Genomic DNA, 57,671 nt, shown 5'->3' on the forward strand with positions numbered 1-57,671 from the left:
CGGTGTGGAAGCGCGGTAACGCGTGGAGCTGACGAATACTAATCGGTCGAGGACTTATCCACACACTTAGCAACTGATCATGCAGATCCAGTTTTCAGGGAATAAAAAAAACCTTCTTGCTGATGATGGCAGGAAGGTTTTTTCGTGTAGATAAAGCGGTGGCAGGAAAACTAATACAGATCTGAGGGCAAAGAGGGAAGGGGCATCCAGTGGTTTCGGTGAAAATGCCTTCGAATAACCGAGGGAAAGGTATCCATGTGGTTATCCAAAAAATGTTCAACCAAATATCGCTCAACAAGTCCGTGAGACATCGTTAGCTCTCCCCACCATTCCGTTTCATAGCGGCAAAGCATGCTGAGTACATAAAGCAGCAAGTAATGACTGGCCCATTCGGGAAGAGGTAGAGAAGAAGCAGACCCATTCCAAAAGAAGAGGACGTTCTGATGCAAACGAAATAACGGGTGTTGATCCAGTTCAGACAGGGCACACTGAGGAAGGGTCAGTTCCTTTATGTTTTTACTATTTACCGAGGCGAGTTTTTCCAAGTTACAAACAGATGGAGCCAGCCTGCGAATGTACTGGATGAAGGTCTCAGTTGAATAGGACAGTGGCCCCTCCGTTTTTTCAGGAAAGGTAATGCGAACCAAATCATCCTGACTTATATGCTCAATCTTTAGCGTTAACCAGTTACGCGGTTTATCCGTAGCAATTCCGTAACTATCGCTGACGCTGGGGATGGATGAAAATAAGTCATGGACTGAATAGCGGTCTTGTAACGGCGCAAGCTGGAACGCGTGAGCTAATTGCGCAAAAAACCCTTCCTTTTGTGGACGAACTTCGTCTTCCATGAGCATATAGGCGTTTCGTTTAAGCTTTCGTGTCGTGACACCATGTTGAAGAACACGACTGTTTTGGGGATAATACGGATCACGAGTCAATAACATCGCCTTCAACAAGTGAGAGCAGCCATAAAACAGCAGCAATGGCTGGATGGACAAGTCGGCAACAGCGGAAGTGGAATAAAAATGTCTGGCTTGTCTCCATAGAAACAGGAAACGCGAGCTTTGTTGAAAAGCTAGTCGCTCCGCATGCTCAACACCCATGTCGTGATAGCAGGCAGCCAAATATTTACGTGCAGTTGGTTCTGTCTCAAAATAGCGTAATGTTTTCCAAGCGTTATCCATGTTACCCACCTTTACCAATTTTCGTAATATGGTTAAGTTTCCCTAATTTTTTTTTGATTTATCTGTCTAATTGAATCTATAACCGAACGATATACTCATTTCTTGACAGTAAATTAAGCCGTTTGTTAAACTGTCTTAAACCATTCGCCGAGAGGAGCTTTCAACTGTGCGGGAAGACAAATTTGTTAAAGAGGGCTTAACGTTTGACGATGTATTGCTCATTCCAGCAAAATCTGAAGTTTTGCCAAGGGATGTTGATCTACGAGTACAATTGAGTGAGAATGTGAAGCTGAATATTCCTCTGATCAGTGCAGGTATGGACACCGTAACGGAGTCTGGACTTGCAATCGCCATGGCTCGCCAAGGTGGTATCGGGATTGTCCATAAAAACATGTCCATCGAGCAACAAGCAAGCGAAGTAGATCGTGTAAAACGCTCTGAAAGTGGCGTTATTACTAATCCATTCTCTTTGTCCCAAGAGCATACCGTCGAAGAAGCGAATGCTCTCATGGGTAAATATCGTATCTCCGGTGTTCCGATTGTCGATGACAATCAAAAGCTGATCGGAATTCTCACCAACCGCGATCTGCGCTTTGTACATGACTTCTCCATCAAGATCAAAGAGGTTATGACCAAGGAAAACCTGGTGACGGCTCCTGTCGGTACCACATTGCAACAGGCAGAATTGATTTTGCAACAACATAAGATCGAAAAGCTCCCGTTGGTGGATGAGAACAACACTCTGCGTGGACTCATTACGATTAAAGATATTGAAAAGGCCATCCAATACCCGCATGCAGCAAAAGATAAACAAGGCCGCTTGCTGTGTGGTGCTGCTGTTGGGGTATCTGCTGACACGTTTGAGCGCACAGCTGCACTGGTACAAGCTGGCGTGGACGTATTGGTGATCGATACCGCTCATGGGCATTCCAAAGGCGTACTTGAAACGGTAAAAGCAGTTCGCAAAGAATACCCAACGCTCACAATCGTCGCAGGAAACGTTGCAACTGGACAAGCTACACGCGATCTGATCGAAGCTGGGGCATCTGTGGTGAAGGTTGGTATCGGTCCTGGTTCCATTTGTACAACGCGTGTCGTAGCAGGTATCGGTGTTCCTCAAATTACAGCGATCCACGATTGTGCACAAGTAGCGCGAGAGTACAATATTCCAATTATTGCCGACGGCGGCATTAAATACTCCGGTGATTTGCCAAAAGCAATTGGTGCAGGTGCTTCTGTGATCATGATCGGCAGTCTGTTCGCCGGTACAGAAGAAAGCCCGGGCGAATTCGAGATTTTCCAAGGTCGTCGTTTCAAGGTATATCGCGGAATGGGATCGATTGGCGCGATGAAAGCCGGCAGTAAGGACCGTTACTTCCAAGAGAACGCACAAAAGCTCGTTCCGGAAGGGATCGAAGGCCGTGTTCCTTACAAAGGCCCATTGGCGGATGTCACGTATCAGTTGATTGGTGGACTGCGTGCAGGTATGGGATACTGCGGAGCGAAGACCATCGAAGATTTGATTCAAAACTCCCAGTTCGTCCGCATTACCGGTGCTGGCTTGCGTGAGAGCCACCCACACGATGTACAAATTACAAAAGAATCACCTAACTACTCGATTTCCTAAGCGAAAAATAGTACGGAAGACCCAGGTCCCCTTTCTTTTAATAAGAGAGGGGATTTTTACTAGCTACTAACTTGTGGAAATAGGAGGAATCTCGCTTCAAGCCACCCTGCAACCTATGGTACACTTACAATTGTGTGCTTGTTTCATGAAAAAATAAAATCGACAGAAATAGGAGAGTGAGAGATTACATGAAGCGAAAGACATGGACAAAGCGATTGACAGGTCTGTTCCTTTCGGTCGCTGTTTTTGCTACAGCAATGGGAGGAATGGTTTCAAAGGTGGAAGCTGCCCCTGTAGCATCTCAAGCGAATTTACAACTGGAAGCGAAGTCTGCCATTCTTGTTGAGGCATCGACGGGAAGGGTTCTCTATAGTAAAGATCCTGACGTAGCACTTCCGGTAGCTAGCATGAGTAAAATCATGTCTGAATACCTGGTTCAGGAAGCCGTTAAACAAAAGAAAATTAACTGGGATGATGTTGTCCCGGTAAGTGAGTATGCTTTTTATATCGCGAAAATTTCAGATTCGTCTGGTGTGTACCTGAATTTAGGTGAATCATTTACAGTTAAACAATTGTCGGAAGCGATGACAGTCGTTTCTGCTAACGACGCAACCGTACTTTTGGCTGAGAAGGTCGCAGGCAGTGAAGCTGCCTTTGTTGAAATGATGAACAAAAAAGCAGTAGAGCTTGGTATGAAAAATACGATGTTTGTTACTTCTACAGGTTTGCCAGCTAATGAGTTGGGCCCGTATTCAGTGAAAACCGATCAACCAGAAAATCTGATGTCGGCACGCGATTCGGCTATCCTCGCACGTGCTCTGATCCGTGATTTCCCTGAGGCATTGGAAGTTTCCAAAAAAACAAACTTCACATTCCGAACAGGTACCCCACAAGAGTGGAGCAAGAAAAGCTTCAACTGGATGCTGCCTGGTCTGATTAGCTACTATCCGGGCGTAGATGGATTGAAAACAGGGCATACACTTGCAGCGGGCTATTGCTTTACAGGGACGGCTGTTCGTGACAACATGCGTTTGATTAGTGTAGTAATGAATACAGATAGCAATACAAAGCGTTTCGCGGAGACCAGAAAACTGTTTGACTACGGTTTTAACAATTACAAACTGACGAAACAAATGGACAAGAATGTACCAGTTAAAGGGTTTGAAATAGCCCCTGTGAAAAACGGTGTAGAGGTAACAGTTCCAGCCGTTACAGGTAGCGAAGTAAATATGATTACAAAGATCGGTACAGAAGCAAAATTCACACCAACTGTTACCTTCCAGGAGCTGACCGCGCCAATTACGCAAGGACAGGTTGTCGGTAAGATCGTATTGAAAGAAGAAGGCATGAAGGATACGGATTATTTGCAGCCTGAAGACGCGACAAAAGCAGGTGTTGATGTAGTAGCAGGACAGGCAGTAGAGGAAGCCAGCTGGATTCGTCTGTTCTTCCGCAGCATCATAGAGTTTTTCAGCAATTTGTTTAGCAGTGGGACAGGAAATTAAATAACTGTTGTTTTCCCCTACATCTATCGTTTACAATGACGGTAACAAGAACCATAACACCACATAACAGTTTCGGTTCTGACTCATGATGTAGGGGGTAATGACATGGTACAAGTAGGAACATCCCGCGTAAAAAGAGGTATGGCTGAAATGCAAAAAGGCGGCGTTATTATGGACGTCGTAAATGCTGAACAAGCGAAAATTGCAGAAGCAGCGGGTGCTGTTGCTGTAATGGCTTTGGAGCGTGTACCGTCTGACATTCGTGCAGCTGGTGGAGTTGCGCGTATGGCGGACCTTAGCATTGTAGAGGAAGTACTGAATGCTGTTTCGATCCCTGTTATGGCGAAGGCTCGTATCGGTCATTTTGTTGAAGCGCGTGTTCTCGAGTCTCTGGGTGTAGATTATCTCGATGAGAGTGAAGTACTCACTCCAGCAGATGACTTGTACCATATCAATAAAAAAGAGTTCACTGTACCGTTTGTATGTGGCGCCCGTGATCTGGGTGAAGCTCTCCGCCGTATCGGAGAAGGTGCATCCATGATCCGCACAAAAGGTGAGCCAGGAACCGGAAACATTGTAGAGGCTGTTCGTCATATGCGCACGATGATGTCCCAAATCCGCAAAGTGCAAGCCATGTCCTACGATGAACTGATGGCGGAAGCCAAAAACCTGGGTGCCCCATACGAACTGCTTGAAGAGGTACACAAAACAGGTAAGCTGCCAGTCGTAAACTTCGCAGCAGGTGGAGTAGCAACTCCAGCAGATGCTGCCCTGATGATGCAATTGGGCTCCGATGGCGTGTTTGTAGGCTCTGGTATCTTTAAATCAGAGAATCCAGAGAAGTTTGCTCGCGCGATTGTGGAAGCGACCACCCACTACACGGATTACGAACTGATTGCTCGCGTATCCAAAGGCTTGGGGACGGCAATGCCAGGAATCGAAATCTCCAAGATTCGTGAAGCTGATCGCATGCAAGAGCGCGGCTGGTAAGGTGAGTAGCATGAAAATCGGCGTACTCGCTCTACAAGGAGCTGTAGCAGAACATGTGAGAATGCTAGAAGAGGTTGGTGCCACAGCTGTCCCGGTCAAAAAAGTAGCAGAACTGGATGAGCTCGACGGGCTGGTCATTCCCGGCGGAGAAAGCACCACGATTAGCAAGCTGATGCACAAGTACGGATTCATGGAGGCGGTTCAAGAGTTTGGTAAGGCGAACAAGCCGATCTTCGGAACTTGCGCAGGAGCGATTCTACTGGCAAAACAGATTCAAGGACAAGACGATTGCCATTTAGGGTTGATGGAGATCAAAGTCGAGCGGAATGCTTTTGGTCGCCAAAAGGAGAGCTTTGAAGCCTTGATGCCTGTTGCGGGTGTGGCGGCAGATTACCCGGCAGTGTTCATCAGAGCACCGTATATCATGGAAGTGGGAGAGAACGGTCAAGTCTTGGCCAAGCACGAAGACAAGATTGTTGTCGCCCGAAACGGTCACTATTTGGCAGCAGCCTTTCACCCAGAATTGACCGAAGATACAAGACTGCATAAATATTTCCTCGACATGGTCAAGGAATACAGAAGCTAACTAGCTGTCATACCGGAAGATCGGCCGTAAAAAGGCGCCGATCTTCTTTTTTTCTGAAGAGATCGAGGCGGGCTACTCTTTACATACGTATAGATCCTGTAGTACAGTTAACAATAATAGTATTCATGAATGAGAATGCGATGATGAGAACAAGTACTTCACAAGAGCCAGGCCTAGAGAGTCGGTGGTAGGTGCGAACCGATCCGGTTATGTGAAGGAATCCATCTCGGAGTGGCAAAGGAACAACAACTTTGCCCGGAACCGTCCCGTTATGACGGAAGAGTGGGCATATGCATGAGGATTGCTGCATATGTCAACGAGGGTGGCAACGCGGGTATACAACACTCGTCCCTTAACAGGGGACGGGTGTTTTTTGTTTTTTTTTAATACGATTCGGAGGGATTCACACATGTTGGACGTAAAAGTATTACGCCAGGATTTGGAAGAAGTAAAACGCCGTTTGGCTCACCGCAATGAAGATATTTCTGCGTTGGATCAATTCGTGGAAGTAGATGAAAAACGTCGCCAAATCATCCAAGAAGCAGAAGCGCTGAAAAATAAGCGTAACACGGTATCCGAGCAAGTAGCGGTGATGAAACGCAATAAGGAAAATGCAGACCATCTGATCGCTGAAATGAAAGAAGTAAATGAGCGCATCAAGGCTTTGGATGAAGAGCTGCGCCAACTGGATGAGCAGCTGGAGTTCATTTTGCTGAGCCTCCCGAACCTGCCGCACGAAAGCACGCCGATCGGTACGACAGAAGACGATAACGTGATTGCCTGGACATGGGGTGAGCCACGTGCATTTGACTTCGAGATTAAGCCACACTGGGAGCTGGCTAGCCAAGCAGGCATTCTCGATTTTGAAACGGCGGGAAAAGTAACAGGAAGCCGTTTTGTTTTCTATAAAGGCTTGGGCGCACGTCTGGAGCGCGCACTGATGAACTTCATGATGGATCTGCACTCGAATGAACATGGCTATGAAGAAGTGATCCCGCCATATATCGTCAACCGTACGAGTATGACGGGAACAGGTCAATTGCCTAAGTTCGAAGAGGATGCATTCAAAATCGAGGGACCAGATTACTTCCTGATTCCAACTGCAGAGGTGCCAGTCACCAATATGCATCGTGATGAAATCATGGATGGAGCGGATCTCCCTCGCTACTACACTGCTTTCAGCGCATGCTTCCGTTCGGAAGCGGGTTCTGCTGGCCGTGATACGCGTGGGTTGATTCGTCAGCATCAATTCAACAAAGTTGAGCTGGTGAAATTCGTGAAACCAGAAGAGTCTTATGACGAACTCGATAAACTGGTGAAAAACGCTGAGAAGGTGCTTCAACTGCTTGGACTGCCATACCGTGTCCTGAGCATGTGCACCGGCGATCTAGGATTTACGGCTGCGAAGAAATTCGACCTGGAAGTTTGGATTCCAAGCGGCGGCACATACCGTGAAATCTCGTCTTGCTCGAACTTTGAAGATTTCCAGGCGCGCCGTGCCAATATCCGTTTCCGTCGTGATACGAAATCGAAGCCAGAATTTGTGCATACATTGAATGGTTCTGGTTTGGCGATTGGACGTACAGTAGCAGCTATCTTGGAAAACTACCAAGATGCAGACGGAGCAATCGTGATTCCAGAAGTTCTTCGTCCGTACATGGGCGGAGTAGAAAAGATTGCACAGAAGTAATAAGCGAGAGATTTAGAAAGCAGCTCTTGATCCATAGCGGGTCAAGGGCTGTTTTATATTGTGTACTAATACAGATGGATTTTTTCAAAAAATGTGTTGCACTGTACTATTCTCTGTTATATAATAAAAACAAATTTTAAGAATATTGTTTTAATACAGAAACGGAGGAATGGAGAATGGACTGCTATCGGTGTGAAGGAAACGGAGAACAAAATTGCCCAAGATGTGGAGGCGTTGGTCATGATGCCAACGGAGCGGCTTGCCACAATTGCTTGGGGGATGGTCATGTATGCTGCAGCCATTGCAGTGGCAGTGGGTATCAGGAGTAAGGACATTTTTTTTGCTCCTGCTGTTATATAATAAAAAACATTTTGTCGATCTGTATCATAATAACTTCGAAGTGAGGGAGGAGGAGCTGTTTTGACTACCGTACCAACGAATCCATATCCGCTGGAGGTGCAGATTTCAGGTGAGATGCACCCCGGTTATCAAGATATCCTGACACCAGAAGCGATTCAATTCGTGATGAAGCTGGAGCAAAGGTTCGGCGACAGACGACAACAATTGTTGGCTAAACGCGTGGATCGTCAATTGCAGATCGATGCAGGTCAACTGCCCGATTTTCTACAGGAAACAGCGGACATTCGTAAAGGAGATTGGACTGTTGCTTCATTGCCCAAAGATTTACAGGACAGACGGGTGGAGATTACGGGACCTTCGGGTGATCGGAAAATGGTCATCAATGCACTGAACTCGGGTGCTCGGCTTTTCATGGCTGATTTTGAGGACGCGAACTCACCGACCTGGGAGAACACCATCCAAGGCCAAATCAACATGAAGGATGCGGTACGCCGCAATATCTCTTACATCAGTCCGGAAGGCAAATCATACGCCCTCAAAGAAAAGACGGCGGTTTTGATCGTGCGTCCTCGTGGCTGGCATCTTGAAGAAAAACACATCCTCCTCGATCAAAAACCGATCTCCGGCAGTCTGCTTGACTTCGGACTTTACTTTTACCACAACGTAGATGCTCTTATCGCGAATCAGACAGCACCGTATTTCTACTTACCGAAACTGGAGAGCCATTTGGAGGCCCGCCTTTGGAACGACGTCTTCCTTTTCGCGCAGGATGAATTAAATATTCCACGCGGCACAATTCGCGCGACAGTATTGATCGAAACGATCCTCGCAGCTTTTGAGATGGATGAGATTCTGTACGAGCTGCGTGAGCATAGTGCAGGGCTGAATTGCGGACGTTGGGATTACATTTTCAGCTATATCAAAAAGCTGCGGAATCAGCCTGATGTCATTACACCGGATCGTGCGCAAGTAACCATGACAGTTCCGTTCATGAAAGCATACACCACGCTGGCCGTGAAGACTTGCCATAAACGGATGGCGCCTTGCATTGGGGGAATGGCTGCACAAATTCCGGTGAAAAATGACCCGGTACAAAATGCAGAAGCCATCGCCAAAGTACGCGCTGACAAAGAGCGGGAAGCGTACGATGGACATGATGGGACTTGGGTTGCTCACCCTGGGCTAGTGCCAGTAGCCATGGAAGTGTTCGATCGCTTGATGAGAGAGCCGAACCAAATTTGGTACAAACGTGAAGACGTAGACGTATCTGCTAAGCATCTTCTGGCAGTCCCAGAGGGCACGATTACAGAAGCGGGTGTCCGTACGAATATTAGCGTAGGCTTGCAGTACATCGAGGCATGGTTGCGAGGCTCTGGGGCCGTGCCGATCAACAATCTGATGGAGGATGCAGCTACAGCAGAAATTTCGCGGGCACAAGTCTGGCAATGGATGCGTCACCGTCACGGAGTCTTGCAGGATGGTAAAAAGGTGACGGAAGGCTTGGTAAAGCAGTGGCTGAGTGAGGAGCTGCAAGCGATAAAGCAAGCAATTGGCCAAGAGAGGTATGACAACAGCAAGTATCCGATTGCTGGTGATCTATTCTTGCAATTGGTAACGACAGAAGATTTTGAAGACTTCCTAACAGTACCGGGTTATCGCTATTTGTAAAAATATAAAGAGTGGGGGAAATGAAAATGACGAAAGTAAACAAGCAAGAAGCGATTCAACAGGTGGAGCAAAGCTGGCAAGGCGAGCGTTTTCAAGGAATTACACGCCCGTATACGGCAGAAGATGTCGTTCGTCTGCGCGGTTCCGTACAAATCGAGCATACGCTGGCTCATCTCGGAGCAGAGCGTCTGTGGAACCTCTTGCATACCGAGCACCATATTAAAGCGTTGGGGGCTTTGACCGGGAATCAAGCGATTCAGCAGGTAAAGGCAGGATTAAAAGCGATTTATTTGAGTGGCTGGCAGGTAGCGGCCGATGCCAATCTGTCTGGTCAGATGTATCCTGATCAAAGCCTCTACCCGGCAAACAGTGTTCCCCAAGTCGTAAGAAGAATTAATCAGGCACTGCAACGGGCTGATCAGATCGATCAATCAGAGGGCGGTACAGAGACGAATTGGTTTGCTCCGATCGTAGCGGACGCAGAAGCGGGCTTTGGTGGGCCACTGAACGTCTTCGAATTGATGAAGGGTATGATTGAAGCGGGTGCAGCAGGCGTGCATTTTGAAGACCAGCTGGCTTCCGAGAAAAAATGCGGCCATATGGGCGGAAAGGTACTCATTCCGACGCAGGCGGCTGTACGTAATCTGATTTCCGCCCGATTTGCGGCAGATGTGATGGGAGTCCCGACAATTATCGTGGCACGTACCGATGCCAATGGCGCTTTCCTGATCACCAGCGACATCGACGAGCAGGATAAACCATTCCTATCGGGTGAACGAACAGCAGAAGGGTTCTTCCGTCTACGCGGCGGATTGGATGCAGCGATTGCCCGCGGACTGGCGTATGCTCCCTATGCAGATTTGATCTGGTGCGAGACTTCAGAGCCGAATTTGGAGGAAGCACGCCGTTTTGCAGAAGCGATTCATGCCAAATACCCGGGCAAGCTGCTAGCCTACAATTGCTCTCCTTCTTTCAACTGGAAAAAGAAGCTGGATGAACAGACCATCGCTCGCTTCCAGGAAGAGATCGGCGAGATGGGCTACAAGTTCCAATTTGTCACACTCGCTGGCTTCCACTCCCTGAATTACAGCATGTTTGAACTGGCACGCGGCTATCGTGACCGCGGAATGGCTGCCTACTCTGAATTGCAGCAGGATGAGTTTGCCAGCGAAGTACATGGCTATACGGCCACTCGTCATCAACGCGAAGTCGGTACCGGGTATTTCGATGAGATTGCGCAAGTTATCTCTGGCGGCAATTCCTCTACGACTGCACTCAGCGGGTCGACGGAAGAGGAGCAATTTGCACACAATTAAAGAGGAAAAACGAAGGACTAGGTGGTTCTCTGGTATTCAGAGGGCCACTTTTTGCGTTCACTTCTATTTTTCATAGAGTCTTAATAGCTTTTTAACAACGCATTTATATCAGTTTCATGTTGGTTGTTTACGATTAGCTTAGGAAAAACAAAGGAATCAAACACAAATAAAAACGAAAAGGGGCCTTAAAGATGAAAGGGAACCAGTTAAGCTGGAAACGAACCGTTGTTGTCATGACATCCGTTTTTCTGCTTGCGGGATGTGCCACCGAAACGAAATCAGGCACTTCTCTGGATACGTCGCAATTGACCCTGGATCAAATCGTGGAAAAAGCAAAGCAGGAGGGCGAAGTCAACTCCGTGGGTATGCCGGACACGTGGGCAAACTGGGGAGAGACTTGGGGCAATCTCGCAAAGGAATACGGCTTGAAGCATACGGACACAGACATGTCGAGCGCAGAAGAATTGGCTAAGTTTGAAGCAGAAAAAGAAGACGCCACAGCAGACATCGGCGACGTAGGTATCGCTTTTGGACCGTTAGCCAAGCAAAAAGGGCTGACGCTGCCTTACAAAACCTCTTACTGGAACGACATTCCCGACTGGGCAAAAGATGATGAAGGACATTGGTTGCTGGGCTATACTGGAACACTGGCCTTTATTACTGACAAGACAAAGGTGCAGAATCCTCCCAAGACCTGGGCAGATTTGAAAAACGGAAGCTACAAGATCGCGATCGGCGATGTTATGAAAGCGAATCAGGCGCAGTTTGCCGTACTGGCCGCGGCCTATGCTAATGGGGGAGATGAGAAAAATATTCAGCCCGGCATAGACTTTTTCGCTGAGTTGGCAAAAAACAAGCGACTCAGTACGAGCGATCCGAGCCTTGCCAATCTAGAAAAGGGTGAGGTCGAAGTCGCAATCTTGTGGGACTTCAACGCGCTCGGGTATCGGGACAAAATCGATAAAAACCGCTTTGATGTCCTCATCCCGGAGGAAGCATCAGTCAGCAGCGGGTATGCTACGGTTATCAACAAGTACGCCAAGCACCCACACGCTGCCATGCTGGCTCGTGAATACATTCTCTCCGACGCTGGACAGTCCAATTTGGCTCGCGGCTATGCACGACCAATTCGTGCTAACGCCAAGCTGGATGAATCCGCTAAAGCTATGCTGCTCCCCGATGATATGTATAAAAACGCACGTCCGGTGGGCGATTTGACTGCTTGGGAAGAGACAACCAAAAAATTGCCGCAGCTATGGCAAGAGCAGGTGTTAATCCATGTGCGCTAGCAAGCTCGCCATGATTGTGCTCGACGGATTGAGATTTGACACAGCCATCTCGCACATGGGGTACCTGCATCACCTGGTCGAGTACGGCATTGCGGCCCGCTTTCAGGTACGATCGGAATTGCCCAGTCTGTCGCGCCCTTTGTACGAGGTTCTTTTAACGGGAACCCCTGTGTGGAAGAACGGCATTTCCAGCAATCAGACGGTTCGGCTTTCGCATCAGGAGAGTCTCTTTCACCTGACGCAAAAAAACGGGATGTCCAACGCTGCTGCGGCTTATGGTTGGGTAAGCGAGCTTTATAACAAGGCCCCATTCAATCCGTTTCACGACCGAATCCAATTGAACTCCGACAAGCCGATACAAAACGGGATGTTCTACTGGGAAGATCACTATCCGGATACACACTTATTTGCTGACGCCAACTTTTTATTGAATGGATACAATCCAGATTTTCTTTACGTCCACTCCATGAATATCGATGATGACGGACATAAATATACGGCTGATTCCGCGCAATATCGAAATCGCGTTCTGGCGGCAGATTCGATACTGGCAAATGTGCTTCCTGCGTGGATCGACGCGGGTTATCAAATCATCGTGACAGCGGATCACGGGATGACAGCCGATGGAAATCATGGCGGCACTTCTAGCGCTGACCGGGACGTCCCCCTGTTTGTCATCAGTAATCTGATATCTCCGGGTATTCGAGAGGAGGCAATTCCGCAATTGCAGGTGGCTCCGCTTGCCTGCCATTTGCTTGGCATCTCCCCCTCGAAAGAGATGCAGCCATTGAACGTATGAGGGCTGAGTAAGACGTCTCCCTAAGGGGGCGTCTTTTCCTCTAAGAAAGGAGCTTTTGCGATGAAACGATTTGTCAGTATGTTTTGGGTCACGACGATTCCGTTCTTTGCAATGATCGCTCTGTTTCTTCTCGTCCCGTTGCTTTCCATGATTGGAGGGAGCTTTCAGGCCGAGGGGGGCGGCGGTTTTACCATGAGTCACTATCGTGAAATTTTTTCAAATCCGTATTACTTGCAGGCTTTTGAGAACAGCGTGCTCATCTCGTTCCTGTCTGCTCTCATTGGAATCGTCGTTGCTGTTTTCGCCGCCTATGCGATTACCCGTTTTCCACAGGCTCTGCAACAGCGAGTGCTTGTCATTACCAATCTAACCTCCAATTTTGCGGGGATTCCGCTCGCTTTTGCTTTTATTGTCCTGTTGGGAAACAGTGGATTGTTTGTTTTGCTCGCGAAGCAACTGGGGATTGATTTTGGACAGTCCTTTACTCTGTATTCGTGGAGCGGCTTGACGCTTGTTTATATTTATTTTCAACTGCCCCTGGCGGTAATGCTTTTGTATCCCCTGTACAACGCCATTCAAAACCAATGGATGGAAGCGGCCGAGCTGCTTGGGGCAAGTCCATGGAAGTTTTGGCTGAGAATCGGGTTTCCAGTACTGCTTCCAGGCATCGTTGGCACATTCAGCATTCTGTTTGCCAATGCAATGGGTGCCTATGCTTCAGCCTACGCGCTAACCGGGAGTAACTACAATCTGGTGCCCATTCGGATTGGCGCGCTAGTATCTGGCGACATTTTTGCCAGACCCGAGCTGGGTAGCGCTCTCGCAGTACTGCTCGGCCTGACGCTTGCCGGAGCCTTACTCGTGAACGAGTGGCTGACGCGGAAGATTCGGAGGGATTTGTCTTGAAGCGGATCAGTTTGCCATCCTTGTCGTTTGCGTTGGTCATGCTGTATTTGTTTTTGCCAGTAGCTGCTACCATCCTTTACTCACTGGCAACAGAGTGGAACAGCACAGTTTTGCCAGAAGGACTCACAGGAAAATGGTTTGCGGAGCTGTATGCCGATCCCCGATTCTTGCAGGCGTTCGGGCGTTCTTTTCTGCTCAGCTTTCTGACGACTGTCGTTGCCGTCGTCATTATTGTTCCTGCTGTATTCTCCATTATCGTCTACGCTCCCCGGATGGAGAGGCTGGTTCAGATTTTGGTGATGCTGACCTATGCCGTTCCGGGTGTCATTATGGCGGTCGGATTGATCCGTACTTATTCAGGAAACGGAATTCCAATGGTCATCATCACAGCCGGGGCGTATTTGGTCGGTTTGCTTCCGTATCTTTATCAGGGAACGCGCAACAGCCTGCTTGCCATGCAGGCACGTTCGTTGATGGAGGCAGCTGAGCTATTGGGTGCGAGCCACTGGCAGGCATTCGTACGGATTATCGTTCCGAATATCATGTCTGGAATTTTCGTGTCCTCACTCTTGTCGTTCTCCATTTTGTTTGGTGAATTCGTTTTGATTAACATCCTGGTGGGTGGAAGATACGAAACCCTGCAGATGTATCTATACGCCAAGCTATCGTCAAGTGGACACGTCGCCAGCGCGATTACGGTCACTTATTTTGTCCTGATGGCTATTATCACTGGCCTGGTTGTAAAATTCACGCGCCGAAGCTTCGCACGCAAGGAGGTCCCCTGATGAGTTACGTCCAAATCGAACACTTGTCCAAAACCTTTCACGGTCAACATGTGTTGCAGCAACTCGATCTTGCGATTGAAAAAGGCGAGCTGGTTACCTTGCTTGGCCCTAGCGGGTGTGGCAAAAGTACGCTGCTACGCATCCTCAGTGGTTTGACGGCTCCTGATACGGGCATGATCTACATTGACGGCAAAGATGTAACGGACGTGTCGCCAAAAAACAGACAGATCGGCATGGTGTTTCAATCGTATGCGCTTTTTCCCAATCTTACGGTCAGTCAAAACATTGCCTTTGGCCTGGAAATGAACAAAATCTCGAAAACGGAGATTCGGCTACGTGTCCAGGAAATGATTGAGCTGGTGGGATTGGTGGGAAAGGAGCAGGCTTACCCACGTGAATTGTCTGGCGGCCAGCAGCAGCGTGTGGCACTCGCCCGTTCTCTGGTCACCCGGCCAAAAGTGCTTCTGCTGGATGAGCCGCTTAGTGCGCTTGATGCCCAGATTCGTAAAAATTTGCAAAAGCAGCTACGCACAATTCAACGTGAGTTAAACATGACGACTGTGCTGGTTACTCACGATCAGGAAGAAGCCATGGCTGTCAGTGACCGCATCTACATCATGAATGGTGGACGAATCGTTCAGCACGGCAGTCCTCAAGAGATTTACACGCAACCTCGTTCTGAATTTGTTGCTCGCTTCATTGGCAATTACAACGTGTTGACTGCCGAACAGCTTAGCCAAATCGCGCCTCATTTGTCTCATCCGGCAGTTGAGCGTTTCGCAATCCGTCCCGAGACGTTTCGCGAACAGCCTTTGACTGGAGAGGACATCTGCTTGACCGGGAATATCGCTCAAGTAACCATGCTCGGCAACATTTCCCGTTACGAACTGAACATTGGTGATGTTCCTGTACTGGTGGACACTCTTCACCTGTCTTTCGAGCAGGAGCAGATAGGTGCAACAAAAACATTGTATGTAAGTCCCAAGGATGTGATTCCGCTTTATGACACTATTGCCTGAAGAACGACAGCAAGTGATTCTCGACGAATTGAACCGCCACGGTAAAATTCAGGTGATGAGTCTGGCAAAAAACCTGTCAGTAACACCGGAGACAATACGACGTGATCTGGACCATTTGGAACAGCAACGTTTGTTAAAGCGAGTGTACGGAGGAGCAATCCCTTATCATTTGGCGAAGCGTGAGCCGCACTTTGAAAAGAAACAGGCGATCCAACAGACGGCAAAAACGAAAATTGGGCAAATAGCGGCTGAACTTTTGTCTGATGGGGATACCATCGCGCTCGATGTCGGGACGACAACACTGGAATTGGCACGTGCTATAAAGGGTCTCAACCAATTAACGATTGTCACGAACTCGCTCCCCGCCGCTTCTCTACTAAACGAGCTGTTGGAAGCCAATCAATTCAACGGTCAGGTAATTATGCTGGGGGGGCTGACCCATCCGGCCCAAAAATCAGTTGCTGGGGCGTTTACCTGCGAGCAGCTCTCTCGTTTTCATTTTGATAAAGCTTTTATTTCCTGTGGAGGAATTACGGCTGATGGCTTCACCGATTATGACATGGAAGAAACGCTGTGCTCGACCATGATGATACAGCGGGCGGAGCAAGTCTATGTATTGGGAGACACATCGAAGATCGGCCAAACGCAATTTTTTCGTATTTGCGGCTGGAAGGATGTCAGCGCGGTTGTTTGTGACCAGCCGATGCCGGATGAATGGCTTTCGTCTGGCATGCAAACTACCTGGATAAGCGAACATCCGGGAAGGAGAGACTTCATATGCTGATCGACTATCATCTTCATCTGGAAGAAGGGCCTTTTTCATTGCGTTGGCTCGACCGTACCAATGCTGCCCTCGACCACTTTTATCCGTTATCTGAACCTCGACATACCCGTGCCTGGCTGCTGGACAGTCTTGCGCGATTAAATAACCGGATGTCTCTTGGGGCATATGACCCGTCATGGATTGATCTGTATTTACGTGAGGCGTTAAACAAAGGCTTGAAGGAAGTGGGGATTGTCGATCATTTATACCGCTTTCGTGAAGCCCGTCCCTACTTTGAACGGTATATGGAGCTGGGTGACACCGATTTGGGTCGCTTGCAGCGCACATGGCTTGATCAAGTATGCACCGAGAGCCTTAGCGACTTTTGTGTCGCCATTGAGGCAGCAAAGCAGCGTTGGTCGGCAAGCGGTGTGGAGTTGCGGCTGGGGATCGAAGCGGATTACTTTATCGGCGGGGAAGTAGAATTGGAGAGCTTGCTGGCAGGTGCTTCGTGGGATTATGTGATCGGTTCTGTTCATTTTTTGCAAGGATGGGGCTTTGACAATCCTGAGACTCGCCATCTGTTTGAGCAGCATGACCTGAAACAGCTATACGCGGACTTTTTCCACACAGTTGACTCCATGATTAGGAGCAACTTGTTTGATTTTGTTGCCCATCTGGACAATCTGAAAGTATTCTCCTATCGTCCAGAGGAATCGGTGCTTGTTCCCTATTACCACCGAATCGCAACTGCTTTGAAAGAAACGGATACAGCGACCGAAATCAATGCGGGCCTGTATTACCGCTATCCCGTTCAGGAAATGTGCCCCAGTCCTGCTTTCCTCGACGTTTTGGTGGCGCATGGTGTTCCACTGACACTCTCGTCCGACGCACACTTTCCCGACGATATTGGGAGATACGTGGCGGCGAATCTGGAGATCCTCCATTCAATGGGGGGAACGGAGATTGCCACTTTTTGCGGTCGTCAACGGATCATGAAGCCAATTCGTTATGCATCAGCTATTCCAGACGAGAGCTGCTGACATGAACTGGAACGGATAGGATTTGCCGAAAATTGGATATACACATATAATAAGAAAGTAGGTGATCATACTTGTCCCCGTAGCTCAGCAGGATAGAGCAACGGTTTCCTAAACTGTAGGTCGGAGGTTCGAATCCTCTCGGGGACGCCATTGAAGGAAAAGCCTTGATGTATCAAGGTTTTTTCTTTTTTATGCATACGTCCCTGATCGTTTATTTTGGAAAATACGGAGACAAAGAACATGTCTTGAACGTATTACTTGTAGCAAAAAATGAACGAGATAAGGGGTGTTTCCTTTGAAAAAAGTGATCATAGGCATGGTCTTCGCTATTTTCTTCAGTGGTTGCAGCTCAGATACGGTCGTACAAAATCAGACTGCCGCGCCACCTGCAAAAGAAGTGACGAATGCTGGCACAGAACAGAAACAATCGGTCGACAGCTCTACAAGCTATATCCAAATCGCAAGCTATATGGAAGAGGAGAGCAAAAAAGCTTTCTCCCCCTACTATGAGCTTGTAGAGTTTACCGTATCAGATTATGAAGAGAAGACAGTTGACGGAAAAGTGGAAGCGACATTCGGGTATCAAGTGAAATACAAAAACTTTGAGAAAGACCCTGATACCGTGGACTACATCAAAGCGGCAAAAGAAAAAAACGATCCCAACTACCAACAGCTGTATGATGAATATTTGCAACCCAAGGACATGAACTTTCATTTGAAAGCCGTAGTTGAAGATGCGGACTCCATAACGCTTTACACCAATGTGAGTCCAAAAGGAATCCAATGGGAAAAGGCAGTCATGTCTGATTTCATCCTGAAGAAATAAGATAGCGACTTAACTGTAAGGACCGCGTAATCACGCGGTCTTATTCATTTTTCTCGCACCAGTACTCGTACTCATTGTCGATCCAATCTTTGATATGATCGTAATTCTCCCAAGTATCGTCCACGTGATACACACTTGGCTCACAATCAAACGCTTCTAGATAATGATAGCGATACTCCCCCGTATCGAAATCGAAGTAAAACATCGCGAACTGGTTTCCTTCTTCAGTCAGCATGTCTTTTGCAAATACTCCACCTGTCTTCTCATAAACTTCAGGGCCTGTAATCTTCCTTTGTTTAAAATCAGCGATGAGGTTTTCGAAACTCTTATTAAAATCTTCACTAACCATATCATTTTCAATCAACCAGCCGATGAAAAAACCTGTATGTACGTATGCCTGTTTTTGAGGCAGATCCTCCTCAAAGTTTTCGTAATGATATTTCGCCTTATCGTATACGGTTGTCACTAGCGAATCCTCTCTTTCTATTTGCCCGTTTTTCAAAAATTATACAGGATAAATGTAATCGTAAAAAGCCAAAAGAGGATGAAGAAGGAAGGGTAGGAATTTTGTAGCATTGCCGTGATGCGAAGTGGTAGTATTTAACTGTTATATAGAGAGAACCATTGGTTGGTTCATAGAGGGGTCATATTTCATGCGGAAATTGCTTGCCTATTTTCTTAGCGCTGTAATGATTAGTCTAGTAATCCTTCCTGTAGAGCCTGCGTCATCTAGAGGCTCAAGTTCATCTAGCTCCAGTAGTTCAGGCAGAAGCTCAGGTTCGTCTAGTACAAGCTCATATTCGTCTGGCAAAAGTTCAGGATCATCGAGTACCAGCTCATATTCGTCCGGCAGAAGCTCGTACTCTTCAGGAAAAAGCTCAGGCTCAACCAGCAAAAGTTCAAGCTCCTCGATAAAAAGCGCAAAGCCTTCAAGCGGTTTCAAATCATCCAAGCCGGTTAAAATCAAAAAGCATGACGATGACGATGATGATGAAGAAAACGTGGAAGAAGATTCAAGCCAAGAAGAGGAGACGAGCGAAGAAGCCGCTGCGGAAGAGGAAAGAATCAAGCGGTCCGAACTCTTAATCCAAATCGATAGCGGTATTGGACCATACCATTTACAACCGAATCAATATTATCAAACGACCATTTGGGGTGACCCAACTCATAATGGTCCCCTATACTTTACCGTACATAATAACGGACAGTTAGAAGAGGTAGATGAGAGTGAGATAAATGGGGCAACAGTATTTAACATCCCATACAATTTCGATCCAACACCATTTGAAAAAGAGTTTTATCTTAATAGCCTGCCAACGGATCAAATCTATGTGGCATCCTTTCAATATCAGGATATTTACTTGTTTTTAGACCCAGATGGTATCATTCACTGGCTCCCTAAATATGAAGCCTTAGAGAAAAACCTCCCCATTATAGAAGCAGAAGAGGTACTGCTGTCAGAGCAGACACTGGAAATGCACAGCAACCAAATGGCCTTGCATAATTTCCCCAAAAACAAAGTCTACCGGAAGAATATCAATAGAATTCCGAGGTATTTTCTGTTTAACAATGAAGAAAATGTTCAGTTAGTAGGAAAAAAAGAACTTAAGAACTATGAAGTTTTGGAATATGACCAAATGATTGATCCGACTTCTTCTGATCTTATGGGAGAGATCGAAGAAAAAATCCAAGATTCAGGGGTCCCGACAGGATACATATATCAGATGACAGTGAACAATGCCCCGCGACATTTTATCTATTATGGAAGCCGTTCGGTTGGGTTTGTAAAGAACCTGTCGTCTGTTCAAGAAGATTATAAAGTTCGCGATTTTGAACAGGTTGTCCAAAAGATGCGGAAAGAAAAACAAGAAGAAGAGAAAAGGCAATCGATCTGGAAGCTGTATTTGATTACAGCCGGTGCGATTATGCTCGGTATTTTTCCTTTATCCTATTGGTATATGACTAGAAAAAGAAAGAAGAAGAAGCAACCTCCTAACAAGATCATTACGAAAAATACGAAAAGTACGAGAAAGAAAAAGAATGTAAAGCCTGTAAAGCCTGTAAAGCCTGTAAAGCCCGTAAATCCTGTAAAGCCTGAAAGAACACCGATTCAACAGCCCCTACCTAAAAAGAAAGAAATAAGAGTAGAAGAAAAAAAGAAGTATGACGGCGGACTGTTTCAGCAATTTGAAGCCGCAAACAAAAAAGAACAGCCGAAAAGCTCTGGAAGCGGGCTGTTTGATCAATTTAAAAACAACCATTGATAAGCAAAAACCCGTACTCAGCTTAGCTGGAGACGGGTTATTCATTCCATTCTATAACGTATACTCACTTAAAATAAACTGCGGAGCCAACAAGTACTCGACGGGATATAAATCATTTCTTCTTGTTAGTAACGCCTTCACTAACCCAATTTGATACTCTCCCATAACTTCAATGATCACGAACGCATCCTGCTTCTCATTCAGAGGATAAATCACATTGCTCGAATCAAAGACTTTGTGATCCACATCCAATGTAACCAGGTGAGAGGGTAGACCTTTCCACTCAGTGCGATAAACCACAAACGCTTTATTTTCTAACAAGTGAACCAGCTTGTCTTTGGATAAATTCAGTTCAATCCCTGTCATGTAGCCTTGCTCATCGAGATCGTTCTGGTATTCCTCATCGATCTCATCGTCAACCGCCTTCTCGTACGTTTTCGTGGATAAACGCATGTCATCTAACAGCTTTCCCCTGTTGAAATCAACGACTAACGGGATGTGCAACAAGGAAGGATCGACATAACGGCTAATCTTGTTATCCTTCTCCTTTTGATAATCTATCATTTCCTTATCGGGTTGCTGCAAATAAATATAGCCCATGTTGCAGTAAGCATCACATGTAATAATCATGAGGCTTTCCTCTCTTTCTTTGAAAACTCGAAGAATGGTCAGAATTTTTCGGGTATGATAGAATGGTTTACCAACAATTGTTAATAGGAGGGAGCATGTCGGATGCAGAATGATAAGCGAATCACATTCATTAACCCTGAAACAATGCCACCTACTTTTGGCTACACCCATGCGGTGGAGGTTCGAAATGCACGGACGATTTATGTATCGGGTCAGGTGGCCCTCAACAAGGAAGGCCAAGTGGTCGGCACAGGTGATTTAGCTGCACAGACGAAACAAGTTTTCGAAAATATCCGATTCGCGTTAGAAGCGTCAGGAGTCAGCTTTGATCATGTGGTGAAATTGACTTTTTTCGTGACCGACATCTCCAAGATGCACATTGTCCGTGAGATTCGAGATCAGTATGTGAATACAGAAACCCCACCAGCGAGCTCTGCCGTTGAAGTGAGCAAACTCATCAGGGACGAGTTGTTGATTGAGATTGAGGCTATCGCCGTGGCAGATATATAGTTGTCTCATCCCCCTTCTGTTCGATTATTCATCGTTCAGGAGGGTTTTTTTGTGCTCTTTTGGGAAGATTATGGAGCGAGATAAGCGGATCGGCAATGGTACGTGTCGGCTCTAAATCTTTTGCTATTGGAGTTGGTTGCATGAATTATATCATCGCAGGTATAGGTTTGATCACGGTATTTTTGCTTGCTTGGCTGGCAAGTAGTAATAAAAAACGTATTCGGTATCGTCCTATCCTCATCATGATTCTGATTCAGATCGTGTTTGGCTTGCTGCTGTTGCGAACCAATATTGGACTCATTTTAATATCAGGAGTTGCCAGCAGTTTTTCTGTACTCCTGGAGTATGCTTACGAGGGGATCAATTTTGTTTTTGGTGGCATTGCGAATCCGGGTGCATCGCCATTTTTCTTACAAGTGTTGCTGCCCATTGTGTTCGTATCCGCACTGATAGGGATTCTGCAATACACGAGGATCCTCCCTTTATTTATTCATTATGTAGGACTTGTGTTGAGCAAAGTGAATGGTATGGGAAAATTGGAGTCGTATAATGCGATTGCCTCAGCGATCGTCGGGCAGTCCGAAGTGTTTATTACCGTGAAAAAGCAGCTTGGTGCTATACCCGAAAACAGGCTGTATACATTGTGCGCCTCTGCGATGTCCACCGTGTCTATGTCGATCGTGGGTTCCTTCATGACCATGCTCAAACCGGAGTATGTAGTAGCTGCGTTGGTACTCAATTTATTTGGTGGTTTTATCATTGCTTCCATTATTACGCCGTATGAAGTGAAGCCGGAAGATGATTTGCTCGATCAAGAAAAAGAAGAGAGACAGGCCTTCTTTGAAATGCTCGGGGAGTACATTCTGGATGGATTTAAAGTAGCCGTAGTCGTGGCCGCGATGTTGCTCGGATTTATTGCAATCATTGCGATGGTGAACGGGTTATTCAGTGCGGTATTCGGTATCTCGTTCCAAGCGTTGTTAGGGTATGCCTTTGCTCCCCTCGCTTTTCTCATGGGGGTTCCTTGGCACGAAGCCGTACAAGCGGGAAGTATCATGGCCACTAAAATAGTGGCGAACGAGTTTGTCGCCATCCTCGACTTTACGAAAATTCAAGGTCAGTTAAGCGAAAGAACGGTCGCCATCGTGTCAGTGTTTTTGATCTCGTTTGCAAACTTTGGCTCGATCGGGACAATTGTTGGCGCGGTAAAAGGCTTGAATGAAAGGCAAGGAAATGTCGTCGCCCGGTTTGGACTGAAGCTGTTGTATGGGGCAACACTCGTCAGCATTTTGTCAGGGATTATCATCAGCATTGTGGTGTGAAGGGGACCCTTTCCGGGGTCTTTTTTTGTATTGTACTTTAGGCATGAAAAACCCCCCCTTCAATAGCAGGCTTTATTATTTCACCTGTCTACTTAAAGGGGAGCATCTCACTTCCTAGACAGCCCTTTTTAAGTATTCACACTGCGGCTAGATCACCATAGTAGCGTCGATAATAAGCTGACTTCTCCAATAATTGTTCATGTGTCCCTATAGCACTGATGCGTCCTTGGTCTAATACAAGAATAACATCACTATTCATCACGGTAGTTAAGCGATGAGCAATAACGATGCGTGTGCATGCAATATCAGACAAATAACGATCAATTCTCTCTTCGTTTAAATGATCAAGTGAACTTGTGGCTTCGTCAAGCAATAAGACTGTCGGTTTCGTTAGCAGTGCCTTCGCTAATGCAATCCGTTGCCGTTGACCACCTGATAGATTCATCCCCATTTCACTTATCATGGTATGATACTTCATCGGCATCTGCATGATTTCATCATGAATTTGAGCAGCTTTTGCTGCCTCCATCACATCTTCTATTGTTGCTTCAGGTGCAGAAAATCGAATATTATCTAGGATACTGCGATTAAATAAGTAAATACTCTGGGGCACAGTACCAATCTGCTTCCGTATATGCTGCATATCTAAATTTTGTGAATCTATGCCATCATAGCAAATGCGACCAGCTGTTGGTTCAAATAAACCAATCAGCAGATTGACTAAAGTCGACTTTCCTGCACCAGATTGACCAATAATCGCCACCTTCTGACCAGGCTTAATGTGCAGACTAATATCACACAATGTTTGATCAGAGAACTTCGAATATGCATAGGATACATTTTCTAATTCAATCTTCCCTGTCAATTCTATTTTTTGTCTGCCATCATAATGTTCAGTTGGAGCATCAAGTACATCTTGAACACGTTTTAAATATGAAGTTGTGAGAATAAAGCTGTTAACTGTCCCGACCAAACTACCACTTACTCCAAAAAACTGACTTGCTATGGATTGAATCGCAATAAGCATTCCTAGTGATATGACTCCATCAAAGACATGATATGCACCCAACCACAATATGATAAGCGGTGCTGCTAGCTGTAGTAGACTTGTCATTGTCACTAGTACGTTTGTAATCCGTTCTTTACTGCGATAAATATCAAGTAAGTTTTTGAAATGATGTCGCCACTTCTCAAACATACTCTCTTCAATACCACTCGTCTTAATATGAAATATCCCCAATAGCATCTCCGTTTGCACCGATTGTACATTAGTTCCTGCAAGAATCTGACGCTGATTCCATTCAGCGATTATCTTCTTAGTAAATACAACTGCAAGAATATTGATTAATGATAAAGCAACAACTAACAATGCCAAGGAAGTAGAGTGTATCGACATATATATGAAAAGAGCGATTAACATCAATACATCTAATACCCCACGAATGATACTTCCAGAAATAAGTTCACGTATCATATTCAACGAGTTAGCCCGAAATAACAGATCTCCTATAGAACGAAGCATAAAGAAGCTATAGGGGAGTTTCAGCAAATGTTGAAAAAAATTAATCTGTAACAACGAATCCAAAACATTGTGCATGGTAATAAGTACTCTGCCCCGAATATAGGTAAACAAAGATGAGGTGACTAACATGATGAGAATACCCAGTGCCATAACACTCATCATCGTAGTATTTGCAGGCATAATCACCTTGTCGATCAATTGCTGAATTAATATTGGCATTGCGATGGCACACAATTGTAAGACAGCAGTTACTAAAAATACCAGAACGAACAATTGTTTATTCTGAAGGATAAGTCTGAACATAGTAGCCCAGACATTGGCTGTCTTTACACGCTCGAAGTTTGCCGTTGGATTAAGTTCTAAAACGTAGCCATGAAAGTGGCTCATAAAGGATTCTTCATTCAAATGCTTGCGTCCTATAGCAGGGTCAATAATCGTATACTTCTTCTCGCTTGAATCTTTCTTATGTTTGATTCGCTCCAAAACTACGTAATGATGTTCATCCCAAGTAATAATAGATGGTAACTGTAAAGTCTCTAACAATGCCAAATCTGACTGATAACATTTTGCTGTAAACTGAAGCTGTTCTGCTGTCTTCTTCAACTGAAACAAACTAGTCCCATCACGTCCACTGCCTAGCGCTTCACGTAAATCATACATACTTATGCTACTCTTATAGTAATGCATGATCATTGCCAAACAGCAAGCCCCACACTCCGTTTGCTGCATCTGTTCAATGAATGGTACGCGCCATCGGTGATCTTGTTTATCTTGCCTCTCATCATTCATACCGATCATCTCCATATCCAACAAACGATAACACGACAGTTATCGTGGCAATTCAAATGCAAGTATTGAAGGCACCCGATTATCTAACAATCGTAAATATTCGTATCCCATCCCAGCAGTTCCTGTCATCAATCCATCACACTCCAATCTTGCAATTAAGTGGTCAGATGACTTATATGACTCATAATCTTCAATTGCTCTCAATGCCCAATCATTTGCAATATCCACTAGATTAGGATCATTCATCAGTTTACTTACGTGTAGCAAAATATCAGCATTTCCTAATATGCCATGACACAAGCAAAAACTATTATATGTATTCCCACGATTCAACAAAGTCTGCAGTGCATTCTTATAGTCTTGAGTAACAAATTCCCACTCTTGTGCATGTAGGAGATTCATTGCTTCAAGATGATGCATAATCTCTGCGCGAGCAAGTGCGATACCTGGAGCACCATGACACCAAAAGTTAGCATATTCATGTCTATCTGTAGAGCGCAAGTCTCTCCAGTTTTGTTCAATTTCCGAATAGTAATGATTTTCATATATGAGCAATCTATTCGCCATTTTCAAATACTGTTCACAGCTTGAATGATTATTATGGTTATCACTTAATCTAGCAAGCCATGTAAACGCCCATGCTAACCCGGATGCACCATGAGATAAACCCGTCAACAATATTTGCCCACTCGTCGTGCTGTCATTGTCGACTACATGTTGGTTAGTCAGTCCATCAGGGTATATTTTCGAGCCAGCATCAAAATTCAATTCCTCCATTAATGTATAGAGGCGTTCCCCGGCCGCTTGTGCCACATGTAAATACTCTACATCATGCAAAGCATCGTAGATACGAAGCATAACGATCATACAACCTGCAAGACCATTGATTACATCATACTGAGTTTCTTTTTCTATTCCCCGCATCAATACGGATAGCCTATTCTTGGCATTTTCTAGCAAGGTATCATCTTTCCATAGCAACCCACAATAAATGAGTGCATAAATATTTGTACTTTCACCTAAATAAGCTGAGGTCGAAATAGTTATCTCATTGGACAATTCGCTTGCTTCATCTAGTTTCAGCTTACTTGGCTGAATAGCATTCAAAAGCTGTCGTGCAATTTCCCGATACTGCTGGTCGCAAGTGATATGAGCTAGTTGAGCGAGATATAACACATAACCACCTAGACCACTATACATATTGTGGTCTAACCATGTTGGTTTAAATTTATCCTCTACTCCAACTATAGCAAACCCAATACACGCAATATTACTATCATCTGTTTGGACAATGCGACGCATTATACTATTACCTATTGATGTCGCATATTGCTGAAATTGTGTAATTCTATTCTCATTATGTATTACATCTTGGGTTAGTGTTGTAGTATGGCGATTATACATATCAGCACGCTGATTGTATGAATGACCATCACTAGAATGTTCACTTTCCTCCAAGCTGGATAGAGACCAGCGCAAATATTGTAGCTGTAAACTAAGATCATCTTCAGATAATTGCATCAGGTAATGTTCCATTAACTCAATAATCGACATCGGATAAAAATTGGGTATACAGACTCCATTCATATCATATAAGTCACGACTATTAAGTGAGAACATAAAGTAAGGAACATCTTGCCGCTGCATTTGTTCCAACTCACATTCCATAACAGCAGGTGGTGGAAACGTTGAGTTATTCACCATAATTTTTAATAAGCGATTGCGGTCTGATTCATTCTGTAAATAATCAGGATGCATACTATCTGATAAAAACTTTCCATACAAGGCTGTTGCCCGAAATACATGACGACCAGTCGCATCAGAATACGGTAAGAGTATGTCACGAACAAAAGTATCGCGATGCGTATGTAATAATCGATACAAATCACAAAAACCTTCGATCATATGCTTTGTATACATCGAGATGTCCATATATTCGCCATTTAATATTGGTCGATTTTGTTTTTCATTAGTCGTAAATATGTCGTCAATCAAATAAGCTTCATCTGTGCCAACATTTTCAATACGCTGAGTCTTCATTAACTGCGACTTTTGTCCACCTCGACCGCCTGCTGCACTTAAATCAATATCCCATAGTGCATTAGGAATATAAATTCCAGGTAGCATTAGAGATGAGAATATCGTTCGCTGATTTTGCTCCCCTAGCACCTGATGCAATTGGGTATCTGTTAATGGAGTAAATATGGTCTCCAAATCAATTAATATCGGCTGAGCTCCATTTGCGATAATATTTTCAGAATGATAATCAGTAGCCCCACATGTATAGCATAATGCCGATAATGCACCTAGACGATAATAGAACTGTTCTACTTCCATAATGGATTGACATGGATTGTGGCTTATAAACTCATGATATCCATAAGCTCCACAATTGAGCACATGTGGACTGCTCAATAAATACTTCAAACCTCTCTGATTAATCCAATCAAGCATAGCACTATAACATTCATCTATACGTAATGAATGGGGTTTATACACTAGTTTAGCACCACTGTTAAACTTTAAAATGGCAACTGATTTACCTGTGTTATGGGTATCCCCTGCTCCAATCTCTATCCCAGTTAGACAATCATATTCGCAACCATTTCCCAATTTCGACTTGAATTTTATCCAATCTGAATGGTAATGATCAATAATTTCACGTACATACGAGCTAAACATTAACGTGTGTTCTGTCAAGCACCTAGCTAACACTGGGTATGTATCGAAGAATACTCTTAAATGATGAGGATCTTCTAACAGTTTAAAATACTCTTGATATCGCTCGTTCGGTGATTCAGCTGTTAAATCACCTAACTGACTAGCAATGGATATCTCTAACGTCGTCGTCTTGAACTGCAATGAAGCCAACCGTTGTACACACGCTTGCATGAGCCCTTGTTCAACTTGAAAATCATCGATAATATCTGCATGAACATTATTTAGAGCTTCCTGAAGATTGCGCCAAAAATCTGCTAGAAATGGACGGATTATGGGATTAGGTTCTTTTTCAATGAACTCATTATCATGAGAGGCACTTAATATTCGGTTCAGATTCTCATCGCTATCTACACTAATCCCTCTATCTCTTGCAGCTTTAACCAAAATGTCCCCTCCTGCTATATTTATTTCGTACCAAAGATTTATTTATCATCGAATATTTGACATATGTAGGCCGCACATTCTGCATGGCGACCTCATACGATTATTTGCTGGACTTGGAAATAAGATGATTAGGATTAATATTCATTTTGAGTATTAATTGTTCAATAGTTAGAACATTACGGTTCATTATCTAAAACCGCATTATGGAAAGAAACTATTCATTAACCCACATTACAATCAGAAGTGAGAAGGTAACATTTCACCATCTCACTTCTGATTAATTACTTATAATTTTCTAGCATTGTGGTACATCACCAGGGCGGTACGTAAGGCATTGGCTTTGAGTGGGAGTCGGTGGATTACAACTATCATTATAAGTGTAACAACCAAACGCGTATGAGATAATATTACCGGTTGTAGTTCCCACGGAGTTTGCTTCAACACTACCTGCAACCATTTCCTTCAACTGTTTCTCATCAACTTCGCCAACCGGCGAAACAAATCCTTGCTTCGCTCTCCCCTCAGAAGAACGATACTGAGCACGTAGATCATTGTTAGACATATACAACTTCCTTTCTACATGATAGTAGCACTATATATTATCTCTTCTCCATAAAAGAGAAGAAGTGCTCACAAAGATACTCTGCCTTCATTCTGTGTTTAAAATAATCTGAAAGCGCACATTTTCAATATTACAAATTTCGACTCAAAAATGGAAATACTTACAATTTATAACATGAATTTAGTAGAATGTAAATATAAACTATAAATTCGAAACATTTCTTTTTAAGGAGGTATTTTCTGAAAACAGGGACACTTTTGAAAAAAATGAGGGTGGAGTGTATTATTAGTCAGTCTGCTTTGAGTTGCATTTCTAGTAGAACTACTCTAGCATCATAGTGCTATTCCTCTTGGAAACCTTGTTCTGTATTTGGATAAAATGAACGTTAGATTAGATGAGTTTTCATATTTCTTAGGTTGCGATGAGACCATTCAAGAGGAGATGAAGTCGGATGAGAAAATGGGTGTGTATGGCTGTAGTGGCAGGTTTGATTGTGGGAGGCTGTTCACCTGATACGAGCGTATCAACAGATTCTAAACAACAGCCTGTAACTGAGCAGCAAGAGGCGGGAAATAGCGGGGGCGACCAAAAGCAAGAGAAGCAAACCGCTACCGCGCGCCAAATTATTCTGGACGATCAATTTTTAAAGCAGCTATCCAAAAACGAGATCAGTGGCTTCGATATCCACATCGGGATGAAGCGGGATGAGGTTTCTGCGCTATATGGCAAGGTAACGAAACAAGATTATTGGGATGGCGGGCGCTATGAAGTCTTTGAGAAGCTAGAGAGTGCGCTCATTTATTTTGATGGCCAGGATCGCGTGTATGGAATTGATTTGGCTGGGCTTCATCTAAATGAAACGAATCTGGACACAATCCGTAAAAATCTGGGGGCGCCTGTCAGTGAAGAGAAGAGCATGGCCGATCAGGATTATGTCATGTTTTTTGAAGCGGGAAATAACTCCGTATTTATTAGTGCAAAGGACGAGCGATCACCAGCAGACAAAATAAGAATCATCAATAAAAAAATGATCGAGGAATCGCCGCAGAAAGAATAAAAAGAAAAAGCCAGTCAGAAGGCTCGAAAATGACCTTCAGACTGGCTTTTATACGTTAACAATGGCATTACTCAACCGAGCTTTTTCCAAACAGAATAGCGTCGAGTGCGAACTTGGAGCTGCCGCTGATACCAAGAGAAACCAACATCGCAAGCAAGGCCAGATCCAACTCATAACCAGCGCCACCTTCACCGCCCAGGAAGCCGGCAGCGAGCTTGGCTTTAAAGATCGCACCAAGCATGACAACAGACAACGCACCTGCGAACACGCGAGTACCCAGACCGAGAATCAAGGCAATACCACCTACTACCTCCAAGAAGGCAACGAGATAAGCAATGAATGCAGGGAGTCCCATGGTCCCGAAGAAACCAGCGACATTCTCCAGCCCCATTTGGAATTTAGCCACTCCGTGAATGGCAAAAGTAAGACCAGCAATCACACGTAGAATAAGTGCGCTCCATTCAAAACGATTAGACATGTATGAATCCCTCCGAAAATTTAAATGCGTAACAAAGTTACTTTTCGTTAGTAAGTATACAATAATAATTTCCTAAGTCAAGTGATTCAATAAAATCCCAACAGTTGGCAAGTGTAATTTTCAAGGTGGATTCACATCATTGGTTTTGATGGATTGAACAAAGAGCGGTATACTGGAGGGAGAATGAGGTGATACCTATGAAACAGTCTACCCTCTGTCCCAAGTTCGAAAAAGGTATGCAGTTGTTAGGGAAGCGATGGACAGGTCTAATCCTATACCAGTTGTTGTCGGGACCACAGCGCTTCTGTGGATTGGAAGGGGCCCTGCCAGTAAGCGGAAGGCTACTTTCTGAGCGGTTGAAGGATTTGGAGAAGGAAGGACTCGTGCATCGGCAGGTGTTTACTGATTCTGCTCCTGTCCGCGTAGAGTATTCCTTAACGGAGATGGGGAAAGCTCTGACTCCAGTGCTCAAAGGAATTGAGTCTTGGTCGCAGAGCTGGATCGAGTTGAATGCAGACGAAATGGCTAACGACAGCGAAGAATAACACAGCCTATATAAAAAAGCATCAGGAGAGTATGCCTGACGCTTGCCACGATGAAAACCCCTGGAGACAGGGGTTTTTCTGTTATCCGTTAATCTTCAAATCTTCAAGAAGGGTCTTCGTTCTTTTCTTGCAAAGCCTTCCACTTTAAAAATTCAATATGGCGCTTGACCTCAACCAGCTCGTCCTCTGACAGGCCATCGACATCTAAGAAGGTCGCTGGTGTTTCCCGGACAGAACCGCGTTTCCAAGATGGTTCCTCCGTGCGCCCGTGGAGAAAATCAGTGGATACTTCAAATAAATCTGCGACTTTGGAGATCAGATGAAAATCGACGCCTTTCTTTTCGCCTGACTCGATTCGCGAAAGTACCGTATTATGTATGCCCAGCTTTTCAGCTAATTGAAGTTGTGACCATTGTTTTTGCTCGCGTAGCCATTTTATGCGTTGACCAATTATGGACATCGTGAGACCACCTTTATCGTTTTGGCAATTCCATTCTAACAATTTTCCAAAACGGAAAAAACAAGATTGCTAATATGACAAAATCTGTATTGACTTTGCTAAAATTGAAAGGATATGATGTAACTATAAATATTTGCCATTTTTGCAAATCAGGAGGAGATAGCTGGTGGAACGACTCAACCTCCCGTTTATCGCGCAAAGACGTAATGAGTGCAAACTGACCTTGCAAGAAATGGCGGAAGCACTCGGGTTTCGAAATGCCTCGACATACTTGAAGTACGAGAAGGGAGAATATGATTTCAAGGCTAATCATCTGCCAGTGTTGGCTAAAAAACTACGATGTAACATGCTTGATTTTTTTATTAGGTTGGTTTGCTGATTTAGCAAAAGGGGTGGGGGGCTTGAACGCTTGGGAGGCAAATAGAAGGCAGCTGGAAATATGGAGAAAGACCGTCGCTTACGAAATTGAAATGATGGCGCCACAGAGTATGCCGGCTTGCGAGGGATTTCTCGAGCGCTTGGTCATGTTTGAAAGGGAGTTGGAAAATAACGCGCGATGCCCATACAGTACGACACATGATGGGAATGATGCCGGGTCGCGTCCGTTACCCATTCAGGAAACAGAAAAAAGCCCGGTACGGACTTCGCCGTGACCGGGCTTTCGTTATATGTTACAGCTTGCTGATCTCTTCTTTTAGCAGCTCCGAATGGGTTCCGAAGACGACTTGCACGCTTCCTTGACCCAGTCGCATAACACCTGCTGCACCGAGGTCCTTCAAAGCTTTGTCATTGACCTTCTTGTCGTCCTTCAAGACGAGACGCAAACGAGTGATGCAAGCGTCTACGCTAACGATGTTTTCTTTTCCACCAATGTGAGTGAGCACTTGGATCGCTTTATCCTGCATCGAATTGTTCCTTCCCTTAGCTGTAGCTGTCATATCTTCGTCATCCTCACGTCCTGGCGTCTTGAGGTTCAGCTTTACGATAAGGAAACGGAACAGGGCGTAGTAGACCACGGCGAATGCCAGACCAATCGGGATGATCATCCAAGCATTCGTAGAGAGGTGGTAGTTGATGCCGTAGTCGATCAGACCCGCTGAGAATCCAAAGCCGTGCTTGATACCCAGAGAGGTCACGATATACCCGGACACACCCGTCAATATCGCGTGAACAAAATACAGGAGTGGAGCAGCGAACATGAACGCAAATTCAACTACCTCGGTAATCCCGGTCAGGAACGAAGCGAGAGCTGCACCAATAAACATAGAAGCAACTACTTTGCGTTTTTCAGGGCGCGCTGAGTGAATAATAGCGAAAGCCGCTCCAGGAAGTGCGAACATCATGATCGGATAGAAACCAGTCATAAACATTCCTGCTGATGGGTCTCCCGCAAAGAAACGATGCAAGTCGCCGTGTACGACTTTTCCTGTCGCATCGGTAAAGTCACCGATTTGGAACCAGGCAATCGCATTGAGTACGTGGTGCAGACCAAATGGAACGAGCAATCGGTTGAAGAATCCGAACAAGAAAGAACCTGTTGCGCCGAGACCTACGATCCAAGAGCCCAATGAGTCAAGGGCAATCTGGATCGGCCCCCAAATGATCCCAAAAATCAAGCCGACGACAACCATGGAAAGAGAAGTGATGATCGGGACGAAGCGTTTTCCACCAAAGAAGCCTAGCCATTCTGGCAGCTTGATCGAATGGTAGCGGTTGTAGAAAAACGCTGCAATACCACCCGCCATAATACCACCGATGACACCCATGTTCAGTTTTAAATCATCCGCGATGAAAGGCATGGCAGCAGGAACAGCTGCAAGTACTTTCGTCAATACGACGTAGGCAATGACAGCGGCCAAAGCAGCAACAGCATCTCCAGCCAAGCCAATGGCAACACCGACAGCAAAGATTAATGCCAGGTTGTCAAAAATGGCTGCACCGCCAGCAGCCAAAAGCGGAGCGATGTACGAGTCCATGAATGCACCAAAGGCGCCGAGATTGAGGTCCTTCTCGAATTTGAGAAGACCAAAGCTTTGCAAAATCGCTGCGGCTGGCAACGTTGCGACCGGGAGCATGAGGGCTCTCCCAATCTTTTGCAGAAAAGCGAGCATAGGATAAAACCTCCTTGGAATGGAATGAATTTATCAGGGAAGCCGCTCTCCGGATGAATGGCAAAATGATGAGGGCACAAGGAATAAGCCGGAGAGAGACCATTCTGATCGATGTGTTGAAAGCGCTTTCGGTACTCAGGTGACAAAACCTTTTATTAGGCTTTGTCTTTCAGATATTGAACGACCTCGTCTACAGTAGAGAGTGTAAGAACGTGCTCGGCCAGTTGTTTCGCTTCGTCTATGCTGGTGGAGCGGATACGTTCTTTGACTTTTGGCATGACCGAAGCGGCACCGCTGAACTCATCGAGTCCCAATCCGAGCAAGAGCTTGGTAGCTAACGGATCTCCCGCCATTTCCCCACACAGCCCAGTCCAAATGCCCGCCCTATGGGAAGCTTCGATGACTTGGGAAATCAATCGTAATACGGCCGGATGGTAGTAGCTGTACAGATCGGCGATATTGGCATTCATCCGGTCTACAGCCAGGGTATATTGAACGAGATCATTCGTGCCGATGCTGAAAAAATCTACCTCTTTCGCAAACGCATCTGCTTGCAGGCAGGCACCCGGAATCTCCATCATCATGCCTACTGCGATCTTCTCGTCAAAAGCGATTCCTTCTGCCCGCAGTTCTGCTTTCGCTTGCTCCAGTAATCGTTTGGCTTCACGCAGCTGCTCCAGATGGGAAATCATCGGGAACATGATCAGCAGGCGACCAAATGCACTAGCACGTAAGAGAGCACGTAATTGCACCAGGAACAATTCTGGTCTGGCTAACGAGATCCGCATGGCGCGGAAACCAAGGAACGGGTTTTCCTCCTGTGGAAGCGCGAGTGCTGGCAAATGCTTGTCGCCGCCAACATCCAAGGTGCGAATGATGACCGGCTTGTCGCCAAAAGCAGCGGCTACGTGCTTGTATGCAGCAAATTGTTCGGCTTCATCGGGAAGGGTGCTGCGATCCATGAACAAAAACTCGGAGCGGAACAAACCGATTCCTTCTACACCAGATGCGATCAGCGCATCTGATTCTTCTGGCACAGCCATGTTTGCCATCAGGTGAACGCGGTGGCCATCGGTTGTTTCGGCAGGCAGTTCTTTAATGGCTTCGTACAATTGGCGTTCCTTTTCTTCCTGCGCGGCCTTTTCCTGATAGGCAGCCAGTGTATCCGCATCAGGCGAAACAATCAGATGTCCAGAGGTTCCGTCGATGATCAGCAAACTTCCGGAGTCTACTTTTTCCATTAAGGTATCGCCTGCACCCATGACAGCGGGAATTCCGAGAGAGCGTGCCAATATGGCTGCATGAGAGGTAGCGCCGCCTTTTGCCGTGACAATTCCTCGGACATGTTGGAGCGGAAGTTGAAGCGTTTCGGATGGGGTGACGTCCCATGCAACCAGAATAAAAGGCTCTTCCGGGTAGGAGATGACGGTGTCACCGCCCGAAATATTTCGAATCAGACGGCGGCTCACATCACGAATATCATCCGCGCGCTCTTTCATGTAAGCATCGTCCATACTCTCAAAGAGAGCAATGAACTGATCGGCTACTTGCGAGACGGCGGCAGATGCCACCAGTTGTTGATTTTCGATGAGCGCACTCATCTCCCCAACAAATGCCGGGTCATCCAAAAAGGCAATATGAGCAGAGAGGATGGCCGCTTTTTCCGAGCCTAATTGTTCCTCTGTCTGTTCTCTTAGCTTTTCCAGTTGTTCGCGTGCTTGCTCTACGCTCTTGTTAAGTAGTCCTAACTCCTGAGTCGTATCCACTGGAGTGGTGGACTCGGCCTGCGTGATGGCTGTTTCGTGTGTGAGTCGTAAAACAGGGGCTATCGAAATGCCAGCGGATACCGGGATTCCTTTTAACATACATCCTTCACCTTCCTGTCCGTCGTTTACACTATATGTTTGACGAGGATTGCTCCAATAGCTGCTGAATCGCAGTGGCTACGTTTTGTTCATCCGTTCCGTCGATCTGAACGGTCAGGGTGTCGCCTTGGGAGACACCCAACGTCATGATGCCGAGAATGCTTTTGCCATCTGCGTGTTTTGTCCCTTTGCTCAGCGTAATCTTTGACTGAGATTGCGACGAACAATTCACGAGTAGAGCTGCTGGCCTCGCGTGGAGCCCACCCTCTACATTGACGGTTACTTCAAATTGAACCATGTTGTACCTCCTTCAACCATGCGCTTCGCTTTATTTTAAGACGACAGTCATAAGTGGCTCTTGGCCTGCTTGCACAGTTGCTTTTGCCACCACATTTTGTTCAGCAACCCGATCACCGTTTGTAATAACGATCGGTGTTACGATTGGACAACCCGCATCCTCCAGTACACTCTTGTCGAATTGGATGAGCTTGTCGCCAGCTTTCACTTGATCGCCAACCGAGACAAACGGGGTAAAGCCTTTCCCGTTTAATTTCACAGTATCAATTCCGATATGCATCAATATCTCAAGACCACTTTCAGTCGACAGCCCGATAGCATGATGAGTAGGGAAAAGATGTGTTACCTTTCCATCGACAGGGGAGACGAGAGTATCTCCACTTGGCAAAATCGCTACACCATCACCGACGACTTTACCTGCAAATACAGGATCAGGAACTTCGGACAGGGGGAGTACGGTACCTGTTAATGGTGCAAGAAAGGTTACCTCTTGTTGTTGTTTTTTCCGGGAAAAAAGACTGCGTAGCATAGTATCCTCCTTTTGCGTCTGAACCAAAAAAGGCATGAGACGGTTGAATTCATACGACGACATACTTACTATGTCCGTATGATCTCACCGCTCATGCCTAGTCGAGCTAGTAACACGCAGGATTATGATTTAATTTTGTTGTAATAAGCGATAAAGGTGCAGAGCCATGTAACCAACCTCGTCTTCTGGTACAGCGATCTCGAGACGGGTGGAGATGTATTGAGCCAGCTCTGTTGCCAATTGATAGGCTTCTGGCATAGTGATTTTGACTCGGTCCAGAAGCGGGTTCTTGATGAATTTTTGTTGACGGATGCGCTCAACGGCAAAGCGCAAATGGGTAATGAGGCGAACGTAATCAATGGTACTGCGTTCAATCGTAATGGCTGTTCGCTCTTCAATCAGGCTTACCAACTCCGTGATGATGTTGGTGAATTGGACAGCCTTTTTTACTGGGACGTAGCTGATCGCGGAGTGAATGTGCAAGGCCAGAAATCCGATTTCACTATCTGGAATGTCCAGGTCGAATGCGTTTTTGATCATATCCGCTGCCCGATTCGCCAGCGCGTACTCCTTCGTGTACAGCGTCTGGATTTCGAACAAGAACGGATTCACGATCTCCATGCCGTTATTGAGCCGATAGATCGCAAACTGGATATGGTCAGGCAAGGCAACGTGGACGTGTTCGTTCAATTCTGGCGTAATCTCTATCGCAATGAGAGCGATGATTTCTTCCGCAATTCCTACGACAGCAGGATCTACTTGGCTCAAGATGTTCTGATACTGCTTCTGATGATTTTCATTTTCGAGCCTGAAGCGCTTTTCCACTCGCGAGTCATGGGCGGGGATGGTATTCCCGGGTTTTGCGCCAAATCCGATTCCTTTTCCGAACAGGACAATTTCTTGTCCGGGTCCGGGTTCTTCCACGAGTACGACGTTATGGTTCAACACACGCGTAATTGCGTACGTTTTTTCCTTTTCACGGGACAATCCATTCCACCACCTTTTGATAGACAAAAACGGTCCATGACCGTATTTGCTTACCGCAAGCGGTCACATCCAATTTAATGAAAAACGCCGACGAACCATGACGTTAATCAGAAAAAAGAGCCGAAAAAACCTTTTTAACAAGAAAAAGATCTTCTCGGCTCATGCCTGCATTACCAGTAACACGCCTTGTGAAAACGCTTCAATTAAAGCTTATAATAGCTCACGTCTCGTACATTGTCAATCACCCTGTTTACGTGAAGAAACACGGTGGGCAGGAGATGCAAGAGCCTGTCCCGAATTGTTTGAACCATCAGGATAAGGGCAAAACAAAGCCAAGCGGACGCCTCATAGCAATCCGCCTGTTTTGTTACTTGGTGTACTTGTCGGCAATCGTAGATGCACAGAAGGAGTTCGGTTTGATTTCGGCACGAAAGTGGTTGGTTTCTGCTAAGCTCAACAAAGACTGGATAAACTTACGGGTAGGGCCATTCGTACCGATATCAAAATGCAGGCGGATGGGAGTATCTAAGTGGTGGTCCCGCAAATATTGGCGTACTTCTGTGGCAAGTCCGACTGCGTACATCGCTTCCTGAAATATACGCTGTTGCAAGGATGAATACCGGCGTTCCTGAAATTTGTGATAAAAGAAGGTACCCCCATGGCCGGGACGAATCACTGTGATAACAAGGGCAAAAAAAGTCCCGCGGCTTTTTAATTGAGAGTCGGCCCCCACAATAATTTCAAATGGACCATCTATTGATGAGATGGTATGTTCGATGTGGGAAAACACTTCTTCTTTTGCCAGTAGACCTCTAGTCGGACTGTGAAAGCGATCAAATAACGTATTTGCAGAGGTTAAGCCCACTCACATCCCTCCAGAAAGAGGCTAACAAAGATTTGCATACTTCTTCCTTACATCATTAATGTATGTAATCTCTCAGATAGTATGTGAAAGGGTAGGAACAAAAACTTCTTGAATCAACTTTTTTGGGTAAAATGGTCCGTTTGTTCGGGACGAAAGACTGTTTTTGAAGGAGCTTTAGGGAAACGTGATACAAACAAATGAACATGATTATTATATGAAACAAGCCATGGAAGAGGCCCGGAAAGCCGCTGCGATTGGCGAAGTTCCGATCGGTGCGGTCATCGTGCGCGACGGGGAAATCGTAGGTCGCGGCTACAACTTGCGTGAAACACAAAAAGACCCTACCTTGCACGCGGAATTGATCGCGATACGGGAGGCAAGTGAACGCTTGGGTGGATGGCGATTGATCGGATGTACGCTGTACGTGACGTTGGAGCCGTGTCCAATGTGTGCAGGTGCAATCGTTCAAAGCCGCATCGAACAGGTCGTTTATGGCGCTCGCGATCCGAAGGCGGGCTGTGCCGGGACATTAATGAACCTGCTCGCGGAACCGCGCTTCAATCATCAGGTACCAGTCATAGAGGGTGTGCTTGCAGAGGAATGCGGGCAGATGCTCAAGGACTTCTTTCGTGGATTGCGAAAAAAAAGACAGCCGGTACAGGAATGACCGGGCTGTCTGGACAAACCGTCTGCATGCAGGCGGTTTTTATTTGTTTACGTTTTGCAGCATGTGCAGCTCTTCTTCAGTCAGTTCGCGATACTCACCAGGGGCAAGCGACGGGTCAAGGTGAAGCGGGCCCATACGAATCCGTTGCAGATAGGTGACCTGCAGGTCGAAAGCAGCAAACATCCGCTTTACCTGATGGAACTTTCCTTCCATGATGGTGACACGAATCTCTGATGTTTCTCCCGAAGAGATAATCTCCAGCTTGGCTGGCAGTGTAGTAAAGTCCTCTAATTCCACACCTTTGGCGAACTCCTGTACATGGTGCTCAGTGACCCGGCCATCGATATGTGCAAAGTACTCCTTGTCCACTTTCTTTTTCGGAGACAAGAGGCTATGGGAGAGCTGACCATCATTGGTCAAGAGCAAGAGGCCCTCTGTATCAATATCCAGTCGGCCAACCGGATGCACCTTGATAGCCCACTCGTACGGGAGCAAGTCCACTACGGTTTCATGAACATTGTCCTCTGTAGCAGAAACCACTCCAGGCGGCTTGTTCAGCAAAACGTATACCCAGCGCTTAAAGTTAAGTGGTTCTCCATCCACAAGAATTTCCTGTTCCTCGGCAATGACATGCATCCCAGGGTCTGTTGCGACAACGCCGTCCACGACGATCAGTCGCTGTTTCACTAATGCTTTCACTTCCTTGCGTGTGCCGATTGCCATATTGGCCAGCACCTTGTCCAAACGTTCACGTTTCATATATGTTCCTCGCTTTTCTTCTGATCGGATACCAATCGTGTGTGCTGTTATTAGTTTGGCCTAATGAGCCGCGCAAATCAAGGGGGATGCAGAGGAATGAGTCTTGCATTTTTGACTGTATTTTGCTATAGTAGATAATGTTTCTGACAAACCAAATATGGAGAGATACCCAAGTGGTCATAAGGGGACGCACTCGAAATGCGTTAGGCGTCGTGAGGCGTGCGTGGGTTCGAATCCCACTCTCTCCGCTTAGATTTTTCGGATCGAAGAGAATGAAGCATATTTTTGCCAGTGAGGCAGAAGTATGCTTCATTTTTTTATATCACAAAAACTGTAAGCAAATCTCATTTTTGCGTCTAATAAGGTACAAACCCATAAAAAGGAGCGTACGAATGGATTCCGATGATCGAATAGAGCGATGGTTCCAGCAATACGGCCATGATATTTACAATTACCTCGCGTATTTTACCGGACGTAGAGATGTAGAGGATTTAGTCCAGGAAGTTTTTACGAAGGCGCTAAGAGCCTTATCAAGTTACGAAGGAAGGGCACAGCCCAAGACATGGCTTCTGACCATCGCGCGCCATGCAGCGATCGATTATAGGCGAAAGCAAAAAATGATGGATTGGTTCCCCGAAAACGTCCTCCGACTCCTCACTTCCAAAGAGCGTACACCTGAGAAGGCATTGGTGTTAAAGGAACAATTGCAGGAAGTTTATGAAGCGATGAATCACTTGAAAGGCACGTATCGGGAAGTTCTAATCCTCCGGTTGATCGAGGGAGTATCTACAGCAGAGACAGCAGAAATCTTGGGCTGGAGTGAAGCAAAAGTAAGCACGACGCTCCATCGAGCTATCAAGGAATTGCAAAAACAAATGGGCAATAGCGGCAGGGAGGTCAATCTACATGACGCCATCTTTTAAAGAAAAAGAGATAAGCACAGTGCTGCAAGCATTTCCGTCGCTTCAGATGGACGAGGACAAACGACGTGAAATCGCGAGTCATATCCGTCGAGAAAGGGAGCTGTTCGTACAAATGAAAAAGCGCAAAAAATATGCCAAGGTCATTGGGGGCGTTGCTGCTTCATTTGCTTTATTGTTTATCGCTTATCAGTGGATGCCTTTGGAGGTAACCTCATCCGTGCCGAGCGCACAACAGATGAATAAAGAGGAGAGTCAAAAGGCACAAGCCGCTGAAACGACATCCCAAGCAGATATTGTTCTGACCCTCGATTCACAAATTCAGGAGTATGTAGAAGAAGCGATACATAAGACCGGCAAAGCCTATCAGCCCGAAAATATGACGGTAATCGTTACCGATCCAAATACCGGAGAAATTCTTGGGATGGGGAATCTGAAAAGACCAACTGACCGGGTTCCACACATAGTCAGGGCAATACCCGATCCTGTGGTCGCATTTCCGATCGTGACGTTGGCGGCTGCTATCGAAGAGGGGAAGTATAATGACAACGAGATTTACGACTCCGGAACCTACGAGATTACCCCAGATCAGTTTGTAAAAGACGACAATAATGGTATAGGATGGGGAAAAATAAGTTATTTAGAAGGTATCCAACGTTCTTCCCATGTCGCTTTTGCCAAGCTCAGTGAACAGATACCAGAGGACTCGTTGCAGCAATATTTTGAACGGTTCGGTTTTGGAGCGAAAACGGGCACCGAACAATTAAATGAACAGTCTGGAAAGATACCAACAATGAATACTCCTTATGATAAGGCAATGGCAGCCTATGGACTTGCTGGCTCTGCCTCTGCGGTTCAACAAGTAGCTGCTGTCGGAGCCATTGCCAACGGTGGTGAGTTGATGAAACCACATGGCACGAAGGAGGAAAGCAATCCTATCGACAAAGGGCGTCGAGTCATATCAGAGGAAACAGCCAAACAGGTTCGAGAGGTTCTAGAAGCTGTAGTAAACAACCGTCCGGGCTCAAGTACAGCCTTTTCAATAAAAGAACATTCAGTTGCTGGGCGAACAGGGATAGCAGAGAAACGCGACCAGCAAGGAAACTTCATCGAAGGAAAATATACGTATTCGTTTATCGGATTTGCACCAAGTGATGATCCAAAGCTATTGGTTTACATAGCTGTTGATAACCCGAATACAGACCTCTGGGTAAGATTATGGGGGAAAGAAATTGTTGCTCCCCCTTTCAAAGAAATCATGGAAAACAGTTTGCAGTATCTACAAGAACGATAATCAACCCATCCATCAAAAAAGGAAGCATAGCGGCATACCCCTAAAGGTATCCGAATGCTTCCTCTCTTTGTTTTCCCCATGCTACTTCCTACAAAAATAAGGTCCACACCACCCAGTTTCATGGGTCTTCACATACGTCCACGTAAAATCCTTATCCACGACGTACACATCGTATTCCTTTTCCAAGTCCGCGACAGAAAACGCCGAAGCATTTTCCAAGATCAACACTTCGTTGGAAAGCTGGTAAAACACATAGTACGACTCATGGGCAACTTGCTGAAAGGCTTCATCCGCTTCCTCGCGTTCAAGACAATCTCTCAGCTTATTGCTGAATAAATGCCACAGATACCCCTGGTAGCCGTCTTTATTTTTGAGAAAAATCCTCTCTTTATCTTCTTCGGTCAGATGGCCCGCAAAATGCTTCTCCCATTCTTCCCGTAAGTACGGTCCCCAAATAGACAGCTCCGTTGTCTTCGTGTTCTTCTCCTTCATCCGATCAGCTAGTTTCATTGGGCGCCTCCATGTTGGTACAAGTTCATCTCTAAGAAAATACGTATGAAAGAGTGGGTCGGTCACGTCGCGCCTATTGACAAAGAAATACTGGGCACATATTATAATACCCATAGGGGTATACGTATAAAGTTGATCGATCACATTTTCACTCAAAACCTAGGAGGTAGACAACATGTCCGTACAATCGAATTTTTCTGCTGATAAAACGTTAGATTGCAAAGGCTTGGCATGTCCAATGCCTGTCGTACGCACAAAAAAAGCGATGGAAGAGATGTTACCGGGTCAAGTGATGGAGGTACAGGCGACGGATAAAGGGTCAGTGGCTGACCTGAAGAGCTGGGCAAACAATACGGGTCATGAATTTTTGGGCACGATTCAGGAGGGGGAAGTATGGAAGCATTTCCTGCGAAAAGCGAGTACCCATGAGGTGAAGGAGGAGACGAACTTCCTGCGGACCATTTCTAATGAAGAACTACAAAAAAAGCTGGAAGCCAACGAGAAGCTAACGCTCATTGATGTGCGGGAACCGGCAGAATTCGCTTTTCACCGCATTCCTATAGCCATTTCAATACCCCTGGGAGTATTAGAGCAGCGCTTGGATGAGTTACAGCCCGATGACGACATCTATATCATCTGCCGATCCGGCAAACGCAGCGACATGGCTTGCCAGTTGCTGGCCGAAAAAGGTTTTACCAAAATCACCAATGTAGTACCGGGTATGTCCGGCTGGAATGGCCCGGTAGAAAAACAATAAGGGGGAGAGAAAGATGATGGAACAACAAACAAGCGTGAAGGCAATGACAGCACACGAGCTAACGCAGCTTCTCTTTGCGCAGGAGGAATTATTTATTCTCGACGTTCGCAATACGAGCGATTACGAGGCTTGGCAAATCGAAGGGCATCGAGTAGTGAGCATGAACATCCCTTACTTTGATTTGCTGGATGGGGTGGAGGCTGTTCTTGATAAAATCCCTGTGAAACAGAAGGTGTTGGTCGTCTGTGCAAAAGAGGGCTCGTCCATTTTTGTCGCAGAGATGCTAGCAGAAGCGGGCTTTGCCGATGTTTCTTACCTGCAAGGAGGCATGAAGGCGTGGAGTGAGCATCTGGAGCCAGTGAAGGTGGGAGACCTCCGTGATGGCGGTGCGATTTATCAGTTTGTCCGCATTGGAAAAGGCTGCTTGTCTTACATGATCGTATCAGGGGGGGAGGCGGCAGTCGTCGATACATTGCGGATGACGGATGTGTACGAAGCATTTGCAGCAAAGCATCAATGGACGATCAAGCACACCATCGATACGCATCTGCATGCGGACCATATTTCCGGTGGAAAGAAGCTGGCAGATCGGCTCGATGCATCGTATTGGCTTCCAGAAAAAGATGCGGAAGAAGTTACGTATTCCTATCGTAAGCTAGAGGAAGGGCAGGAAATTCAGGTGGGTGCAACCAAAATTGCGATCCTGCCGATCTATTCCCCCGGACATACCATCGGGAGTACGTCATTGATTGTCGATGATACGTATTTTCTCACGGGAGACAGTCTGTTCGTAGCTTCGATCGGACGCCCGGATTTAACTGGGAAAGCAGAAGATTGGGTGGGAGACCTGCATAACACCTTGTATAATCGATATAAAGAACTTCCCGAGCATTTAGTCGTGTTACCTGCTCATTTTGGCAGCTACAAGGAGCTTGGTCCAATGGGTGTCGTATCTGCCCATTTGGGTGACTTGTATCGCAACAATCCAGGGCTAACGATTGCGGATGAAAGTGAATTCCGGCATATCGTTACGCATCATTTACCGCCGCAACCGAATGCGTATCAAGAAATTCGTCAAGTGAACATGGGGAAATTAAAACCGAGCGAAGAGGGACAACAAGAGATGGAAGTAGGGCCAAATCGCTGCGCCATTCACGATAAATAACGGAGAGGTAGTTCAAAAAATCGTCTTTTGATCACGAAGTAGTCCTGAAAGTTGAATCGGCATCGAAATTGGCGTTCACCTTCAAAGTCCGGTGCTCATGTAGGTCCCCTACACTCCGCTCCTCCTTTTTCAGGTTTTCGCCACTTTCTCGGTGCTGAAAAGCCGACTTTTTGAACACTCATTTATATAACAGGAGGAATGAAAACATGGCGGATATTATGGTAGATACAAAAGGTCTGGCATGCCCGATGCCGATCGTCAAAGCAAAAAAAGCAATGGACGGAATGCAATCCGGTCAAACCATGGAGGTACTCTCGACGGATAAAGGCTCTCTGAACGATTTCACCGCATGGGTCAAGCAAACAAGGAATGAGCTGGTTTCCCATGAGGTTGAGAACGGTGTGTACAAATTTTTAGTGAAAAAGCTGTAGGGAGGCAGAAGCGAGCACTATTGGATGAAGCCACTAACGGTTCGTGTAGTGCTCGCTTACTCCTGATTTTCATAAACGATACGTACGCCAAGGTGCGTATAGATTTCTTCTTTGTAGTGGCCATTAGGGCATTGTTTTTCACTGAACAAGGCATTTTTGTGTGAGCGCAAAGGTTCTTGGCAGGTGGGGCACCGATGCTGAAAAATGGATTTGAAAAAACGAACCATTTAAATCACCTTATTCATAGTTATTTACTTGGGATTAATTTTACTTGAAGATCGTTCATTTGAAAAGAGGGTTGAGCATTCCGATGTGTTAGGTAGGAATGCGAGGAGGATATATGGACGTTTTACTGCTTCTGCTCATGGTCTCTCTCGGTTTTGTCGGCTCCTTTTTTTCCGGATTGCTCGGGATTGGCGGAGCGATCATCAGCTATCCGATGCTTCTGTTTATACCACCGGCACTAGGTGTGGCGCAGTTTTCCGCCCAGGAAGTCTCGGTGATATCGATGTTTCAAGTATTTTTCGCGTCGCTGTCTGGCGTACTGGCTTTCCGCAAAAGAAACGGGAATAACTCGCCCCTGATTCATAAAGGACTCGTCAGAGATATGGGGGTAAGCATCTTGGCGGGAAGCCTGATTGGTGCGGCTCTCTCCCAATACTTGTCGAATGAAAGCATCAATTTGGTATACGGGATACTGGCGATCATCGCCGTGATTTTGATGCTCGTGAAAAATAGGGGAACAGAAGCGGCAGCAGGGGAAGTCACATATAACCGCTTCATTGCTTCTGGTGCTGCATTTGCTGTGGGAATCGTATCCGGGATTGTCGGTGCAGGGGGAGCGTTCATCCTCATTCCGATCATGCTGACTGTGTTGAAAATACCTACGCGCGTGACGATTGCCTCATCTTTGGCCATTGTATTCATCTCCGCAATAGGTGGTGTGATTGGGAAGCTGTCGGGTGGGCAAATTCCGCTCTTGCCCGTTTTGTATACGGTCATCGGAAGTGTTTTGGGGGCGCCGGTGGGCAGTATGGTCAGCGCCAAGAGCGATGTGAAATATTTGCGTTATGGCCTGATTGTGCTGATCAGTGGAACGGCTATCAAGATTTGGAGTGACATTCTATAAGGAAAGATGCTTTTCGTTGCAAAAGTTTCTTTCGCTTATTTTTATACCTATACAAGTATAAGTATTTTGAAGGAGTGTTCTTACATGGAAAAACAAAAAGAAAAAACGACGATTGTGTTGTTCAGCGGTGACTTGGATAAAGCGATTGCAGCCTTTATTATTGCGAACGGAGCGGCGGCCTATGATCATGATGTCACGATTTTCTTCACCTTCTGGGGACTGAATACCATGCGCAAGGACGAGATCGTGAAGGTAGAAAAGGGGTGGCTTGAAAAAGCATTCGGTTGGATGATGCCAAGAGGCGCCAAGAAGCTTGGACTGTCTAAAATGAACATGATGGGCATGGGGCCAGAGATGATCAAGCATGTCATGAAAAAACACAATGCCCTGACGCTTCCACAACTAATCGAGTTGGCTCAGGAGCAGGGAGTAAAGTTGGTCGCTTGTACGATGACGATGGACTTGCTCGGTCTCAAACAGGAGGAATTGCTCGACGGAATGGAGTATGCAGGTGTAGCCGCTTATTTGGGGGATGCGACACAGGCAAAAGTAAACCTATTTATTTAAAACAGCCCGCGTAGGCGCTCGCTTGACATTACCTGTATTTCGCATAAGATACCTGTATGTAAGGTTGTTCCAAGATTGATACGTATGCCTTGTCGTGAAACAGGAGGAATTCATATGGATTACAACTACAGTGACGATATCAAAAGACGTTTACGCCGAATCCAGGGACAGGTTGGCGGAGTGCTGAAAATGATGGACGAGCAGAAAAACTGCAAAGACGTAGTAGCGCAGCTCTCGGCCGTTCGCAACGCTTCAGACAAGGCGATTGCCCAGATTGTAGCGGAAAACCTGCAACGCTGTTTGTTAGAAGAGCAGGCTGCTGGAGGAGACACGAGCAAGCTAGTGAAAGAAGCCGTAGAGCTTTTGGTCAAGAGCCGTTAAACCGATTTTGGAGAGGAGCTTCCTATGAGTTTCACTACGATTCTTTTGCTGATCGCCTATGCGGTAATTATTTGGTATGTCATCTCTCGCTTCGTTCCTGTGAAAGGATTGGAAAATCTCAAGTCAGATCAGTTCAAGGAACGGGTCAACCAAAAAAGCAGGGTGCTGCTCATCGACGTACGTGAACCGCACGAATATAAAGCGGGTCATATTCCATCAGCAGTGAACATCCCTTTGTCTCAGCTCGACCATCGTGCAAAAGAAATTTCCAGCAAGAACGATATATTGCTATACTGCCGGAGCGGGATGCGAAGTAAGCAGGCAGCAAAAATTTTAAAGAAACACGGCATTCCTCAGATGGCTCATCTGCAAGGCGGATTCATTACCTGGAATGGTTCGACGAAAAAGAAGTAACAGCTAGCACCTGGTGTACGTGTGAATACCCGGGTGCTTTTTTTTATGCGATGAAAAAACAGGGTTGACATTTTGTTTCGTTGTAACTAAAATGATTACAACAAGGCGATGCGGTAACGCCTATTATTTTCGAGAGAGTTGTAACTAATTCGGTTACATCTACAACATACAAAACGGAGGGAATATCATTATGAAGATTGCAATTGTAGCAGCAAGCGGTAAAGCAGGTAAGGTGATTATGAAAGAGGCGTTGGATCGTGGTCATCAAGTGACAGCGATTGTACGTGATGCATCCAAAATTGAGCAAGCCGACGTAGCTGTGATTCAGAAAGATGTGTTTGACCTGACAGCAGCAGATTTGAACGGCTTTGACGTAGTCGTGAATGCCTTTGGCGCACCAGCAGGTCAAGAACATCTGCACGTAGAATCAGGGAAGGCTTTGATTGAGGCGTTGAAGGGTGCTCCTTCTACACGTTTGCTCGCTGTAGGTGGTGCAGGCAGTCTGTTTGTAGACGAAGCCAAAACACTGCGCCTCGTAGAAACTCCTGATTTCCCTAAGGCTTACTTGGCAACTGCGCAAAAGCATGGAGAGTACTTGCGTGTATTGGAAGAGTCAAACGGCATTCAATGGACGTATATGAGTCCATCTGCCTTTTTTGACCCAGCAGGGGAGAGAACAGGCGCGTACCGACTCGGAAAAGATCATCTGTTAGTGAACGCTAGCGGACAAAGCTATGTGAGCTATGCCGATTATGCTGTAGCCATGCTTGATGAAATCGAAAATCCGAAGCATCGCAATGAGCGCTTCACAGTAGGCTCCTAATCTCGATTCGAATTGGGCTCCTTAACAAAAAGACCAGCTTCCTACTAAAGGATAGCTGGTCTTTGTTGTGTATCGAGATTATCTACCAATCCCACCGACGAATGGGTAGGAAAACGGGCGTCCATTTAAGGAATAAATGATACCTTTGATCGGGTAGTAGATCGCCATCAGTCCAAACACAATCAGGAACGGAATCCCAATCAACAAGAAAGTGAAGAACCAAGAAATAGCGATGAGCACCGTCATAATGATGTGGAAAAACAAAGCTTGCAGCGCCATATTTTTGGCGTCACGATTTTGTACGAGCAGCCAGACAAGAATGGGCACAAGGATCGGTGCAAAAAATGTGCTAGCGTGCGTTATGACTTTTACACCTTTATAATCCATAAATAAGTCCTCCTTGATTAGATGTAAAACTTGATCTACTGTCATTGTACCGTATGGAAACAGCTCGAAAAACCATCATGAGCGTGATTATTTACTCCGACTATAGACGGAGGAATTTTTATTTCCATTCGTTTACTGTTATAGTAGTAAGAAAATCTTTCGTTTTTGGTAGATAATTCGTAATGTTTTTTGGATATGATAATGGATAAGCAAGAAGTGAGAAGGGAGCATATAGACATGATGATCGATTGTCATCATCCAGCCAGCATGAAGGATCGGATGATGTTCTTCTATAATTTTTTGCGGTCACCTGGCCAGGTAGGCAGTATTACTCCTAGCTCCCGTGCGCTTTGTAAACAAATGGTTGCGCCCATCGACTGGGAGCACGCACATACAATTGTGGAATTAGGAGCAGGAACGGGGATTTTTACGAAGTGGATCGAGCAAAAGAAAAAACCGGAAGCCGTACTGGTATCCTTTGAAAAGGAGACCAAGATGCGCAAAAGGTTGGAACCACTATTTCCCGATGTACGATTCCACGAAGATGCAGTAGATTTGAATCGGGTTCTTTCGGAAGCGGGATTGGGTAAAGCCGACTGTATTTTGTCGGGACTGCCATTTGCCAACTTCCCACAAGAGCTGCGTGATCAAATTATGGATCAGGTATATCATGCGCTAAAACCAGGCGGAGTATTTGTCGCCTTTCAATATTCGCTGCAAATGAAAAAGCAGCTTTCCTCTGTATTTGAGCAAGTATCGGTGAAGATGGTTCCATTGAATCTGCCACCTGCCTTCGTCTACATTTGTCGGAAGGATGATGGCAAGGGTGTCGGCTAGGAGGATTTCTAAATGATTGTCGATATGCTGTCCGAGTCTGTGGGTCAGTTTGGCTATTTTGCTCTTTTCTTTATGTTATGGCTAGGGATTGTTGGTATGCCGATTCCTGATGAGGTGATCGTGCTGTCTGCAGGAGTGCTGACCTCGATGGGACTTCTGCATGTTATTCCTGCATTTATTGCGACCTATTTGGGTGTGGTTTCGGGGCTGTCATTGGGATATGTGCTCGGGAGATGGCTAGGTGCACCTGCACTGAACTGGATTAGTCGAAAAAAAGGAATGAACAAATACGTAGATCAAGCGCAGTCGCTTCTCGATCGTTACGGAAGCTACGCCCTATGTATCAGCTATTTCTTTCCTGTCGTCAGGCATGTGGTTCCTTACTTGGTCGGGATCGGGAAAATGACGTTTCCACGGTACGCCCTGTTTTCGTATACAACCGGCTTTGTATGGACGCTGATCTTGTTTTTGCTCGGTCATTTCATGGGAAATAAGGTGGAGATGCTTACTTCCTATGTGGCCTTATTGAACAATCGAACCGTGATTTTCTCTGTCTTAGGTGCACTGGTTCTCATTGCTGCTGCTTATTATGGATTTACCGTTTGGAGAAAACAAAAAAGCATCGCAGCTGCGCCACAACCTCTGATGATCGATCGTGATCGACAAGAGTAACCCGAATGTAATAATGACGAAGTCAACAACCCTCTGCGTGGAGCAGAGGTTTTTTGTTTTTTATCATAAAAAAACCCGTCCTTATGTGCGGTAGTGGCACAATGGATGGGCTTTGGACAACGATTTATGAGGTAGCCTTGTTTCTTCGAATGTTTCGCTGGCGCAGCCATTCCGGCAAGATGATTCCGAGTAAGATGATCACGACACCGCTCACTTGGAGCATAGAGACAGATTCATTCAGAATGATATAGGAGGAGAGCACAGCCATAGGTAGCTCAGCTGCTCCTAATATAGCGCCCATCCCCGGTCCTATATGGGGCATTCCATAATTGAAAAAAACCGTCGGGATCAAAATACCGAAGAAGGCGAGCAAAAATACGTACGGAAACAACCCGTCCAGCAATGCTCCGTTAAATAGAAAAACGGGTGGGTAAATCAGGCTGGCCAACAGAAAAGAGCCAGTCGCCATGCTGGAACTACGAACCCACGGATTAACAGCAATGGCGATTTTTCCGCTGAACAAAATAAACAACGTAAAAGAAACGGCTGAGAGAAGACCGAAGACAACACCGAGGATATGGAATTGGGCTAATCCGCCGCTCTCAAAAATTCCTCCTGCAAGAAGGGTCCCTGTCAGCAGCAATAGGAGGGAAAAAATCGTCTCCTTTCCAGGCATTCGGCGAGTCATCACAGCTTCGACCAGTACGCCCATCCATGTGAATTGAAACAAAAGGACGATGGCGATTGAGGCAGGGATATATTGCAGGGCATTGTAGTACATAATTCCCGTGGAACCGACAGTCAGACCTACGGCGACCAATAATAGCAACTGGCGAAGGGGAGGCTTGGTCCGTAGGAAGAAAAGAGCGGGTATCCAGGTCAGCACAAAGCCCAGAAACATTTGCCCACCAATTACCTCTGCGGGCGAATAGCCTTGCTTGTAGGCAAGCTTGACGATGGTTGATAATATGCCGTAACTACATGCTCCGAGAAAAACCAGGAGGATGTATCTCATCTGATGCATCTCCTCACATACGATAATAATTCTTAGCTAGGATATTACGACAGCGTCCGTTTGTCTATGGATGAAGAAGATTCCATTTTTGGTTCGAACAAAGGTTTACGTTTGATCCCAGCGGGAAATAGTGAAGTGACACTATATAATCGTGCCCACTATAAATGGTGTAGCTATTGGTTTGGTGAACAGGTTAGATAAAAGGGGGAGGCTTGTGTACCTGAAGTGGAGGGATCGATTATTTTCCACATTTTTATTGTTAATTCTAGGGCCGACTATGCTTGTTTGCTTCCTTTTTTATGATCAAGCCAAAGAGGCAGTGTTTGAACTGTACAAGACGAACATGGATGCGAATATAGGGCTCGTCGATGAACGGCTTTTGTCCCTTTTTCAGTCTATCCAAAAGGATACCGATGAATTGGCGAATAGACTGGCCGTGCGTATCACAGAGGAACCATCTTTTGTCGAAGGGAAAAAGAATGGCTTCAGGCGTGAATGGACATCGGAGGAACAAGTCCAAAATCTATTCGAGCGTTTCTCCCGCAACCAAAATGTAGTAGGAAATATTGTTTTTCTCGGTGAGGATGGAAGAGTTTTCTCCTTGCACGAAGATAAGAGTTGGAGTGCGGATAATCAATTTATGGAACGAGAGCAATGGGGAACCGGAGAAAACAGGGTAGATTTTCTTACCAAAAGGGAGCAAGAGAAGCACCCAAGATCATTTTTTCTCGAGAAGCGCCTGGAGAGTTCGAATCCAAAAGCTACGGGACTTTTATTGGTGGAAATCAATCTGGATAAACTGACTGACTGGATCCGTACCTATGTCGTTCCAAAAGAGTATGGCATGATGGTCCTTTCCCCCTCCCGAACGATTATGATTCACACCGATAAAGCTATGATTGGAAATCATGTTTCGACGCTTCCTCATTATGAAATGGTACGCAGGCAGTGGGAACAATCCAATGAAAAAGGACTCTTTTCCTTGCTCATCCAAGGCAAAAACATTTACGTATACCGTCAAGTGTCTGAAAAAAGCGGTGGTGCTTATTTTGAATGGTTGCCGAGAGAGGGGATTAATGAACGATTACAACGATTGAACCTCATCTTTTGTTTCACCCTTTTTATCGTTGTGTTATTTGCCTGTTATGTGGCTCATCGTTTATCAAAATGGATTGGTGAGCCGATCTATAGCTTGGTATCCGCCACGGACTCCTTGTTGAAAGGTGATTTTTCCATACGCGTCCCGATACATGGTATGAAAGAAATAACGCTACTGGAGAATAAGTTCAACACGATGGCAGAACAGATGCATGCGTTAATTACCCGAGAGCGGGAGTATTCGCAACAGAGCCTGGATCAAATCGTTCGCAGCTTTTATTTAGCGGTAGAGATGAAGGACCCTTATACAGCAGGACATACAGAACGAGTTACGCACTATGCCCTTATCATTTACGATTATTTACAGCAGCAGGAACAGCTTGTAGTTTCACGAGATGATTTACGTTATGCTGGCTTAATGCATGATATCGGAAAAGTAGCCATTCCTGATCACGTCCTTTTAAAAACAGGAAAGCTATCGCCAGACGAGTATGAATGCATGAAAACTCATTCCATCATCAGTGGAGAAATTGTAGAGCAAATAGAAAACCTGTCACATATCAGTCCAGGGGTAAGGCATCATCATGAGCGATGGGATGGAAAAGGATACCCTGATCAGCTCAATGGGGAAGAAATCCCGCTGATTGGGCGTATTCTTGCCATCGCAGATACGTTTGATGCCATGACTTCTACACGTTCCTATCGCAAAGCCATGACCGCAATAGAGGCGTACGAAGAAATTCTCCGATGCCAAGGAACACAGTTCGACCCCTCTATTGTTTCGATTTTTAAGAAGGCCTTTGAGGATGGAGCTATTCAGATTACACAATCGGCTGATTGTAAGGGAAGAGTTAGTAAGGATAGAGAGATTTCCTAGCGCTGGATAGGTTTACTCCTTGCTATCGGCTACTAACTTTGGTATTCTAATTCTACCGTGCTAGACGGGGAGGTTGCGGTGCCCTGTAACCTGCAATCCGCAATAGCAGGGTTGAATTCCTATCCTAGGTTTTCTTATGTGAGGCTGCCTTATGGCGGCGGTGTTGAGGAGCGGGTCCTGTGCAACGCGAACCCATGAACCTGGTCAGGTCCGGAAGGAAGCAGCCATAAGTGGATCATCGCGTGTGCCGCAGGGTAGCCTGCTCTGAGCTGCTACCATAAGTAACGCTCGGATAAGAATTATCGAAGATAGGTGCACGGTACTTATCACGCATGTACAGATAGCATGTTTCCGAAGGGAAGCATGCTATTTTTATTTTGCGATCCAATTATTTTTTGTTGGAATTTGACGATAACTAGCGAAACATTTCCATGCTTTTCAGGTGGATAGAATGAAGGTTTTACGAGCATTTTCACGAATTTTCATAATAGGCGGAAAGGATTTCGTTTCTTTCCTTTCAAAATACGTCATAGGCCAGGAGGGACAAGCTATGAGTGCACTTTCTTCGTTACATCTCGTTGGCTCGTCCGGTCGATTGCAGCGGTTCATGCATCAACTGCCTACTGCCGTTTTATTGGTCAATCAAGCGGGTAGTATCGTGGAGGTCAACGAACAACTGCTTCGTGTAACCGGATATTCACGCGATCAACTTGTCAATACGCCTATCAGCTCTCTTCTTCCCCATCGAGGTTCCATGGAGCACCTGTATGAGGAATATTTGCGAAAGGAAGAAGAAGTGGGAACCAAAGGCGAGGTCGAACTGGAATGGTGTGATAAACAGGGGAGATGCAGGAACACATCTGTCATGATCATGGCACAACAAGCAGAAGAACTTCTGTACATGATCCATTTTCCCCAACTCGTAAAAGAAAGCGACCAGCTCTTGTCGCAACGATTGCTGACCAAACTGACCTATGATACAAGCATGGGCTTGTTTATCCTCGACGAGAAATCGATCATTATTGAAGCCAGTCAGACGGCGTGCAAGCTGTTGGGTATGGAGAGACTGGACGTCATCAATAAACACGTCGATCAAGTATTTAGCGGCATCCCCGAACCGCATCGGTTCATTAAAAAAGAATTGTTGGAAGGCGTAAAGCTGCAAAATGTCGCGACTTCCTGGACGAATGACAATCAACGCTATGAGCTGATTGTCGACGCAAATACACTCCAAGACGAGTCAGGGAAAATAGTAGGGGCGTTTATTCTTTTCAAAGACATAACAAACCTGCGATCCTTCGCCCAAAAGCTCGAGCGGAATGAACGCTTGGCGATGATCGGGCAAATTGCTGCTGGTACAGCACACGAGATTCGCAATCCACTTACCTCGATCAAAGGATTTCTGCAAATGTTCCTCAGGTTATTCGGTGACAGCGGCATGGAAAGGGAGAAAACGTACACCGAAATCATGCTCACCGAAATCAATCGCATCAATTCTTTAGTCAGTGAATTCCTACTGTTGAGCAAGCCGCGTAATATTCAATATTCCATGGTCGACTTAAATACTGTTTTTGAGGAAATTTTGCCGATCGTCGAGTCACAGGCGAATCTGTACGGAATTGATGTCCAGTTTGCCTCTCGCGGCAAGCTTCCGATGGTCGTCGGGGATAACGAGCTATTGAAGCAAGTGTTCATTAATATCTGCAAAAATGGAATAGAAGCAATGGGAGAGCAAGGGTCGCTTCGGATTTCCCATCATTTCGATCAGGATGGCGACAAAGTGAGTATCGATATCCACGATACAGGTCCGGGCATTCCGCTTTACATTATTGATAAGATTTTTGATCCGTTTTTTACGACAAAAGAGGAAGGGACAGGGCTCGGATTGTCTGTCTGCCAAAAAATCATTCACGATATTGGCGGTCAAATCCGTGTCTCCTCCAAAGGGTTTGGGACGACCTTCCATATCATGCTGCCGTATTAGGAGTAGAATGCGTCCCGCACAATTGTGAGCGGGGCGTTTTTTAAGTGAGACATGTCCGTTCACTTTGTACGAACGGTGGCAATCGTGTATACTGAATAGGATATAGAAGAGGACTGTGCAGATGGGGAGTGTCACACGAACATGGCTTATACCGCGCTATACCGCGTATACCGACCGCAGACTTTTCAAGACGTAGTCGGACAAGAGCATGTTACGACAACCTTGCGTAATGCTTTACGCGAAAATAGGCTGTCCCATGCCTATTTATTCAACGGTCCCCGAGGTACGGGAAAAACAAGTGCAGCCAAAATTATGGCGAAAGCAGTGAACTGCGAGCAGCCCATAGATGGCGAGCCATGCAATCAATGCGATACGTGTAGAGCCATCTCCAACGGTTCTGTAACGGATGTGCTGGAAATCGACGCGGCATCCAACCGTGGTGTTGAAGAGATCCGCGACATTCGCGACAAAGTGAAATTTGCCCCAAGCGACGTCAGGTATAAAGTGTACATCATCGATGAGGTGCATATGCTGACGACAGAGGCATTTAACGCTTTGTTAAAAACCCTCGAAGAGCCGCCGTCCCACGTCATTTTTATTTTGGCGACGACAGAGCCGCACAAGCTGCCAGCGACGATTATCTCTCGTTGCCAGCGCTTTGATTTTCACCGAATTCCACTGAGAGTGATGGTCGATCTTTTGCAAAAGATTTGCCAATCACAAGGGGTGCAGGTGGAGGAGCAGGCCCTGCAGCTCGTAGCGAAGATGGCTGAAGGTGGAGCCCGTGATGCTCTTAGCTTGTTGGACCAAGCGATTAGCTATAGCAAGGACGAGGTTCGTGCTAGTGATATTATGCAGATTACGGGCACAGTTGCCCAATCTTACTTTTCTGTGCTTGCGCGGCATATTGCCGAAAATGATGTTGCGCAGGTCATGGAGCAATTTGATACAGTCATGGTGCAAGGGAAGGACCCGGAGCAGTTCCTGCACGATTTCCTTTACTATTACCGCGATATGCTGTTATTGAAGACAGCGCCGCAGCTAGAAGAGATTGTCGAGCGGACCATGATTGATGATCAGTTTGCAGAGGTTGCAAAGCTGTACTCGTTTCCAGTGCTTTACGCAGCGATTGAGACCTGCAATCAGGCTTTGTCGCAATTAAAATGGTCGACCTATGCAAGGGTGCTGGTTGAACTGACCCTTGCCAAAATGTGCCAGCCTAATGCGAATGCAAATGCGACGGAATCTATGGGTGCAGCATCACCCGTTAACAGCGAGGAACTGACCGCGATGTCCAATCGCATCCGCGTTTTGGAAGAGCGTTTGGTTCAAGTGATGCAAGGTCAGGTGAGTATTCCAGGCCAGCAAAAGGCCGAAGAAACGCGCAAGAACGAGCCAAGGCGCATAGCTGCGGCTTCTGGTGGTTCACGAACCCCGATGAATAGAGTCAGGGAAGTCGCGAAGGCCATGGATGAGAATTTGACGAGACAGGTGCGCGGGCAGTGGAGTCAAATTTTGACCGAACTGAAAAAGATCAAGATTCAGTACCAGGCTTGGTTAGTTAATGGTCAACCGGTAGCTGCCGGCAATGAAGCTGTTGTCGTAACCTTCAACAGTGCCATCCATTGCGATAAGACGATGGAGGCAGAGCTTCGGAGCGTGATCGAGCGCGTTATGTCTACGGTGCTGGGCAAGCCCCTGCAGCTCTTGTCTGTCATGGAGGAAGAGTGGCAAAGTGTAGATCAGCAGGTTGGTCAAAAAGACGTTTCTGATGAGCCGGAAGAGGACCCGTTTTTGGCGGAAGCCATCAAGCTCGTCGGAGAAGGTCTTGTTGAAGTCAAAGATTAAATCATACACTCATAACCATTTAGGGAGGATACCTCAATGAAAAACATGCAGCAAATGCAACAAATGATGAAGCAAGTGAAAAAAATGCAGGAAGAAATGCAAAAAGCGCAAGAAGGCTTGAAAGAGAAAATCGTGGAAGGCTCTGCTGGTGGCGGTGCTATCACGGTGAAAGTCGATGGACATAAGCAAATCAAAGACATCGTGATCAAGCCAGAAGTAGTAGACCCTGAAGATGTAGAAATGCTGCAAGACCTGGTGCTCACTGCTGTGAACGATGCACTGCGCAAAGCAGATGAAATGGTAGGCAAGGAAATGGGTAAATATACCGGAGGCATGAACATCCCAGGCCTGTTCTAAAAATTGGGCAGGAAAAGAGGAGTAGGCGATGTTTTATCCAGAACCGGTCTCAAAGCTCATTGATGGTTTTATGAAATTGCCCGGCATCGGTCCCAAAACGGCTGGGCGGCTTGCCTTTTTTGTGCTCAATATGAAAGAGGACGACGTGCTTGATCTGGCAAAAGCATTGGTCAATGCCAAGCGTCAGCTTCATTACTGCTCGGTCTGCAACAATATTACCGATCTCGATCCATGTCATATTTGTCGGGACAAACGTCGCGACGGCTCGATCATCTGTGTGGTGCAAGAGCCGCGAGACGTGGTAGCGATGGAGAAGACGAGAGAGTTTGAAGGGTATTATCACGTTTTGCACGGGGCGATTTCTCCTATGGATGGGATCGGTCCAGAGGATATTCGCATTCCTGACCTGTTAAAGCGCCTCGGTGACGAGCAGGTGAAGGAAGTCATTTTGGCGACCAATCCGAATATCGAAGGGGAAGCAACAGCGATGTACATTTCCCGGCTGATTAAACCTTTTGGTATTCG

At 46.0% G+C, this 57,671-nt stretch carries 57 protein-coding genes, 2 tRNA genes, 1 other RNA gene and 1 other annotated feature (1 of these 61 running past the window's edge); of the genes, 43 read left to right on the forward strand and 17 right to left on the reverse strand.

Features of this window, described 5'->3' with window-relative positions:
- Positions 1-170: 170 nt before the first annotated feature.
- Positions 171-1,184: a YaaC family protein gene (locus ACFVS2_RS30180; protein ID WP_390240075.1), complete on the reverse strand. Its 1,014-nt coding sequence runs from the start codon at positions 1,182-1,184 to the stop codon at positions 171-173.
- Positions 1,185-1,350: 166 nt separating this feature from the next.
- Between ACFVS2_RS30180 and guaB the strand changes: the two genes are divergently transcribed.
- From guaB to ACFVS2_RS30260, 16 genes are all read left to right on the forward strand, one after another.
- Positions 1,351-2,811, forward strand: a complete 1,461-nt coding sequence (gene guaB / locus ACFVS2_RS30185; RefSeq protein ID WP_390240077.1) for an IMP dehydrogenase — start codon at positions 1,351-1,353, stop codon at positions 2,809-2,811.
- 188 nt (positions 2,812-2,999) lie between these two features.
- Positions 3,000-4,316, forward strand: a complete 1,317-nt coding sequence (locus ACFVS2_RS30190) for a D-alanyl-D-alanine carboxypeptidase family protein (protein WP_390240079.1) — start codon at positions 3,000-3,002, stop codon at positions 4,314-4,316.
- Between the two features lie 105 nt (positions 4,317-4,421).
- Complete coding sequence (pdxS, locus tag ACFVS2_RS30195) at positions 4,422-5,306, forward strand: pyridoxal 5'-phosphate synthase lyase subunit PdxS (RefSeq protein WP_012683798.1); 885 nt, start codon at positions 4,422-4,424, stop codon at positions 5,304-5,306.
- 10 nt (positions 5,307-5,316) lie between these two features.
- A complete protein-coding gene (pdxT, locus tag ACFVS2_RS30200) occupies positions 5,317-5,892 on the forward strand; it encodes a pyridoxal 5'-phosphate synthase glutaminase subunit PdxT (protein WP_390240082.1) in 576 nt (191 codons plus the stop codon).
- A 131-nt stretch (positions 5,893-6,023) separates the two neighbouring features.
- Positions 6,024-6,248 (forward strand) — a binding site (T-box leader).
- A gap of 53 nt (positions 6,249-6,301) precedes the next feature.
- Positions 6,302-7,582, forward strand: coding sequence for a serine--tRNA ligase (gene serS, locus ACFVS2_RS30205; protein ID WP_390240084.1), 1,281 nt, complete (start codon positions 6,302-6,304; stop codon positions 7,580-7,582).
- A 420-nt stretch (positions 7,583-8,002) separates the two neighbouring features.
- A complete protein-coding gene (gene aceB / locus ACFVS2_RS30210; protein WP_390240086.1) occupies positions 8,003-9,610 on the forward strand; it encodes a malate synthase A in 1,608 nt (535 codons plus the stop codon).
- Positions 9,611-9,636: 26 nt separating this feature from the next.
- Positions 9,637-10,926, forward strand: coding sequence for an isocitrate lyase (gene aceA / locus ACFVS2_RS30215; RefSeq protein ID WP_390240088.1), 1,290 nt, complete (start codon positions 9,637-9,639; stop codon positions 10,924-10,926).
- A gap of 191 nt (positions 10,927-11,117) precedes the next feature.
- Positions 11,118-12,215 carry an ABC transporter substrate-binding protein gene (locus ACFVS2_RS30220; protein WP_390240090.1) on the forward strand — a complete coding sequence of 366 codons (1,098 nt, stop codon included), beginning with the start codon at positions 11,118-11,120 and terminating at the stop codon, positions 12,213-12,215.
- Positions 12,205-13,014, forward strand: a complete 810-nt coding sequence (locus ACFVS2_RS30225; RefSeq protein WP_390240091.1) for an alkaline phosphatase family protein — start codon at positions 12,205-12,207, stop codon at positions 13,012-13,014. Before ACFVS2_RS30220 ends, ACFVS2_RS30225 begins: the two co-directional genes overlap by 11 nt.
- Before the next feature lie 60 nt (positions 13,015-13,074).
- The gene (locus ACFVS2_RS30230; RefSeq protein ID WP_390240093.1) at positions 13,075-13,920 is read left to right on the forward strand and encodes an ABC transporter permease; all 846 of its coding nucleotides are present in this window, start codon (positions 13,075-13,077) and stop codon (positions 13,918-13,920) included.
- Complete coding sequence (locus ACFVS2_RS30235) at positions 13,917-14,705, forward strand: ABC transporter permease (protein ID WP_012683806.1); 789 nt, start codon at positions 13,917-13,919, stop codon at positions 14,703-14,705. Before ACFVS2_RS30230 ends, ACFVS2_RS30235 begins: the two co-directional genes overlap by 4 nt.
- On the forward strand, positions 14,705-15,724 hold the full coding sequence (locus ACFVS2_RS30240; protein ID WP_390240096.1) for an ABC transporter ATP-binding protein: 1,020 nt from the start codon (positions 14,705-14,707) through the stop codon (positions 15,722-15,724). Before ACFVS2_RS30235 ends, ACFVS2_RS30240 begins: the two co-directional genes overlap by 1 nt.
- On the forward strand, positions 15,708-16,508 hold the full coding sequence (locus tag ACFVS2_RS30245) for a DeoR/GlpR family DNA-binding transcription regulator (RefSeq protein WP_390240098.1): 801 nt from the start codon (positions 15,708-15,710) through the stop codon (positions 16,506-16,508). The genes ACFVS2_RS30240 and ACFVS2_RS30245 overlap by 17 nt, the downstream gene beginning before the upstream one ends.
- Entirely contained in the window at positions 16,502-17,530 is a 1,029-nt protein-coding gene (locus tag ACFVS2_RS30250) for a histidinol phosphate phosphatase domain-containing protein (RefSeq protein WP_390240100.1), read from the forward strand. The genes ACFVS2_RS30245 and ACFVS2_RS30250 overlap by 7 nt, the downstream gene beginning before the upstream one ends.
- Positions 17,531-17,603: 73 nt before the next feature.
- Positions 17,604-17,680, forward strand: a tRNA-Arg gene (locus ACFVS2_RS30255).
- A gap of 136 nt (positions 17,681-17,816) precedes the next feature.
- A complete protein-coding gene (locus ACFVS2_RS30260) occupies positions 17,817-18,356 on the forward strand; it encodes a hypothetical protein (protein WP_390240102.1) in 540 nt (179 codons plus the stop codon).
- Between the two features lie 40 nt (positions 18,357-18,396).
- Here ACFVS2_RS30260 and ACFVS2_RS30265 read toward each other — a convergent pair whose 3' ends face one another.
- Positions 18,397-18,822, reverse strand: a complete 426-nt coding sequence (locus tag ACFVS2_RS30265; RefSeq protein WP_390240104.1) for a DUF7832 domain-containing protein — start codon at positions 18,820-18,822, stop codon at positions 18,397-18,399.
- 187 nt (positions 18,823-19,009) lie between these two features.
- Here ACFVS2_RS30265 and ACFVS2_RS30270 point away from each other — a divergent pair, with 187 nt between their 5' ends.
- Positions 19,010-20,620, forward strand: a complete 1,611-nt coding sequence (locus ACFVS2_RS30270; protein WP_390240106.1) for a hypothetical protein — start codon at positions 19,010-19,012, stop codon at positions 20,618-20,620.
- Positions 20,621-20,671: 51 nt separating this feature from the next.
- Here the strand turns inward: ACFVS2_RS30270 and ACFVS2_RS30275 are convergent, their stop codons facing one another.
- Positions 20,672-21,250, reverse strand: coding sequence for a hypothetical protein (locus ACFVS2_RS30275; RefSeq protein ID WP_390240108.1), 579 nt, complete (start codon positions 21,248-21,250; stop codon positions 20,672-20,674).
- A 102-nt stretch (positions 21,251-21,352) separates the two neighbouring features.
- Between ACFVS2_RS30275 and ACFVS2_RS30280 the strand changes: the two genes are divergently transcribed.
- Positions 21,353-21,760, forward strand: coding sequence for a RidA family protein (locus ACFVS2_RS30280; RefSeq protein ID WP_173620795.1), 408 nt, complete (start codon positions 21,353-21,355; stop codon positions 21,758-21,760).
- A 140-nt stretch (positions 21,761-21,900) separates the two neighbouring features.
- Positions 21,901-23,082 carry a NupC/NupG family nucleoside CNT transporter gene (locus tag ACFVS2_RS30285; RefSeq protein ID WP_173620794.1) on the forward strand — a complete coding sequence of 394 codons (1,182 nt, stop codon included), beginning with the start codon at positions 21,901-21,903 and terminating at the stop codon, positions 23,080-23,082.
- A 136-nt stretch (positions 23,083-23,218) separates the two neighbouring features.
- Here the strand turns inward: ACFVS2_RS30285 and ACFVS2_RS30290 are convergent, their stop codons facing one another.
- Positions 23,219-25,393 (reverse strand): peptidase domain-containing ABC transporter, encoded by a 2,175-nt coding sequence (locus ACFVS2_RS30290; RefSeq protein ID WP_390240110.1) that lies wholly within the window; start codon positions 25,391-25,393, stop codon positions 23,219-23,221.
- A gap of 39 nt (positions 25,394-25,432) precedes the next feature.
- Positions 25,433-28,498 carry a type 2 lanthipeptide synthetase LanM family protein gene (locus tag ACFVS2_RS30295; RefSeq protein WP_390240112.1) on the reverse strand — a complete coding sequence of 1,022 codons (3,066 nt, stop codon included), beginning with the start codon at positions 28,496-28,498 and terminating at the stop codon, positions 25,433-25,435.
- 1,013 nt (positions 28,499-29,511) lie between these two features.
- Between ACFVS2_RS30295 and ACFVS2_RS30300 the strand changes: the two genes are divergently transcribed.
- A complete protein-coding gene (locus tag ACFVS2_RS30300; RefSeq protein WP_390240114.1) occupies positions 29,512-30,117 on the forward strand; it encodes a hypothetical protein in 606 nt (201 codons plus the stop codon).
- Positions 30,118-30,184: 67 nt separating this feature from the next.
- On the opposite strand, the gene ACFVS2_RS30305 is transcribed toward ACFVS2_RS30300, so the two are convergent.
- Entirely contained in the window at positions 30,185-30,595 is a 411-nt protein-coding gene (locus ACFVS2_RS30305) for a DoxX family protein (RefSeq protein WP_173620790.1), read from the reverse strand.
- Between the two features lie 197 nt (positions 30,596-30,792).
- Here ACFVS2_RS30305 and ACFVS2_RS30310 point away from each other — a divergent pair, with 197 nt between their 5' ends.
- Entirely contained in the window at positions 30,793-31,140 is a 348-nt protein-coding gene (locus ACFVS2_RS30310; RefSeq protein ID WP_039960453.1) for a winged helix-turn-helix transcriptional regulator, read from the forward strand.
- 103 nt (positions 31,141-31,243) lie between these two features.
- Here ACFVS2_RS30310 and ACFVS2_RS30315 read toward each other — a convergent pair whose 3' ends face one another.
- The gene (locus tag ACFVS2_RS30315; RefSeq protein WP_228088427.1) at positions 31,244-31,600 is read right to left on the reverse strand and encodes a helix-turn-helix domain-containing protein; all 357 of its coding nucleotides are present in this window, start codon (positions 31,598-31,600) and stop codon (positions 31,244-31,246) included.
- A gap of 166 nt (positions 31,601-31,766) precedes the next feature.
- On the opposite strand from ACFVS2_RS30315, the gene ACFVS2_RS30320 reads away from it, so the two are divergent.
- The gene (locus ACFVS2_RS30320) at positions 31,767-31,979 is read left to right on the forward strand and encodes a helix-turn-helix domain-containing protein (RefSeq protein WP_173620788.1); all 213 of its coding nucleotides are present in this window, start codon (positions 31,767-31,769) and stop codon (positions 31,977-31,979) included.
- A gap of 13 nt (positions 31,980-31,992) precedes the next feature.
- The gene (locus ACFVS2_RS30325) at positions 31,993-32,253 is read left to right on the forward strand and encodes a hypothetical protein (RefSeq protein ID WP_390240193.1); all 261 of its coding nucleotides are present in this window, start codon (positions 31,993-31,995) and stop codon (positions 32,251-32,253) included.
- 18 nt (positions 32,254-32,271) lie between these two features.
- Here the strand turns inward: ACFVS2_RS30325 and nagE are convergent, their stop codons facing one another.
- The 6 genes from nagE to ACFVS2_RS30355 form a co-directional block, all read right to left on the reverse strand.
- The gene (gene nagE, locus ACFVS2_RS30330) at positions 32,272-33,711 is read right to left on the reverse strand and encodes an N-acetylglucosamine-specific PTS transporter subunit IIBC (protein ID WP_173620787.1); all 1,440 of its coding nucleotides are present in this window, start codon (positions 33,709-33,711) and stop codon (positions 32,272-32,274) included.
- A 155-nt stretch (positions 33,712-33,866) separates the two neighbouring features.
- Positions 33,867-35,576: a phosphoenolpyruvate--protein phosphotransferase gene (ptsP, locus tag ACFVS2_RS30335; RefSeq protein ID WP_390240117.1), complete on the reverse strand. Its 1,710-nt coding sequence runs from the start codon at positions 35,574-35,576 to the stop codon at positions 33,867-33,869.
- 31 nt (positions 35,577-35,607) lie between these two features.
- Positions 35,608-35,874 carry an HPr family phosphocarrier protein gene (locus ACFVS2_RS30340; protein WP_144618346.1) on the reverse strand — a complete coding sequence of 89 codons (267 nt, stop codon included), beginning with the start codon at positions 35,872-35,874 and terminating at the stop codon, positions 35,608-35,610.
- Between the two features lie 30 nt (positions 35,875-35,904).
- Positions 35,905-36,402: a PTS sugar transporter subunit IIA gene (locus tag ACFVS2_RS30345; protein WP_390240119.1), complete on the reverse strand. Its 498-nt coding sequence runs from the start codon at positions 36,400-36,402 to the stop codon at positions 35,905-35,907.
- A gap of 129 nt (positions 36,403-36,531) precedes the next feature.
- On the reverse strand, positions 36,532-37,389 hold the full coding sequence (glcT, locus tag ACFVS2_RS30350; protein WP_390240121.1) for a glucose PTS transporter transcription antiterminator GlcT: 858 nt from the start codon (positions 37,387-37,389) through the stop codon (positions 36,532-36,534).
- A 367-nt stretch (positions 37,390-37,756) separates the two neighbouring features.
- Positions 37,757-38,254, reverse strand: a complete 498-nt coding sequence (locus ACFVS2_RS30355; RefSeq protein ID WP_007719824.1) for a ribonuclease H-like YkuK family protein — start codon at positions 38,252-38,254, stop codon at positions 37,757-37,759.
- Positions 38,255-38,438: 184 nt separating this feature from the next.
- Here ACFVS2_RS30355 and tadA point away from each other — a divergent pair, with 184 nt between their 5' ends.
- On the forward strand, positions 38,439-38,921 hold the full coding sequence (gene tadA, locus ACFVS2_RS30360) for a tRNA adenosine(34) deaminase TadA (RefSeq protein WP_390240123.1): 483 nt from the start codon (positions 38,439-38,441) through the stop codon (positions 38,919-38,921).
- Positions 38,922-38,960: 39 nt separating this feature from the next.
- Here tadA and ACFVS2_RS30365 read toward each other — a convergent pair whose 3' ends face one another.
- The gene (locus tag ACFVS2_RS30365; protein WP_173620783.1) at positions 38,961-39,680 is read right to left on the reverse strand and encodes a pseudouridine synthase; all 720 of its coding nucleotides are present in this window, start codon (positions 39,678-39,680) and stop codon (positions 38,961-38,963) included.
- A gap of 159 nt (positions 39,681-39,839) precedes the next feature.
- On the opposite strand from ACFVS2_RS30365, the gene ACFVS2_RS30370 reads away from it, so the two are divergent.
- From ACFVS2_RS30370 to ACFVS2_RS30380, 3 genes are all read left to right on the forward strand, one after another.
- Positions 39,840-39,928: transfer RNA gene (locus ACFVS2_RS30370), tRNA-Ser, on the forward strand.
- Positions 39,929-40,072: 144 nt separating this feature from the next.
- Positions 40,073-40,603 carry an RNA polymerase sigma factor gene (locus ACFVS2_RS30375; RefSeq protein ID WP_390240125.1) on the forward strand — a complete coding sequence of 177 codons (531 nt, stop codon included), beginning with the start codon at positions 40,073-40,075 and terminating at the stop codon, positions 40,601-40,603.
- On the forward strand, positions 40,587-41,894 hold the full coding sequence (locus tag ACFVS2_RS30380; protein WP_390240127.1) for a peptidoglycan D,D-transpeptidase FtsI family protein: 1,308 nt from the start codon (positions 40,587-40,589) through the stop codon (positions 41,892-41,894). The genes ACFVS2_RS30375 and ACFVS2_RS30380 overlap by 17 nt, the downstream gene beginning before the upstream one ends.
- 81 nt (positions 41,895-41,975) lie before the next feature.
- Here ACFVS2_RS30380 and ACFVS2_RS30385 read toward each other — a convergent pair whose 3' ends face one another.
- Positions 41,976-42,404, reverse strand: a complete 429-nt coding sequence (locus ACFVS2_RS30385; protein ID WP_390240129.1) for a DUF4275 family protein — start codon at positions 42,402-42,404, stop codon at positions 41,976-41,978.
- A 175-nt stretch (positions 42,405-42,579) separates the two neighbouring features.
- Here ACFVS2_RS30385 and ACFVS2_RS30390 point away from each other — a divergent pair, with 175 nt between their 5' ends.
- The 8 genes from ACFVS2_RS30390 (at position 42,580) to ACFVS2_RS30425 (ending at position 48,071) form a co-directional block, all read left to right on the forward strand.
- Positions 42,580-43,161, forward strand: coding sequence for a sulfurtransferase TusA family protein (locus ACFVS2_RS30390; RefSeq protein ID WP_390240131.1), 582 nt, complete (start codon positions 42,580-42,582; stop codon positions 43,159-43,161).
- 13 nt (positions 43,162-43,174) lie between these two features.
- The gene (locus tag ACFVS2_RS30395; RefSeq protein WP_390240133.1) at positions 43,175-44,326 is read left to right on the forward strand and encodes an MBL fold metallo-hydrolase; all 1,152 of its coding nucleotides are present in this window, start codon (positions 43,175-43,177) and stop codon (positions 44,324-44,326) included.
- Positions 44,327-44,532: 206 nt separating this feature from the next.
- Entirely contained in the window at positions 44,533-44,757 is a 225-nt protein-coding gene (locus tag ACFVS2_RS30400; RefSeq protein WP_390240135.1) for a sulfurtransferase TusA family protein, read from the forward strand.
- A gap of 340 nt (positions 44,758-45,097) precedes the next feature.
- Complete coding sequence (locus ACFVS2_RS30405; RefSeq protein WP_390240137.1) at positions 45,098-45,886, forward strand: sulfite exporter TauE/SafE family protein; 789 nt, start codon at positions 45,098-45,100, stop codon at positions 45,884-45,886.
- Positions 45,887-45,970: 84 nt separating this feature from the next.
- Positions 45,971-46,453, forward strand: a complete 483-nt coding sequence (locus ACFVS2_RS30410) for a DsrE/DsrF/DrsH-like family protein (RefSeq protein ID WP_007719857.1) — start codon at positions 45,971-45,973, stop codon at positions 46,451-46,453.
- Positions 46,454-46,567: 114 nt separating this feature from the next.
- A complete protein-coding gene (locus ACFVS2_RS30415) occupies positions 46,568-46,834 on the forward strand; it encodes a metal-sensitive transcriptional regulator (protein ID WP_173620775.1) in 267 nt (88 codons plus the stop codon).
- Between the two features lie 24 nt (positions 46,835-46,858).
- A complete protein-coding gene (locus ACFVS2_RS30420) occupies positions 46,859-47,248 on the forward strand; it encodes a rhodanese-like domain-containing protein (RefSeq protein WP_390240139.1) in 390 nt (129 codons plus the stop codon).
- Positions 47,249-47,438: 190 nt separating this feature from the next.
- The gene (locus ACFVS2_RS30425; protein ID WP_390240141.1) at positions 47,439-48,071 is read left to right on the forward strand and encodes an NAD(P)-dependent oxidoreductase; all 633 of its coding nucleotides are present in this window, start codon (positions 47,439-47,441) and stop codon (positions 48,069-48,071) included.
- 78 nt (positions 48,072-48,149) lie between these two features.
- Here ACFVS2_RS30425 and ACFVS2_RS30430 read toward each other — a convergent pair whose 3' ends face one another.
- Positions 48,150-48,458 (reverse strand): DUF4870 domain-containing protein, encoded by a 309-nt coding sequence (locus ACFVS2_RS30430; RefSeq protein WP_069852527.1) that lies wholly within the window; start codon positions 48,456-48,458, stop codon positions 48,150-48,152.
- A gap of 237 nt (positions 48,459-48,695) precedes the next feature.
- Here ACFVS2_RS30430 and ACFVS2_RS30435 point away from each other — a divergent pair, with 237 nt between their 5' ends.
- On the forward strand, positions 48,696-49,295 hold the full coding sequence (locus ACFVS2_RS30435; RefSeq protein ID WP_390240143.1) for a class I SAM-dependent methyltransferase: 600 nt from the start codon (positions 48,696-48,698) through the stop codon (positions 49,293-49,295).
- Between the two features lie 12 nt (positions 49,296-49,307).
- Complete coding sequence (locus ACFVS2_RS30440) at positions 49,308-49,967, forward strand: DedA family protein (protein WP_173620771.1); 660 nt, start codon at positions 49,308-49,310, stop codon at positions 49,965-49,967.
- A 124-nt stretch (positions 49,968-50,091) separates the two neighbouring features.
- On the opposite strand, the gene ACFVS2_RS30445 is transcribed toward ACFVS2_RS30440, so the two are convergent.
- Positions 50,092-50,982, reverse strand: coding sequence for an EamA family transporter (locus tag ACFVS2_RS30445; RefSeq protein ID WP_390240145.1), 891 nt, complete (start codon positions 50,980-50,982; stop codon positions 50,092-50,094).
- Between the two features lie 214 nt (positions 50,983-51,196).
- Between ACFVS2_RS30445 and ACFVS2_RS30450 the strand changes: the two genes are divergently transcribed.
- The 6 genes from ACFVS2_RS30450 to recR form a co-directional block, all read left to right on the forward strand.
- Entirely contained in the window at positions 51,197-52,957 is a 1,761-nt protein-coding gene (locus tag ACFVS2_RS30450) for an HD domain-containing phosphohydrolase (protein WP_390240147.1), read from the forward strand.
- A gap of 55 nt (positions 52,958-53,012) precedes the next feature.
- An RNA gene (gene ffs / locus ACFVS2_RS30455) (signal recognition particle sRNA large type) lies at positions 53,013-53,277 on the forward strand.
- Positions 53,278-53,507: 230 nt separating this feature from the next.
- Complete coding sequence (locus ACFVS2_RS30460) at positions 53,508-54,941, forward strand: PAS domain-containing sensor histidine kinase (RefSeq protein ID WP_173620768.1); 1,434 nt, start codon at positions 53,508-53,510, stop codon at positions 54,939-54,941.
- A 141-nt stretch (positions 54,942-55,082) separates the two neighbouring features.
- On the forward strand, positions 55,083-56,789 hold the full coding sequence (gene dnaX / locus ACFVS2_RS30465; protein ID WP_390240149.1) for a DNA polymerase III subunit gamma/tau: 1,707 nt from the start codon (positions 55,083-55,085) through the stop codon (positions 56,787-56,789).
- Positions 56,790-56,834: 45 nt separating this feature from the next.
- Positions 56,835-57,146 carry a YbaB/EbfC family nucleoid-associated protein gene (locus ACFVS2_RS30470; protein ID WP_039960469.1) on the forward strand — a complete coding sequence of 104 codons (312 nt, stop codon included), beginning with the start codon at positions 56,835-56,837 and terminating at the stop codon, positions 57,144-57,146.
- Positions 57,147-57,174: 28 nt separating this feature from the next.
- Positions 57,175-57,671: the 5' portion of a recombination mediator RecR gene (recR, locus tag ACFVS2_RS30475; protein ID WP_012683846.1), read on the forward strand. Its footprint extends 100 nt past the window's final position; 497 of the gene's 597 nt are visible here — the first part of the coding sequence; it begins with the start codon at positions 57,175-57,177; its stop codon lies beyond the right edge, outside the window.

The sequence above is a fragment of the Brevibacillus sp. NPDC058079 genome, assembly GCF_042885155.1.
Classification (GTDB): Bacteria; Bacillota; Bacilli; order Brevibacillales; family Brevibacillaceae; genus Brevibacillus.

Bases quoted from the DNA above. Each gene is read 5' to 3' on its own strand.
- ACFVS2_RS30180 (WP_390240075.1), bottom strand. From the start codon at position 1,184: ATGGATAACGCTTGGAAAACATTACGCTATTTTGAGACAGAACCAACT.
- ACFVS2_RS30190 (WP_390240079.1), top strand. From the start codon at position 3,000: ATGAAGCGAAAGACATGGACAAAGCGATTGACAGGTCTGTTCCTTTCG.
- pdxS (WP_012683798.1), top strand. From the start codon at position 4,422: ATGGTACAAGTAGGAACATCCCGCGTAAAAAGAGGTATGGCTGAAATG.
- pdxT (WP_390240082.1), top strand. From the start codon at position 5,317: ATGAAAATCGGCGTACTCGCTCTACAAGGAGCTGTAGCAGAACATGTG.
- serS (WP_390240084.1), top strand. From the start codon at position 6,302: ATGTTGGACGTAAAAGTATTACGCCAGGATTTGGAAGAAGTAAAACGC.
- aceA (WP_390240088.1), top strand. From the start codon at position 9,637: ATGACGAAAGTAAACAAGCAAGAAGCGATTCAACAGGTGGAGCAAAGC.
- ACFVS2_RS30220 (WP_390240090.1), top strand. From the start codon at position 11,118: ATGAAAGGGAACCAGTTAAGCTGGAAACGAACCGTTGTTGTCATGACA.
- ACFVS2_RS30225 (WP_390240091.1), top strand. From the start codon at position 12,205: ATGTGCGCTAGCAAGCTCGCCATGATTGTGCTCGACGGATTGAGATTT.
- ACFVS2_RS30230 (WP_390240093.1), top strand. From the start codon at position 13,075: ATGAAACGATTTGTCAGTATGTTTTGGGTCACGACGATTCCGTTCTTT.
- ACFVS2_RS30240 (WP_390240096.1), top strand. From the start codon at position 14,705: ATGAGTTACGTCCAAATCGAACACTTGTCCAAAACCTTTCACGGTCAA.
- ACFVS2_RS30245 (WP_390240098.1), top strand. From the start codon at position 15,708: ATGACACTATTGCCTGAAGAACGACAGCAAGTGATTCTCGACGAATTG.
- ACFVS2_RS30250 (WP_390240100.1), top strand. From the start codon at position 16,502: ATGCTGATCGACTATCATCTTCATCTGGAAGAAGGGCCTTTTTCATTG.
- ACFVS2_RS30270 (WP_390240106.1), top strand. From the start codon at position 19,010: ATGCGGAAATTGCTTGCCTATTTTCTTAGCGCTGTAATGATTAGTCTA.
- ACFVS2_RS30275 (WP_390240108.1), bottom strand. From the start codon at position 21,250: ATGATTATTACATGTGATGCTTACTGCAACATGGGCTATATTTATTTG.
- ACFVS2_RS30280 (WP_173620795.1), top strand. From the start codon at position 21,353: ATGCAGAATGATAAGCGAATCACATTCATTAACCCTGAAACAATGCCA.
- ACFVS2_RS30285 (WP_173620794.1), top strand. From the start codon at position 21,901: ATGAATTATATCATCGCAGGTATAGGTTTGATCACGGTATTTTTGCTT.
- ACFVS2_RS30290 (WP_390240110.1), bottom strand. From the start codon at position 25,393: ATGAATGATGAGAGGCAAGATAAACAAGATCACCGATGGCGCGTACCA.
- ACFVS2_RS30300 (WP_390240114.1), top strand. From the start codon at position 29,512: ATGAGAAAATGGGTGTGTATGGCTGTAGTGGCAGGTTTGATTGTGGGA.
- ACFVS2_RS30305 (WP_173620790.1), bottom strand. From the start codon at position 30,595: ATGTCTAATCGTTTTGAATGGAGCGCACTTATTCTACGTGTGATTGCT.
- ACFVS2_RS30310 (WP_039960453.1), top strand. From the start codon at position 30,793: ATGAAACAGTCTACCCTCTGTCCCAAGTTCGAAAAAGGTATGCAGTTG.
- ACFVS2_RS30315 (WP_228088427.1), bottom strand. From the start codon at position 31,600: ATGTCCATAATTGGTCAACGCATAAAATGGCTACGCGAGCAAAAACAA.
- nagE (WP_173620787.1), bottom strand. From the start codon at position 33,711: ATGCTCGCTTTTCTGCAAAAGATTGGGAGAGCCCTCATGCTCCCGGTC.
- ptsP (WP_390240117.1), bottom strand. From the start codon at position 35,576: ATGTTAAAAGGAATCCCGGTATCCGCTGGCATTTCGATAGCCCCTGTT.
- ACFVS2_RS30340 (WP_144618346.1), bottom strand. From the start codon at position 35,874: ATGGTTCAATTTGAAGTAACCGTCAATGTAGAGGGTGGGCTCCACGCG.
- ACFVS2_RS30345 (WP_390240119.1), bottom strand. From the start codon at position 36,402: ATGCTACGCAGTCTTTTTTCCCGGAAAAAACAACAACAAGAGGTAACC.
- ACFVS2_RS30365 (WP_173620783.1), bottom strand. From the start codon at position 39,680: ATGAAACGTGAACGTTTGGACAAGGTGCTGGCCAATATGGCAATCGGC.
- ACFVS2_RS30375 (WP_390240125.1), top strand. From the start codon at position 40,073: ATGGATTCCGATGATCGAATAGAGCGATGGTTCCAGCAATACGGCCAT.
- ACFVS2_RS30380 (WP_390240127.1), top strand. From the start codon at position 40,587: ATGACGCCATCTTTTAAAGAAAAAGAGATAAGCACAGTGCTGCAAGCA.
- ACFVS2_RS30385 (WP_390240129.1), bottom strand. From the start codon at position 42,404: ATGAAACTAGCTGATCGGATGAAGGAGAAGAACACGAAGACAACGGAG.
- ACFVS2_RS30390 (WP_390240131.1), top strand. From the start codon at position 42,580: ATGTCCGTACAATCGAATTTTTCTGCTGATAAAACGTTAGATTGCAAA.
- ACFVS2_RS30395 (WP_390240133.1), top strand. From the start codon at position 43,175: ATGATGGAACAACAAACAAGCGTGAAGGCAATGACAGCACACGAGCTA.
- ACFVS2_RS30400 (WP_390240135.1), top strand. From the start codon at position 44,533: ATGGCGGATATTATGGTAGATACAAAAGGTCTGGCATGCCCGATGCCG.
- ACFVS2_RS30405 (WP_390240137.1), top strand. From the start codon at position 45,098: ATGGACGTTTTACTGCTTCTGCTCATGGTCTCTCTCGGTTTTGTCGGC.
- ACFVS2_RS30410 (WP_007719857.1), top strand. From the start codon at position 45,971: ATGGAAAAACAAAAAGAAAAAACGACGATTGTGTTGTTCAGCGGTGAC.
- ACFVS2_RS30415 (WP_173620775.1), top strand. From the start codon at position 46,568: ATGGATTACAACTACAGTGACGATATCAAAAGACGTTTACGCCGAATC.
- ACFVS2_RS30420 (WP_390240139.1), top strand. From the start codon at position 46,859: ATGAGTTTCACTACGATTCTTTTGCTGATCGCCTATGCGGTAATTATT.
- ACFVS2_RS30425 (WP_390240141.1), top strand. From the start codon at position 47,439: ATGAAGATTGCAATTGTAGCAGCAAGCGGTAAAGCAGGTAAGGTGATT.
- ACFVS2_RS30430 (WP_069852527.1), bottom strand. From the start codon at position 48,458: ATGGATTATAAAGGTGTAAAAGTCATAACGCACGCTAGCACATTTTTT.
- ACFVS2_RS30435 (WP_390240143.1), top strand. From the start codon at position 48,696: ATGATGATCGATTGTCATCATCCAGCCAGCATGAAGGATCGGATGATG.
- ACFVS2_RS30440 (WP_173620771.1), top strand. From the start codon at position 49,308: ATGATTGTCGATATGCTGTCCGAGTCTGTGGGTCAGTTTGGCTATTTT.
- ACFVS2_RS30445 (WP_390240145.1), bottom strand. From the start codon at position 50,982: ATGAGATACATCCTCCTGGTTTTTCTCGGAGCATGTAGTTACGGCATA.
- ACFVS2_RS30460 (WP_173620768.1), top strand. From the start codon at position 53,508: ATGAGTGCACTTTCTTCGTTACATCTCGTTGGCTCGTCCGGTCGATTG.
- dnaX (WP_390240149.1), top strand. From the start codon at position 55,083: ATGGCTTATACCGCGCTATACCGCGTATACCGACCGCAGACTTTTCAA.
- ACFVS2_RS30470 (WP_039960469.1), top strand. From the start codon at position 56,835: ATGCAGCAAATGCAACAAATGATGAAGCAAGTGAAAAAAATGCAGGAA.